Origin of the sequence: Acinetobacter gandensis, from assembly GCF_001678755.1 — a bacterium.
In the GTDB taxonomy this organism is placed as follows: Bacteria; Pseudomonadota; Gammaproteobacteria; order Pseudomonadales; family Moraxellaceae; genus Acinetobacter; species Acinetobacter gandensis.
Genome location: NZ_LZDS01000027.1, coordinates 173,015 through 226,899, shown reverse-complemented (window position 1 = coordinate 226,899; position 53,885 = coordinate 173,015). Strand labels below are relative to the sequence as shown.

General features: G+C 38.4%; 41 protein-coding genes, 1 other RNA gene, 1 pseudogene and 1 other annotated feature (1 of these 44 cut by a window edge). Of the genes and pseudogenes, 17 read left to right on the top strand and 26 right to left on the bottom strand.

Features of this window, described 5'->3' with window-relative positions:
• Positions 1-221, top strand: a pseudogene (locus A9J31_RS15480) (IS5/IS1182 family transposase); the annotation flags it as partial.
• A gap of 29 nt (positions 222-250) precedes the next feature.
• On the opposite strand, the gene A9J31_RS12310 reads toward A9J31_RS15480, so the two are convergent.
• From A9J31_RS12310 to A9J31_RS12300, 3 genes are all read right to left on the bottom strand, one after another.
• The gene (locus A9J31_RS12310; RefSeq protein WP_067766296.1) at positions 251-4,126 is read right to left on the bottom strand and encodes an AAA domain-containing protein; all 3,876 of its coding nucleotides are present in this window, start codon (positions 4,124-4,126) and stop codon (positions 251-253) included.
• 258 nt (positions 4,127-4,384) lie between these two features.
• The gene (locus A9J31_RS12305) at positions 4,385-5,434 is read right to left on the bottom strand and encodes an AAA family ATPase (protein ID WP_067766293.1); all 1,050 of its coding nucleotides are present in this window, start codon (positions 5,432-5,434) and stop codon (positions 4,385-4,387) included.
• Positions 5,431-6,117, bottom strand: a complete 687-nt coding sequence (locus A9J31_RS12300; protein WP_067766291.1) for a hypothetical protein — start codon at positions 6,115-6,117, stop codon at positions 5,431-5,433. The genes A9J31_RS12305 and A9J31_RS12300 overlap by 4 nt, the downstream gene beginning before the upstream one ends.
• A 279-nt stretch (positions 6,118-6,396) precedes the next feature.
• On the opposite strand from A9J31_RS12300, the gene A9J31_RS12290 reads away from it, so the two are divergent.
• Positions 6,397-7,616, top strand: a protein-coding gene (locus tag A9J31_RS12290; protein WP_150923082.1) for an IS3 family transposase whose coding sequence is annotated in 2 segments (ribosomal slippage) — positions 6,397-6,673 and positions 6,673-7,616 — 1,221 coding nt in all. Because the reading frame shifts where the segments join, the coding sequence is not laid out codon by codon here.
• Positions 6,672-6,788: a sequence feature (AL1L pseudoknot), on the top strand. (Overlaps the previous gene by 117 nt.)
• Positions 7,617-7,925: 309 nt before the next feature.
• Here A9J31_RS12290 and A9J31_RS12285 read toward each other — a convergent pair.
• From A9J31_RS12285 to A9J31_RS12265, 5 genes are all read right to left on the bottom strand, one after another.
• On the bottom strand, positions 7,926-9,791 hold the full coding sequence (locus tag A9J31_RS12285; RefSeq protein WP_067766287.1) for a DUF262 domain-containing protein: 1,866 nt from the start codon (positions 9,789-9,791) through the stop codon (positions 7,926-7,928).
• Positions 9,792-9,931: 140 nt separating this feature from the next.
• The gene (locus A9J31_RS12280) at positions 9,932-13,138 is read right to left on the bottom strand and encodes a type I restriction endonuclease subunit R (protein ID WP_067766284.1); all 3,207 of its coding nucleotides are present in this window, start codon (positions 13,136-13,138) and stop codon (positions 9,932-9,934) included.
• Positions 13,139-14,539, bottom strand: coding sequence for a restriction endonuclease subunit S (locus A9J31_RS12275; protein ID WP_081410324.1), 1,401 nt, complete (start codon positions 14,537-14,539; stop codon positions 13,139-13,141).
• Complete coding sequence (locus A9J31_RS12270; RefSeq protein ID WP_067766282.1) at positions 14,529-16,106, bottom strand: class I SAM-dependent DNA methyltransferase; 1,578 nt, start codon at positions 16,104-16,106, stop codon at positions 14,529-14,531. Before A9J31_RS12270 ends, A9J31_RS12275 begins: the two co-directional genes overlap by 11 nt.
• 226 nt (positions 16,107-16,332) lie before the next feature.
• Entirely contained in the window at positions 16,333-17,256 is a 924-nt protein-coding gene (locus A9J31_RS12265) for a MobA/MobL family protein (RefSeq protein WP_067766279.1), read from the bottom strand.
• Positions 17,257-17,884: 628 nt separating this feature from the next.
• Here A9J31_RS12265 and A9J31_RS12260 point away from each other — a divergent pair.
• The 5 genes from A9J31_RS12260 to A9J31_RS12235 all read left to right on the top strand — a co-directional run bounded on the left by A9J31_RS12260 (position 17,885) and on the right by A9J31_RS12235 (position 22,803).
• Positions 17,885-18,634: a hypothetical protein gene (locus tag A9J31_RS12260; protein WP_067766277.1), complete on the top strand. Its 750-nt coding sequence runs from the start codon at positions 17,885-17,887 to the stop codon at positions 18,632-18,634.
• Positions 18,635-19,290: 656 nt separating this feature from the next.
• Positions 19,291-19,638, top strand: a complete 348-nt coding sequence (locus tag A9J31_RS12250; protein ID WP_004730539.1) for a hypothetical protein — start codon at positions 19,291-19,293, stop codon at positions 19,636-19,638.
• Positions 19,639-19,656: 18 nt separating this feature from the next.
• A complete protein-coding gene (locus A9J31_RS12245; RefSeq protein ID WP_004730540.1) occupies positions 19,657-20,403 on the top strand; it encodes a hypothetical protein in 747 nt (248 codons plus the stop codon).
• A gap of 124 nt (positions 20,404-20,527) precedes the next feature.
• Entirely contained in the window at positions 20,528-21,136 is a 609-nt protein-coding gene (locus A9J31_RS12240; RefSeq protein ID WP_004730541.1) for an HAD family hydrolase, read from the top strand.
• 497 nt (positions 21,137-21,633) lie between these two features.
• Positions 21,634-22,803, top strand: coding sequence for a site-specific integrase (locus A9J31_RS12235; protein ID WP_067766272.1), 1,170 nt, complete (start codon positions 21,634-21,636; stop codon positions 22,801-22,803).
• A 98-nt stretch (positions 22,804-22,901) separates the two neighbouring features.
• Here A9J31_RS12235 and ssrA read toward each other — a convergent pair.
• Positions 22,902-23,261, bottom strand: a transfer-messenger RNA (tmRNA) gene (gene ssrA, locus A9J31_RS12230).
• A gap of 129 nt (positions 23,262-23,390) precedes the next feature.
• Between ssrA and glpK the strand changes: the two genes are divergently transcribed.
• Positions 23,391-24,875 (top strand): glycerol kinase GlpK, encoded by a 1,485-nt coding sequence (gene glpK / locus A9J31_RS12225; protein ID WP_067766270.1) that lies wholly within the window; start codon positions 23,391-23,393, stop codon positions 24,873-24,875.
• Between the two features lie 113 nt (positions 24,876-24,988).
• Here the strand turns inward: glpK and A9J31_RS12220 are convergent, their stop codons facing one another.
• From A9J31_RS12220 to A9J31_RS12210, 3 genes are all read right to left on the bottom strand, one after another.
• Positions 24,989-26,515: a DHA2 family efflux MFS transporter permease subunit gene (locus A9J31_RS12220; RefSeq protein ID WP_067766266.1), complete on the bottom strand. Its 1,527-nt coding sequence runs from the start codon at positions 26,513-26,515 to the stop codon at positions 24,989-24,991.
• Between the two features lie 6 nt (positions 26,516-26,521).
• The gene (locus tag A9J31_RS12215) at positions 26,522-27,673 is read right to left on the bottom strand and encodes an HlyD family secretion protein (RefSeq protein ID WP_067766263.1); all 1,152 of its coding nucleotides are present in this window, start codon (positions 27,671-27,673) and stop codon (positions 26,522-26,524) included.
• 297 nt (positions 27,674-27,970) lie between these two features.
• A complete protein-coding gene (locus tag A9J31_RS12210; protein ID WP_067766261.1) occupies positions 27,971-28,468 on the bottom strand; it encodes a thioesterase family protein in 498 nt (165 codons plus the stop codon).
• Between the two features lie 107 nt (positions 28,469-28,575).
• Here A9J31_RS12210 and hemB point away from each other — a divergent pair, with 107 nt between their 5' ends.
• Positions 28,576-29,589, top strand: a complete 1,014-nt coding sequence (gene hemB, locus A9J31_RS12205) for a porphobilinogen synthase (protein WP_067766259.1) — start codon at positions 28,576-28,578, stop codon at positions 29,587-29,589.
• 179 nt (positions 29,590-29,768) lie between these two features.
• Positions 29,769-30,893 carry a glycine oxidase ThiO gene (gene thiO / locus A9J31_RS12200; protein WP_067766257.1) on the top strand — a complete coding sequence of 375 codons (1,125 nt, stop codon included), beginning with the start codon at positions 29,769-29,771 and terminating at the stop codon, positions 30,891-30,893.
• Positions 30,894-30,968: 75 nt separating this feature from the next.
• On the opposite strand, the gene A9J31_RS12195 is transcribed toward thiO, so the two are convergent.
• From A9J31_RS12195 to A9J31_RS12185, 3 genes are all read right to left on the bottom strand, one after another.
• Positions 30,969-31,910 (bottom strand): TIGR01777 family oxidoreductase, encoded by a 942-nt coding sequence (locus A9J31_RS12195; protein WP_067766253.1) that lies wholly within the window; start codon positions 31,908-31,910, stop codon positions 30,969-30,971.
• 63 nt (positions 31,911-31,973) lie between these two features.
• Positions 31,974-32,423 (bottom strand): ABZJ_00895 family protein, encoded by a 450-nt coding sequence (locus A9J31_RS12190; RefSeq protein ID WP_067766250.1) that lies wholly within the window; start codon positions 32,421-32,423, stop codon positions 31,974-31,976.
• A gap of 381 nt (positions 32,424-32,804) precedes the next feature.
• Complete coding sequence (locus A9J31_RS12185; protein WP_067766247.1) at positions 32,805-33,749, bottom strand: sensor domain-containing diguanylate cyclase; 945 nt, start codon at positions 33,747-33,749, stop codon at positions 32,805-32,807.
• A gap of 185 nt (positions 33,750-33,934) precedes the next feature.
• Between A9J31_RS12185 and A9J31_RS12180 the strand changes: the two genes are divergently transcribed.
• The 3 genes from A9J31_RS12180 to A9J31_RS12170 all read left to right on the top strand — a co-directional run bounded on the left by A9J31_RS12180 (position 33,935) and on the right by A9J31_RS12170 (position 39,321).
• Entirely contained in the window at positions 33,935-34,312 is a 378-nt protein-coding gene (locus A9J31_RS12180) for a VOC family protein (RefSeq protein WP_067766244.1), read from the top strand.
• A 146-nt stretch (positions 34,313-34,458) separates the two neighbouring features.
• Positions 34,459-35,712 carry an exonuclease SbcCD subunit D gene (locus A9J31_RS12175; RefSeq protein ID WP_067766240.1) on the top strand — a complete coding sequence of 418 codons (1,254 nt, stop codon included), beginning with the start codon at positions 34,459-34,461 and terminating at the stop codon, positions 35,710-35,712.
• A 9-nt stretch (positions 35,713-35,721) separates the two neighbouring features.
• Entirely contained in the window at positions 35,722-39,321 is a 3,600-nt protein-coding gene (locus A9J31_RS12170) for an AAA family ATPase (protein ID WP_067766237.1), read from the top strand.
• 72 nt (positions 39,322-39,393) lie between these two features.
• Here A9J31_RS12170 and A9J31_RS12165 read toward each other — a convergent pair whose 3' ends face one another.
• On the bottom strand, positions 39,394-40,083 hold the full coding sequence (locus tag A9J31_RS12165; protein WP_067766235.1) for a YggS family pyridoxal phosphate-dependent enzyme: 690 nt from the start codon (positions 40,081-40,083) through the stop codon (positions 39,394-39,396).
• 125 nt (positions 40,084-40,208) lie between these two features.
• Here A9J31_RS12165 and A9J31_RS12160 point away from each other — a divergent pair, with 125 nt between their 5' ends.
• A complete protein-coding gene (locus A9J31_RS12160; protein WP_067766233.1) occupies positions 40,209-41,246 on the top strand; it encodes a type IV pilus twitching motility protein PilT in 1,038 nt (345 codons plus the stop codon).
• Positions 41,247-41,276: 30 nt separating this feature from the next.
• A complete protein-coding gene (locus A9J31_RS12155) occupies positions 41,277-42,398 on the top strand; it encodes a PilT/PilU family type 4a pilus ATPase (RefSeq protein ID WP_067766228.1) in 1,122 nt (373 codons plus the stop codon).
• 84 nt (positions 42,399-42,482) lie between these two features.
• Here the strand turns inward: A9J31_RS12155 and fur are convergent, their stop codons facing one another.
• The gene (gene fur, locus A9J31_RS12150) at positions 42,483-42,920 is read right to left on the bottom strand and encodes a ferric iron uptake transcriptional regulator (RefSeq protein WP_067766225.1); all 438 of its coding nucleotides are present in this window, start codon (positions 42,918-42,920) and stop codon (positions 42,483-42,485) included.
• Between the two features lie 112 nt (positions 42,921-43,032).
• On the opposite strand from fur, the gene A9J31_RS12145 reads away from it, so the two are divergent.
• A complete protein-coding gene (locus A9J31_RS12145; protein ID WP_067766222.1) occupies positions 43,033-43,431 on the top strand; it encodes an outer membrane protein assembly factor BamE in 399 nt (132 codons plus the stop codon).
• Positions 43,432-43,474: 43 nt separating this feature from the next.
• Here the strand turns inward: A9J31_RS12145 and A9J31_RS12140 are convergent, their stop codons facing one another.
• From A9J31_RS12140 to A9J31_RS12100, 9 genes are all read right to left on the bottom strand, one after another.
• On the bottom strand, positions 43,475-43,801 hold the full coding sequence (locus A9J31_RS12140) for an RnfH family protein (RefSeq protein WP_067766217.1): 327 nt from the start codon (positions 43,799-43,801) through the stop codon (positions 43,475-43,477).
• Positions 43,801-44,883: a hypothetical protein gene (locus A9J31_RS12135; RefSeq protein ID WP_067766212.1), complete on the bottom strand. Its 1,083-nt coding sequence runs from the start codon at positions 44,881-44,883 to the stop codon at positions 43,801-43,803. Before A9J31_RS12135 ends, A9J31_RS12140 begins: the two co-directional genes overlap by 1 nt.
• A 140-nt stretch (positions 44,884-45,023) precedes the next feature.
• Positions 45,024-45,479 carry a bacteriohemerythrin gene (locus A9J31_RS12130; RefSeq protein ID WP_067766208.1) on the bottom strand — a complete coding sequence of 152 codons (456 nt, stop codon included), beginning with the start codon at positions 45,477-45,479 and terminating at the stop codon, positions 45,024-45,026.
• Between the two features lie 274 nt (positions 45,480-45,753).
• A complete protein-coding gene (locus A9J31_RS12125) occupies positions 45,754-46,602 on the bottom strand; it encodes a class II glutamine amidotransferase (RefSeq protein WP_067766205.1) in 849 nt (282 codons plus the stop codon).
• Positions 46,603-46,817: 215 nt separating this feature from the next.
• Entirely contained in the window at positions 46,818-47,726 is a 909-nt protein-coding gene (gene argB / locus A9J31_RS12120; protein WP_067766202.1) for an acetylglutamate kinase, read from the bottom strand.
• Positions 47,727-47,736: 10 nt separating this feature from the next.
• The gene (locus A9J31_RS12115; RefSeq protein WP_067766201.1) at positions 47,737-49,158 is read right to left on the bottom strand and encodes a phosphomannomutase/phosphoglucomutase; all 1,422 of its coding nucleotides are present in this window, start codon (positions 49,156-49,158) and stop codon (positions 47,737-47,739) included.
• A gap of 594 nt (positions 49,159-49,752) precedes the next feature.
• The gene (gene dut / locus A9J31_RS12110) at positions 49,753-50,205 is read right to left on the bottom strand and encodes a dUTP diphosphatase (protein WP_067766198.1); all 453 of its coding nucleotides are present in this window, start codon (positions 50,203-50,205) and stop codon (positions 49,753-49,755) included.
• A gap of 63 nt (positions 50,206-50,268) precedes the next feature.
• Positions 50,269-52,308 carry a UvrD-helicase domain-containing protein gene (locus tag A9J31_RS12105; RefSeq protein WP_067766191.1) on the bottom strand — a complete coding sequence of 680 codons (2,040 nt, stop codon included), beginning with the start codon at positions 52,306-52,308 and terminating at the stop codon, positions 50,269-50,271.
• Positions 52,309-52,444: 136 nt separating this feature from the next.
• A complete protein-coding gene (locus tag A9J31_RS12100; protein WP_067766185.1) occupies positions 52,445-53,077 on the bottom strand; it encodes a YiaD family glycine zipper/OmpA-like lipoprotein in 633 nt (210 codons plus the stop codon).
• Positions 53,078-53,325: 248 nt separating this feature from the next.
• On the opposite strand from A9J31_RS12100, the gene A9J31_RS12095 reads away from it, so the two are divergent.
• Positions 53,326-53,885: the 5' portion of an acyltransferase gene (locus A9J31_RS12095; RefSeq protein ID WP_067766183.1), read on the top strand. It continues 364 nt past the right edge of the window; the window shows 560 of its 924 coding nt (coding positions 1-560); its start codon is at positions 53,326-53,328; the stop codon falls past the right edge of the window.

Sequence of the window (53,885 nt, the reverse complement as noted above, 5' to 3'; positions counted from 1 at the left end):
TACTTCGAACAGTTAAGCGTTTAGGCAGGACACTATGGAAAAAATGGTCAGGCTATCATCGGCGAAGTTTGGTTGAAACTAAGATGCATTGCATCAAATTATTAGGAGATAAACTCAGTGCAAGGAGTTTTGATAGCCAAGTGAATGAGATCCATGCACGTGTAGCAGTCCTTAACAGATTTATGGAATTAGGTCGACCACTTACCCAAGTTACGCCTTAAATTTGGCTCAATTAGGGGCGCTTTGCATTTCAAATCTTTGTGCAACAAAGCCAATTAGAGTTAACAGTTTCATCAGCAGTTAAATTAATTTGATATATTGATGCAAGAGTATTACGAATATTCAATTCTAGTGCTTGAATAGTTTGACTTATATTTTCAAAAAACTCTTGCTTCTTAACTTCCTTACTATCTTCAAGAAGTTTTTGATGTGTTTTTTCAAGCTGTTTTAGCTCATCTATTTGCTTAAATAGTACTAGCTCTGCTTGGACAACTGTCATCATATATTCAGCATCTAAACCTATTGCTGTGCTTAATGCTTGTATACGATATTTTAATTCTGCAATAAATAATTCACGTTTTTCATTGGTAATTGCATGTGAATACACATCTTTCAAGCCATTTGATACTGCACCCTCTCGGTTACTGAAACGAACAACTTCAAGTGTCGTATTTAAACGCTCACAATGTTTACGAATACGTTCAGCTGCATTATTTACGGCTTCATGTGATTGACTCACTAACAAGATATTTTTTACATTTAGTTTTTCAACCAAATAATGTACAAAAGCTGCAATAAATTCTGTTTTACCAGTGCCTGGAGGACCTTGTAATAAGGAAAGTGGGCCATTTCTTAAAATAGTATTGAATGCCTGCCTTTGTTGTCCATTTAAACTAATTTTATGCCCATTACCATCTGTACGATCATAACGTTTAAAATCTTCACTAGTAGCAACATCCCAATAACGTGTAGCTTCTCCTCTAAAATCTGGATCGAATAAATCCACCAATTGAGGAATAACACTTCTTCTTTCCAGCAATCGTTCTAATGCAAATTTTCTTTTACGTAATGAAGCATTGGATTGTTGAGAACGGAAAAAGATGATATCCCCTTCTTGAGGTAAACTACGTAAATTTCTAACCTTGCTTAAACGAATCTCATTCAGACCAGATTTTTTAAAATTTACTTCCCCTACTCGATATTCAACCAGACTATTGCCGTCAGCTTCACTTTTATCAGATTTCAGATCAGGCTTTAATGTAACTGCAAATACTTTTTCTATTCCATCAAAATTTTCTAATGGATCATTGTCAGAAACGTAAGGAAATACGATATCACCATCTAAGCTATAAGGTTCACTTGATATTTCAATATTTGGGGAAGATTCAATTTCTGTATCTAAAATTGCTCGCCATAAATCCTGTGTCGATATGAGATTTTTTGAATCATGTTTATTTTCAAAATCACCAAACCCAAAAGGTAAATCTTCCTCTTCTTCAATTACTACTTCTTCAATCTTCTCAATTACTAAATTATTCTCTAAAGACTTTGTTTCCTTACTTGTTTCTAAAATTAAATTAATTGCACGTTGAAAGGACTCATTCTCTCTTAAAATTTGATCTAATAAAGAAAAGTCTCTGCTCGTTGCTTTTATCAAATGAATTTCTTGACTGATTTCAAATTGGCTATCCGCTTTCTCTTTAGAAGATATCGAATTACGCAAGCGTGGCTTCATCCCTGAAGTGAAACGTTTATTTTCAGGATAATAAGTGAGGATATATGTTCCACCTATACCAGTGAATGTAACCCATAGGGATTTTTCATCATGTGGGTTGATTTCAGCTTTCACATATAGTTGGCCATTTTCAGGATAAATTATGACATCTTCATCAAAACGATCACTGAAAACTTTGATTAATTTTTTCCCTATAGAACTTTTTGTTTCATGTAATGCTTGTTTAAAACGTGCAATATCTTTGAATCCATAGGTACGATCTTCAAGTTCTGTTTTTATAGCCTCTGCAATTAATGGATACTGCTCTGATATTTCACCAAACTTAATTCCTAAAATTTCACATGATAGTTTTATCACAGCATAATTATCACGCTGTAAAGCACTTACACCCTCTATCTCGGGTGAATAACGTGTATTTTGTGGTTCCCCACCTGATAATGAGAAATCAGGAATATCAATCAGATAAAAACGGCTTACAGCTCCATCAAATATAATATTATCACCGTGCAAATCACCATGATAAATATGATATTCATGCAAACTCTCTATTGCATTAACTAATTGTTCTATATCATGAATTATTTTTTCTTTTTCTGTTTCATCTAATTTCTGCTCAACTACATTTAGTGGGTACTTTGTATTCCATGATGTCCCATTAGAAATGTGATCTGTTACCAAATAGAGACATGAAGATTTCTGAGCAATACCGAATTCACGTATTACTGGTAAATATGGTGAATTAACATTTCGGATTTTTTCAATTTTCTGTAAAAAATTATAAACCTTAAATGATTCACTTGGGGATGCAGTGATACCACCACAATTTAACCATGCTTTAACTACGGTGTTGTTACTGATATAGACTTCTTTCTCATCAGTTTCAATGAAGAACTTCCCAGTTACTGGATATTCTCTAGAATGATTTATTGGATGGCGGTAGGGTTCTAATACGCTTACATCAAAAGTTACACCCACATCCAATTTAGGTTCATTTCTTTTAATAGCATCAAATAGCTCTCTAGCACTTCCATATGTATTTGTAGTAATTGCATCTAACAATATAGGTGCGTACCATTTATCGCTCTTAATTAACTCCTCTTGTAAATTCAAACAGCTTCTATCAGATATGCGCTGTGCTGTTAAAAGATGCCAAATAATAATGGCTAAAGCTTGAACATCCTGCTCAAATGGAGTTAAAGCAAATTTCCCACTTACATTCTGATTTCCAGACTCAATAGCTCCTACTGAAAGTAAATGACGAAAATCACCTACTGTTCCAATTGGTTGATAATACGCTGAGATAAAGTTCGATAATGCAACAGTTTTGGTTGGTGAAATCCATAAACTATGATCGTGAATGTCACGGTGTGCTATTTTTAAATTATGAAGAGCTGCAAACTTTGCAATTAGTAATTTTGCAATTACCAAACGATCTAATTCTGGCAATCCATTTGCATACTTACCAATAAACTCGTTAAACCGTACATGGTTTGGGGGTAATTCAAATAGCTCAGGACATACTGTAGTGACTGTGTCTTTCTGAAAACTAGTTAGTGAACGTAGACAACTATTATATAAATCATGATCTAAATGATTTATATATTGCAAAACTTGACGTTCTCTAGAAATTATTTCTGCTCGACCATCTGTAGTTTTTCCTTTGACATCTTCTACTTTATCGAAATCCCATATTCTTAATAATGCAGTAGTGGTTATTTGTGATTCAGCTAATGCGATATATTCACTATAAATTTCTTTAGGATGCTTAAATATTAGCTCCTGAGCTTTGTATCCTGATGTACGGAAAGGTTTAGCTGTAGTCTGATCACCAAGAAATAATTCATCAAAAACAGCAAAATCTTGATTTAATGTCTTAGCATTTGGATGCGGATGAAAGCGGTTATAGAAAACTTTTGGATCAGCGAATTTTAGGAAATCATCTAAAGATATAGTATGGTGAAGATCTGTTTCTGGTAATTTACTAAAATCTGAATTTCCTGTCATTACAACAAAAAATTCTATAAATACAGGATAGTTTTTGTTAGTTAATCTATGGCGTAATGGCTTAAGCTTTTCGCTTAATGTATATTTTTTATTTTGCGTAATTGATACAGGTGAGCGATCCATATGTTGACCACCTTTATACCATTGATCGCCTCTTGCTGTAATTGGTTGGTGGTTCCAGTCTTTTAATTCAATAATCAATACATTGCAATGCGTTATGATTATTAAATCAAATTCACCTTCTCGACCTTTAGAACTAATAAATCTAAATCCAGCATAACCTTTCCACGGGAACATATGTCCTTTCTTAGAGAAAGCTGTTTCAATTTTTTTTATCGCCTCAATTTCGTGTTTATATAAACCTGAATACCAATATTTAACTTCCAAAACCTAAGACCCTATGAAATTGTACTTATATGTATAAATTATAGATGATTTTTAACGCTTAATATTGAGTTAAATAAGCAGAGTTGAGAAAGTTGAGAAAGTTGAGAAAGTTGAACTTACAAGATTAGATATTAAAAATAATATTTTTATAATAAAGGGGGAACTATGTATTTCAATAATTCCGGATGATGCCAATACATTTTTTTAATTTTAACTCATGTCACTCATGTCACTCATGTCACTCATGTCACTCAGATTTTATTCCTTTAGAGACCAATACCATATATCACCACATTTTTCCCTTTTTATCATATCTGTTCCAGCAGCCACTCTTTCAGCAGTACTTTTAGAAATACCTTGAGCAAGATACCAAGCTTCCATTTCTTTCGAAGAAATTGGACTCTGTAATGTCAGTTTTTCTAATATGATTTGTTCTGCTTTCTCCCGCTGTGTTAGTCGTGTTAGTCCACCTTTTTCAATTAAAAAGTCATCAATATGACCTTCAATAGGCTCTCCCCATTTTGTCGTAGATGTTTCAATATCATCACCAACTAGGACGGTATCTATTTGATAGGCCAAATTAATATTCTGTAGCTCATCAACATTTGATTTGAGTTTAGAAAAATAGCACTCCCCCGATGATTGAATCTTAGTGGTTGCTAAAACCACACGTGCTAATGCCGTAAAAGCTTGTGATCCAATGATTCTATCTAAAAGTGAGATATCACGTTTTGCTTTACTCAGATGGGTTATACAAAGAATCGTGCAATTAAATTTTTCTGCAAACATCAATAATGGCTCTAAGGTTTGTCGCACGTAGTTTGCCTGATTCATGTCTTTTTTTAACAAGCTTACAATCGGATCGAAGATTATTAATCGTAAGTCAGGATTAGCTTCAGCATATCGATATAATTTGTCAATTTCGTCTAAATTAAAAGGCTTGATTCTTCCATGTTGGTCATAACAACCTTGCATAACCATGATATTCGAGTCATCACCGTTATAAGACATGATTCTCGGCTTAATACTGTCATGTACTGAATCTTCGGATGAGTAAATTAAGACTTTCCCTGGTACTTCACATTTCGCCCCATCAGGAAAACTGCCTCCAGTGGATATTGTGGATGCAATCGACATCGCAATATTAGTTTTACCTGTTCCTCCTTCTCCAGCAAATAACACTAATTTGCCTAAAGGTAGCCAGTTTTTCCAAAGCCATTCTGTGGCTTTAGCTTCAACAGAAGATAAAGAAATAGCTGCCAAAGATACTAAAGTGGATTTTTGAGAATTAACTTGTTGTCGATTCATTTATTTTCATCCATTTTAGCGTTTAAAAGCGTTAATTGATCAAGAATATATTGATAAGTTTGCTCAGATGTATACTTGCAGCATATTTCGTTAATGGATACAAATAAATGTTTATTTTCCTTAGGTTCATTGAAGCCAATCATGACTTTATGAATGTTTTTATCAAGTTGCTTTGAAAGTAAATGAAACCCAAAATCATTGTTACTAACATAAATCACTGGATGTTGCTTACTTGCGAGAACCCTAAAAACAAATCCAGAATCTGTAGTAAAGGCAATAGTCTTATGTTCCATGAACATATTTGCTGTAAGTATATAGCCATCTCCCACTTTGAATTCAATATGCTTTCGGAGTTCATACCTTGGTTCAGTTAATTGATTCCATTTTTTCGCCAATCCTGAAATAATAAATCCTGTAATTCGACTGATATCGTTCTTTTGACATAACGGTAAAGCTGTACATCCTTCACAGTCATAATCCGGTAAATCAAAGTATATATTGCTTTTTTTTCGCACTACATATACTCCATCATCCTGATCTAAAAGATTTGCTTTGAACTCCTCAGCTGACTTACATACGATCCTTGAACCGTTCTCACTATTAAAAGAGAAAAAGATGGAATCATCTTCGTCTAGTACAGTTCTATACTGGTTATAACTGCTTCTTTCTAAAAAAAAATTCATATTTAAATCTCTAAATTGTGTCTTTAAAAGATAGATCAACTGACTGAAGCATCAATGAGTTAATCTATAAATCCATTATTTCAGAGATTTTTTTTTCATGATCTATTTGATGCGAATTCACAGAAAAAAGTCTATTGTTTTTATCATTAGTATTAATAATCAATTACTTAAAAATCTAAAAAATAGCATTCTTCTAATAATTTATTGATACTTAGCTATTTTTGCTGTTTGAACCGTACCGGGTTTGTCGGAGAGTCAATATTCTGAGAGACTATCCCGATGACAAAATTAAAATATACCCCTGAAATCAGAGAAAGAGCGGTTCAATTATTGATTGAATCTGAAAAAGATTATCCTTCTACTTGGGCTGCAATCACAGCAATTGCGCCTAAGATCGGTTGTACTCCTGAAACACTTCGTGCCTGGCATCAAAAGCATTTAGATCAGCAAAATCCTATTAAAGTACAACAGATATCTGATCAAGAAAAAATGAAGCAAATGGAACGTGAAATTAAAGAATTAAAGCGTGCCAATGAAATTCTACGTAAAGCAGCCGCTTTTTTCGCCCAGGCGGAGCTCGACCGCCCATACAAATAATGGTGGATTTTATCCATAACAATAAAGATCGATATGGTGTTGATGCGATTTGTAGGATTTTACCGATCGCAGCTTCAACCTATTACCGGACTTTAGATCTCGCTGACAATCCAGAACATCGAGCGAAACGAGATCTACATGATGAGCATCATGCTGAACAAATTAAACGAATTTGGAAGGAAAGTTCAGGTCGATATGGTGTACGTAAAGTCTGGCAAAAATTAAAACGTGAGGGTTATGTTATTGCACGTTGTACAGTTGCTCGATTGATGCAAAAGCTAGGTATACAAGGTGTTTGGCGTGGTAAGAATAAACAAACCACCCGTAACCGAGATGACCAAAAACGGGCAGATGATTTAGTGAAACGTAATTTTAATGCTGATCATCCAAACCAACTATGGGTGGGTGACTTTACCTATATTCAAACTCATTCAGGCTGGGTATATACCGCATTTGTTATTGATGTGTTCTCACGAGCAATTGTTGGATGGAAAGTATCTACACGGATGAATACAGATATGGTGCTCGATGCATTGGAGCAAGCATTGCACGATCGAGGTATGCCTAAGAATGTGATTCATCATTCAGATAGAGGTGTTCAATATCTTTCTATTCGCTATACCAATCGTTTAGAAGCAGCAAATTTACGAGCATCAGTCGGTACGAGAGGTGATTCATACGATAATGCTTTGGCTGAAACGGTGAATGGCTTATACAAAACAGAGGTGATTGAATATTTAAAAGCAGATTGGCAAGGTTTAGCGGATGTACAACTTGCGACATTAAATTGGGTAGATTGGTTCAACAAAAAGCGTGTACATAGTGCACTAGGTTATGTATCACCTTTTGATTTTGAAGCAATGTACTATGATAAGATTAACCCGTTAGGTCAGGTGGCCTAACTTAAATAAAAAAGTCTCCGACAAACCCGGTACGGTTCAGTTTATTAATTCATCAAATTAATAGCTATAATGACCTATAGAGGATTTTTTAGAACCAACGAATATATTGCATATTAATAAAAAGATTACTTAGATTCTTTTCACATTAAAAAAGCCTGTATAACCAAGCTATACAGGCTTTTTGTAACTCACAATATCGCAATTTAATTTAATATATTATTGATCTGTTCTTCCAAACTACGCCCAGATTCATCTATATTAGCTCAAACATGCTATGGCTCATTCTTTCTAATTATCCAACATCACTGTTCATACCGCTTCTCCAACTTCTACATTTGGTACTATATTTTGCATAATAGGTTTAATATCAAGAACGTTATAAAGTTGCTCTTTCAGTAAGGCTTTTCTCTTTTCATGGAATTTTAAAAATTCTGTAAATTCTAGGGAAACATCATTTGGGTATAAGCCTGTTGATCGAATTGCCTCTTGGTCAGCTTTAGATTGCTCTGCAAACCAATCTTCTAAAGGCTTATCATTTTTACCTGAGTTCCAGCGACCATTCAGTAACTGTAAATTTGGCAGACTATCCTTGAGATCAATCATTTTTTGATGTAGTTCTACTGGTATTCCTGCTTTAGACATTTCAGTTTTATTGAACTTAGATTTTGGATGAATATGATCTTGTGCAAAATTGACATCACGCAATCTAAAATCTGGATTCAGTAATACCAAGATATTGAACGTAATTGCACCATATTCTCTTGATAAAACATCGTCAATATTGTCATCAGTAACGAGTAAAGATTTACCACCCGACAGTTTTGTTGATTTTAAAACTTCAAAATCAAATTTAGATTGTTTTAAAACATAAATACCATGCTCATTTTTATCTCGTAGTGCTCTTCTCAATTCTTGTAAAACAGACTCCTGAGAGCTACCAAATATTTGCTTCACATTGGCGTGAACCAAGTATTTAATCATTTGTTTTTTACTGATGTCATCTACCTGACCACCTTTATATAAATGGTACACGATTGGCAATAGTGCATTTTGAGAAGGTAAATGTTCGCCTGAATATCCAAACTCATCCAAAATACGCACAGCTCGATCAATTGCTTTTTGAATGTTTTCCCAGCTATTTTTAATTTTTTCTACATTTTCAGCTTTGAAGGAATTTACTTTATATTTCACATCTAAATCTGTGAGATACAAGCACGCTCGCATAATGAATTCATTACCAAATTTGAAACGTTGACCAATTGCATTAATATCTTTATTGAGCTTTTCAATTTTATCTCGACCGTCTGACCAAGTTGCCACTACAGTTGAAAACAATAAATCGGTTTTACTCAGTATCGTTCCACCACTATTCACACGCACAAAAATTTTGAGAATATTTTCTAAATCATTTTCACGTACCTGAAAGTAGCTAATCAGATTTGCATCATGAAGTCGTGCATGTAATGTTTTTAAACCCAATAAAACTTGTGTCTGATGTTGTTCAAATGCTGCCAAAAACATTTTTTGGCCTTGGTGTGCGCTTTGTATTTGAGCTGCTAATGTCTGATAGTACGCTTCAATATCCTCATCGTTATCCCAATACAAGGACTCTCCAACCTTAAACCAGTAACATGGCTTAATTTGATCCTCAATTTTACGTTCTAACTTTTGACTTTCTTTCTCTGTCAAAAAGCTGAATGGATAGTTTTCCGCTTCATTGAGTTTTATTTCACCTGAGTCAATGACATAAGGTAAATTCAGTAAATCAAGGTATAGACGTTTTTCAGGGTAAGCATTTGGGTTGGACTTCCAAGCATAACTGTTTTTAGTTTTATGAAATCCATTAAAACCAATATACATTGAGCTTAGTCGCTGTTGTCCATCCAACACGCCAATGATTTGTTCATGGCTAAAAGCTCCTTCTTTACGACGGTTGTAGGGAGTTCGTTCATCATAGTCTTTTAAAAACTCATAGAACACATAGTCTTTTGCAACTTTGGCATCAAGTTCCCAAAATAGAAAAGCTCCGATAGGATAACCACGCATAATGGAGTCAAATAGGCGTTCAATTTGTTCTTTTTTCCATACAAACTTACGTTGTAAGGCTGGTAAAAAAACTTTGTTTTGCTCTATTTGTCGAGTCACTTCTCGAATTGATAACGTGCTATACCCCATAAATCACCTCTCAAATATTTTACTAACCGCACTTAGGTCAGCTCTGTTGCATAAACAACAAATAATTATTTCAATCAATCAACCTTGGGCTGATAATTAAATAAACCAATCAAAGTCAAATACTTACTCAATATCAATGATTAAAATAGTGCTACATTCCTATTTTTCTTAAAGTTTTCAGCTTGCTCAAATATCTCTTTATAAACTTCACGTCGATCAATCGGTGGATAGCCCCACTCATCTAGTAACACCATGAGGTCAAACTGTAATCCAGCTTTAATATCTTCTCGCTTGTTCCAGTCAATATATTTTGCCTTATCATCAATAATTGCTTTTACTTCTTTAGAAAGCTCTAATAATTTATCTTCTGGATAAGTGAAATCATATTTATGAGCTAGTGATATCAATATGTCATAAAAAGCTTTTTCTTCGAAATCTATTCCCAATTTCCCAAATGAAGACATTTCCTCACGTAGCTCGTTATACAGCTTAATAATCTCATCAGAGAAATCTTCAATTACCTTTGCCTGAAGTATATCTTGCTCATCACGCTCATTATATTTCTCAACAAGTGCATTCATTTTTTTTGTGAAATCAATACCCTTAATTTTATTGGTCTTTTTAATTTGACCAATCGCTTTAGCGAGCAACTGTTGGAGGAGTTGTAGTTTAGTATTAGGTTGTTTAATGACTTCTAACTTAGCAAGATAGTCTTCATCGAAGATATCTATCTCACCATCTGATTTATCACCTAACTTAAAGATTTCCTCAACCCCATCACTAATCAAAGCATTTTTAACTAATTCACGTACTTTCTGATTCATCTGCTCAACGTCAGGTGCACCACCTGTTGTGATTTTAAAAATGATGGTACGTATAGCTAGGTAGTAATGGATCTTGTCTTTATGAGCTTTTGTTAAATCTGCGCTCCCTACACAAATATCGTAAGCAGACTTAAGACGTTTGGTTAAATCCATAAAAGTTTTTTCAAACTTCTTCGTTCTTAAAGCAAAGTCAGCAGAGGCATTCAAACACTGTAGCTGTTCTAGTGGTGTACCAATATAGTAAAGCTTAGAATCAAATTGATAATATAAATTATCGAGTAAGGCTAAGTGGTCTTTCACAACAACAACGGACTGCTGAATATCATCTAGGTCCTGCTTTTGATTGCCAGTGTAATGCGAAAGCGCAAGATTCATCTGCTTCTTAATACCAATATAATCTACTACTAAGCCACTTTCTTTGCCTTCAAATTTTCGGTTGACCCTTGAAATTGTTTGAATCAAATTGTGCTTTTGTAAGGGCTTATCAATATAGATCGTATCAAGAAATGGCACATCAAAACCTGTTAACCACATATCTACCACGATTGCGATTTTAAAGTTTGATTTTTCATTTTTAAACTGACGATCTAATTCTTTACGGTATTCCTTAGTACCAAGTTTATCCCACAGGTCTTTTTCATCATCTTTATTTCGAGTCATAACCATTTTGACCCGTTCTATTGGCAAGATTTTTTTCTGTTCGCTGTCAGATAAGGTTGAGCCTTCTTCACAGGCTCTAACTTCATTCCATTCGGGACGTAGTTCAATGATATCTTTGTATAGCTGATAAGCCGCTTCACGACTGCTACACACAAACATTGCCTTCGCTTTTTGAGTCGTGCCCTCATTAACACGTTCTTCATAATGCTCAACAAAGTCTTCCGCTATGGCTCTTATACGGTCTGGATCACCTAATATGGTAGACATACTCGCCATGGTCTTTTTGCTTTTTGCAATCTGGTATTCATTAGCACCAGCTTCTGCACTTTCTTTGTAGTATTTTTCTACCTCTTGTAATTGGCGACCATCTAATAAAACTTTGGCTGCTCGACCCTCATAAACAATCCGCACCGTGATTTCATCAAACACCGATTCCACCATAGTGTAGCTATCGACTACAGCACCAAATACTTCCAGGGTGGCATCAATAGGTGTACCTGTGAAGCCAACATAGGTCGCATTAGGTAAGGAGTCATGCAAATATTTGGCAAAACCATAGGTCTTTTTAACACCATCCTCTGTGACAGTAATCTTTTGCTCTAGATTCACTTGGCTACGATGTGCTTCATCTGAGATACAAATAACATTCGCACGCTCAGTCAACAATTCCAAATCTTCAGTAAACTTGTGAATGGTTGTCAGGAATACACCACCACTTTTACGACCTTTGAGCTGTTCACGTAAATCTGCACGACTTTCTACGCTAATAATGTTTTCATCACCCACATAAGTTTTAGCATTTGTAAAAATGCCCGCAAGCTGATCATCTAGGTCTGTTCGGTCAGTGATTAAGACAATCGTTGGACTACCTAATTCGACATCCTTCATCAATAAGCGTGCAAGAAAAAGCATGGTAAAGCTCTTACCACAGCCTGTAGCACCAAAGTATGTACCACCCTTACCATCTCGCAATTTATCTACATCAACCAATCTTCCCTGATCATCAATCAATTTCATATGCTGCTTGATATTGGCATATAGCTTGGTTGCAGCATAATACTGCGGGTAACGACAAACGACCTTCTCTTCTTTACTCGATGTATCTGGGATATAGATGAAATTACGAATAACATCGACCAAGCGTGCTTTATTAAATAAGCCACTGATCATAGTTAATAGTGAATTGATACCATCCTTTTCTAGCTTCTCTTCCCCTGTCACTTTGCGCCAAGAATAATAGAACTCGTACGGTGCAAAGAAAGACCCCATCTTAGAGTTAACCCCATCACTAATAACGCATAGGGCGTTATATTTAAATAGCTCTGGAATATCACGCTTATAGCGGGTTGTTAGTTGTTTATAGGCATCAAATAAGGTGGCATCTTCTCGAATAGTGCTCTTAAACTCAAACACCACCAATGGCAGCCCATTGATATAGAGAATGCTATCAGGAATACGTAGCTCATAGCCCTGTATCTCCATTTGACTGACGATACGATAGAGGTTGCTGTCTCGGGAGTCATTACCAATCACATCATAGTCAATCAACTGAATGTATAAATCTTTCTGTGTGTGATCTTCACGCTTTAATAAAAAGCCATCAGAAATAAATTTCATGATGGCTTTATTAGTGTCATAAAGATCAGATGCTGAAAGGTATTCAAGCTTATGAATAATCGAATCAATCTCATAATTCGTGATTGATTCGGCTTGATAACGTGTCGCCAGAAACTCACGAAGATCAGACTTAATCAGCACATCTTCAGGTTTGCGATCAATGTTCTCACCACAACTATGTGGGTAGTCCTCAGAACCTAATAACTCAATGATGGCCTGTTCAAGTCTATCTTCTGTAAATTTCAATTATACGTCCTCTACTAATGGTTCTGCCTCTGGGATTCTTATCTCACCAGATATTAATTTGGGCAACAAAGTGTCACGAAGTTTCGCTAACTCTTTAGAAGAAAATAAATTTTGATACCATTTTTCAAAAATTGAATCTGAATAAAGTCCAAAAGCTTCTAGAACTTCAACAGGAGGTTTGATCGTATAAATTCGCTTCATGTCTTTTACAGTTACATGACCAAGACCAGTAGTTTGTTTATCTCTAGCTATTTCTGTAAAGATTGGCTTTAAGTATTTCAATAAATAATATACAAAGGTTTTATCACTATCTTTGTGAAGTACAACATTGAAAATATGTTGGTTTAACCACCCTTTTCCGCCGGTCCAAATGAATGTATCAATGGAAGTGTCTGGATTACCTGACCATGAGAATAAAATATCACCATCATTAATTGCATATTTTTCTGCCATTTTTTGAGTAGTGAATTTGGTTTGTTCGGAAATACCATTTTTTATTTCTGCAATTTTAACTATCGGTAAGGCCTCTTTTTCATCTGAGAAATATTGGCTTTTAAAAGATGATCCATTAATAAAGTCTGCAACCTCATATACTGGGGTAATACTCCATCCTTTTGGTATCCATCCCATTTCCTTATTAAATTCCAACTCATCAGGGAATAAAGAACGAATAGCACGATTATTCTCATTTTTTTTGATTGTTTTACGCTGTTCTGCACGGTCAAAAAGCTCATCAGGAATTGAATTTCCAGCCTCTAAAGCATTATCAATAACAGGATCAAAATCGACAAACCAGCTCTTAAACAATGCCTGTGCCATTGCTTCTAGTGTTTTGTTCATGTCTTGGTTTAATTCGATCTTATCATCTAAAGTTTTTAAATAAGCTACTATTCTATTTTGCTCTTCAAGTCTTGGACATGGCACCATAATAGCTTTAACTGAACTAGAAGCTTTTGAAATAGCAGGCACACCAACTTGTGAAGCATTAGCCAGTAACCTGTGTTGGCCTAGATGTGTTCTAAAAAAATAATTTACAAAGTACGGATTTACCTTCTTTGTATCAAGACTCACTTTAAGCTGACTTTGCGAAACTATATATTTTTCATAAAGAGAATCATGAGGAATTATACTCACTTGTCCGATAGTTCCTCGGTGAGTAATAACCAAATCTCCCCGATAAGCCTGAGAGCCTTTTAGCTCTTCTGCTTTTTCTGGAGTAAGGAAATCAAAATCCGAGTCCAAAACATACGCACCATGTAATTGACTACCTTTGATAATCGGAATACCTGCTGTTACAAAATTTTCTGCTTTAATTCTAGAACCGAAAGGCCCCATAGCTATAGAACCCTTCACCGGAGCTTTTAAGTCATCTATTTTGTACTCTACCCAATCATTTACCATAACCTAAAACCTCCAAGTTTTGACGAATGATCGCATCAAGCTTTTCTGACTCTTGCATTTGTATATATAGGGTTTGGCTGAGTTCTAACATTTTTGTTTCAAACAATATGCCATCATCTTCTATTTCAACTGCGCCAACATAACGCCCTGGTGTGAGTACATAGTCATTGGCTTTGATTTCATCAAAAGTTGCAGATTTGCAATAACCTGCCTTGTCGGCATAAGCTTCATAGCCACCAGCATCTTGCTCACCACGCCATGCATGATAAGTATTTGCTATCACTTCAATATCATCTTTAGAAAGTTCTTTGGTGGTACGACTAATCATGCTGCCCATGTTTCGAGCATCAATAAATAACGTTTCACCTTGACGATTTCGAAGCCCACGTGCTTGGCTATTGGCTGATTTGGCTTGTTTATCTTTACTTATGAACCATAAACAGACAGGAATTTGGGTGGTATAGAACAACTGCCCAGGTAATGCAATCATGCAATCAACCAAATCATTTTCGATAATTTGCTGACGTATTTCACCTTCACCGCTTGTAGTTGTAGACATTGAGCCGTTGGCTAATACAAAACCTGCTGTACCGTGCTCAGAAAGCTTAGATATCATATGTAATATCCAAGCATAGTTAGCGTTGCCTGTAGGTGGTGTTGGATAACCTGCCCAACGTGGATCATCTACTAATTCATCAGACGCACGCCAGTCTTTTTGGTTAAAAGGTGGGTTCGCCATAATAAAATCAGCTTTTAATGTTTCATGCTGATCTTTAAAGAAAGTATCTGCTGCAACTTCACCTAGATTGCTAGAAATGCCACGAATAGCAAGATTCATCTTAGCCAGTTTATAGGTTGTACTTGTGTATTCCTGTCCATAGATAGATACATCTTTGGTATTGCCATGATGGCTTTCAATGAACTTAACGGATTGCACGAACATACCACCCGAACCGCAACACGGGTCATAAATTTTACCTTGATATGGCTCAAGCATTTCCGCAATAAGATTAACTACTGATTTAGGTGTATAGAATTCACCACCACCTTTACCTTCTGTAGCAGCAAATTTACCCAAGAAATACTCATACACACGACCCACTGTGTCTTCCTCTGGGTTTTCTAGTGTGTCAATGTTATTGATGACATCAATCAATGCCGAAAGTTTACTTGTGGTTAAACCAAGACGAGAAAAGTAGTTATCAGGTAATGCACCCTTCAGAGATTGGTTTGTCTTTTCAATAGTGCTTAAAGCCGTGTCAATTTTGAGCGCAATATCCTCTTGCTTTGCATTTTGTTTAATGAAGCTCCAACGACTTTCAACTGGCAAGTAGAACACATTATCTTTTGTATAGGCTTGAACTACATCAATATGCTTTTCATAACCCTTATCAATGAGTTTCTGTTTTTGCTTTTCAAAAGTATCGCTGATGAATTTTAAGAAAATTAGGCTTAGAACAATATGTTTATATTCAGATGATTCAACACTACCACGCAATTTATTCGCAGCATCCCAAAGTGCCTCTTCAAATGATTTATCATTCTTTTTTTCAGGTGCTTTTGCCATAACTCTCAATTCTCAACAATTCATTTGTATACGCTGACACAAATTAGATTATTTGCTATGGCATGTAAAGAATGGATGGTTGGGAAAAGCAATATCAAGGATAATTTTCTTAACCTATCATTTGTATTTTAGGACAAAAGACAAACAGTTTAATTAAATACGCTCAAGGCTCTAGTCTTACAACATGATCGTATTTGACAGTTAGCCCAAATAATTAAGTGTAAAGTCACATAGACATACCACAATCTGCATCATGATTTTTTACTTTTGCTTTGTTGATTTCAGCTTTCATGTTATGAATACGTTTCAACTCCAATTCGTATTCATTTTTATAAAGCTCATATAAATTTTCTTCTCTGATTTTCTTCACTTTTTCGATTAATGGCTTTACATCCATTTGAATAATAGGATCAGCACTATAAAGTTTCCAACGTTCAATCTGAGGCACATCTTTGAGTTTTGTTCCGAACTTCTGATTGTAATTAGCATTAGATAGGCATGAAACTTGACTAGGCACTTGAACTTCAATGTCGTATATACGAACGGTCTTCATTGGAGCATATTTTTCTAAAGTTCCATTAATTAATTTTTCAGTCAACTCTCTATACTTTTTGATCTGATCTTTTCCCAAACCTAGTACATCAGCTGTAATTTTTTGCGCTCCTCCACGTTCAGGATTTTTAGGTCTATATTGCCTAAAAAACAACTCTGGTGGTCGCTCAAAGTCATCAAGGGTTGTACGCTCAGAATATTGTAAATGTAAATGTGGTTGATCACTTTCACCATCTAAAATGCCTTTATGATTGTGAATGGCACAGCTATATGGAAATTTAAATTCATCACAAAAAGCATTTATTAAATTCTTTGATAATTCTATTCGTTGTTCTGAGTTTAATTCCTTAGGTAAAGCAATAGTAATATGACTGGATGTACGACTATTCTTTTTTTCATATTTATCAGCAGCAATCCAAAATTTATCCGGCTTATATTCTGCCCACCCAGGCATATTACCTGAGCAAACAAATTCAACTTCTTCATTTAAATCAATCTTGTTTAACTTAAAATGCTTAATTCGAGTAATATAACAATAGCCATTAAATGAACTTTTAGAACTCTGTTTACGATTATGTCTTAAATCAAAATAAAACATTTTCAATAACTCCCTGATAAAAGAGTTAATATATTTTTAAATAATTAAAATAAATCTATTTAAGAAGAAAAGTTCAGAAAAGTGGTTATATTTCTAAATAGGTTTTTCAAGATTTATACGGTAGCGACATGATCTTGAGCAGGACTTAAAGAACAAAAAGTGCCCCCAATAATCAGAAGTCAAACCTCTAGATGATTTTTATGGTGTAACGCCTATTTCTATCGTGTAACGCACATTTTTTATCGTGTAACGCACCATAAATTATAGTGTAACGATTTATCCTTAATAGTGTAACGCACATAAAAAAGACTCTGAATAAAATATTTTGTATATATATCAATAACTTAAAAATTATATTAATTGGGCTTTTGGTCCCACAGGGCGAGTAGTAGTGTCTTTTTAGTACAACATTTGCAACGCAAATGATGGAATAAAAAGACACGGAGACGAGATAAGAATTTTTTGTGCGCAGCCCAAAAAATTCTTAAAAGCGCCAGCTTTATTAATCGGGTAACTAAGTGGAGAGCAGGATAGCTATTTTTTTGAGATTTTGCATGAAACTCATCATGCATTTTGGGTTCCTGTTAAAGATAGAGCTTTCCTCTAACGTAACGCAAGGAGCCTTCAAATGACAGCCGGTAGACCCAAAAAAATTATCAAAAAAAGTGATTTATATAATTTTCTTTATACACAAAAAGAAGAATTATTTATCACGCCTAAATATCCATGTGAAATAAATTTAATTAATATTCTCGAGAATACAGATTTAACAAAAATAGATTTTAAAAAATTTACAGAAACCCATAAAAATCTAATCAATGCATGCCAATATAAGGAAAATCAAAGAATCAAAAACCATCAAACATTAAAATATATAAAAACCATCCCATTTGATAATTTAACAGACATTGAAAAAAACATTCTGAAAAAAGAAAAAGAGTATTTAGATTATAACCCTAATGAATACTTTAACCTGCAAGAACTACTGAGTAATTATCGTAGTCATAATAATGGAAAAATAAAAAAATGTGTTTCTGAAAATACTCTTTCTGAATATGAAAAACATCTTCTAGCTGAAAAATTAAAACAAAGGAAAAAGAGAAATAGTGTAATATTTTTTTTAGGTGCATCTTTCAATAAGATATATGAAGCATTTTTTGCTGAATATGGTCGTCCCGTAATAGATACCCTAATAGATATGATGTACATTTATTTCATATATAAATCTAAGATTGAGCACCATCCAACTCTACGCGACATCTTTGATTCTGAAAAAAACAAGCATCTTCCTAACTTTTCAAAACTTGATGAAACACTGAAAGCGATTTCATCAGATCCTAGAAATCCATCACTTAAAAAAGATCGTGATCAGAGTTAAACCAATTAATAGCTCTCAACATTTTGGCATTACCTTCTGATAACACACTTCAATTTAATCTTATCCGGCTCATCCAATGAGCCGGATATCCTTTCTTTTCACTCACACTCAAATATTGGATTGTTCAAAAATCAAGAATAGGACTAAGTACATCTGCTTCTTATAAAAATATATCCATACCTGAATGGCTCATAAAGTGCCTTAAGTTGCAGTTAAGACCATACTGAAACTTACGATCATTTCAAACAGGTCTGATCCATTGGGTCAAAGTGATCTGTTCTTCTTTATAAATAAAATAAACAATAAAAATAATTAAATATATTTAGCACATGTTAGCTATCACTCTACTTTTCATCTTTTTTAAAAAATTTTATTTAAAGGCCTTGACCTATTTAGCATAGCGGGATAACCTAAATTCAACACAGCAAAATCTGTGTTCAGGCGTGGAAACCTGCTATTATCCAAGAGTGCAAAAAAAGTCGCTCATGCGGCATTTTTTTTGCCTACTGTTAAACAGTCTTTATGGCGGTTTGACAGGGCAGCCTTATGCTGGCCGTACTCTTGGAACGGTATTTCCACCCCTGTTAAACTGCCACCAAATACTCTAGTGGAAATGGAGTGGTGGTATGTTCTAAATCGACCAAGAGCATACGACTATGAATGACAAATTCAATAGTGCAAGCCTTTGCACGCCAAAAAAACTTGCCAAACAACTTCTTATTGAAAGCGCAAAACATCTATCTCACAAACAGCGTCAAGCTTTGTTGGATATTGTCCAGACTTTAGACCAAGTAGAAATAAACACTCCTAAAGACATTCCACTCCATGTTGAAACTGAGCAACCGTTTCAAACTGCTACTCCCAGCTATGAATTCCAAAATGAGTACAATCAGGAGTATTGGTCTGGTCAGCATTGCGATTCTTATAGTCAGGAGTATCCTGAAGATTGGCTACGCCGAACTCAGCAACGTCCACGCCCAAAATCCTCTAATACCACTTACTAGCCTTAAGTGAGTATTCTCATGACTAAAAAAACAAAGCTGTTAGTCCAAGGCGACTATCCTCTTATTGCATCTCCTACGCTTGCCCAAGCGTATGGAGTGCCATCAGCGATCTTCCTTCAAAAGCTTCATTACTGCCTGCAAAGTGGTGAAGCTCAAGTAATACAGCAACGAAAGTACTTTTATCACAGCTATGAGCAATGGGCTAAAACCTTAGGTACATACAGTCCCTCCACGATCAAACGTATAGTTTCCAAGCTAAAGAAAGTGGGCATTTTGGTGGTCAAAAAGCTATCTCAAAATAAATGGATTCAAACCAACTTTTATAGCATTAATTACCGAAAAATCAGCGAGCTATTGAAAGAATCTACTGAACCTGCAAATGCTGAAACTGAAGATCACAATCAGGCTGAATCTCCAACTCTGCCATTATCTAAGTTAATGAAAAAAGGGCTAACCGTTAGCGGAGTGTCTGCTTCTTCTCAACAAGCAAAGACCAAGTCTTGTCAGGCTGAAGGTGGGTTGCCACATCCATTAGAGCCCATGGCTCCACCATCAATTCTAGAAGCCATGTCATCTGAAAAGCGTGGCTTATATAACCAGCTTTTACAACTGAAGATAGACATCCATTATGACGATGCACGCCTAGATGAATGGCTGAAACAAAAAAAATATATCATCCGTAAAGCCGCTCATCTCAGAGACCAACTAGGACACTTAAAAATACTTTGGCATTCACCTGAACAGATAGGTTTGAATTTAAGTTAATCAAATAAAGCAGAAAGTTCAGTTCGCCCTCCTCTTTAAATGATTCTGACTTAAATTTTGATGAATAAAAGAGTTGATATAAAACGCTAGACCATTTGCTTAAACTTTTAATGAGATAAGAATAGTGAGTAAACGACCTTATAAAGCAGTAGCCTTTGATGTTTTTGGAACGCTAATTGAAATTAAAAATAGCCAATCACCTTATAAAAAAATGATGAAATGGCTTAAACAACAAGGGCGAAAACCACAACCAAATGATGCTGCGATGATCATGTCGCTAGATGGCAATTTTGAGACAATCGCTTCTTATTTCGGTTATCAACTACCCGCTCCCTTGTTAGCTGAAATGAACAACGATCTTCAAAATGATTTAAAGCATATGCATGCTTTTGAAGATTCAATTCCAACGCTCATTGAACTTAAAAATCTAGGATACAAATTGGCGATCTGCTCCAATGCAGCGACGCCTTATGGTGAAAGAGCACAAAGCATACTTCCACCTTTAGATACTTATGCATGGAGCTTTCAGGTCGGTGCAAATAAGCCAGATCCTTTAATCTACCAACATTTTTTAACTCAAATGAACTGTCAACCAAATGAAGTTTTTTTCATTGGTGATACTCAAATTGCTGATGTAGATGAGCCGCAAAAATTAGGCATGTCTGCAAAAATAATTGATCGTAAAAATGGTGAGAGTCTTTTAGATGTGCTCCAACCCTTGTTAAAAAAATAAATTATAAATCATTTTTCGAGCTGATTTTTAAGATACCAAATCTGGTACTTAACTCATGATATTGAGGATTTAAGTACCAAATTTTGTACCTAACAAATGGGATTAAATCATTAATTCAGTAAGCATAAATATGATTTTTTTATTTCATAATTTTTTTGAATAACCATTTTTTTGAAGTTTTAAACGAAACGAGTTTTTAAAAAATGTCATGTGCTAAGTTTTCCACATGACGATTTATGACTAGGGAAATTTATGCCTAGCCGTGAATAATTTTTAGATCAGCTCAATTGGCTAAGTAATTTTATGCAAAACGAAATTTTAGATGTTCTTTTAGAACTAGGGCTTACAGCTATCGATTGGGTAGATGCTTCAGTGTTCTCAAAGCTTACAGGCATTGAAGAACAAAAACTGACACATCGGCGAAAAAATTGGCCACAAGATCTAGTTTGGACAAAACAAGATGGAAATATTTACTACTCACTTAGAGGTTATAACCAATGGTTGACAGAACAAACTCAAAAACGTTACCAACCGGCGTTAGAATTAGGGAGAATGCACTCGAAATCAACTTCACCTCTAAAAAGCAGCGCTACTACATTACACTCCCACACCCGCCGACTGCGGAAGGTATCCGTACAGCCGCTAAAATTAGAAGTGACCTCATAAATAAAGCCAAATGGGGACTATTGACTGAAAAAGATATTGCTCAAGCAAAAGGCCTTGATGTTACAGAAACTGAATCAATGGATGGTCAGCAAGTCTTATTTCAAGAAGTTGCACAAAAATTTTTAAAGTTTTCGATTGCCAATAAAGATTCAAAAAATGGCTATCGCAAAATTTTAGAATGTCATTGGATGCCTTATTTTGCATTAACACCAATAGCCAATATCACGACTGAAGATATTGAGGAAGTCATTATCGATCGTGATTTTCAAACAGCGAAAACATTTAATAATTGCGCCACGCCTTTACGTGGAGTTTTCGAGTTGGCTGTTAAGCATAATCAGATTTCTGTAAACCCTATGAATAAAATTCAGAATCGTAAGGTTCAGGTGGAAACACCTGACCCCTTCACACGTAAGGAGATGGAAGCCTTACTAGCTTGGCTCGACAAAAGCTTACATGATGAGGACAAATTTTATCGGTGGTATTTTGAGTTTGCCTTCTGGACAGGCTGTAGACCTTCCGAAATGATTGCTCTTAGAGAAAGTGATATCGATTGGTTCAATGGCACATTCAAAGTTAACAAAAGCCGTGTACGTGGTTTAGAAAAAAAGGTGACAAAAACACATACGTCTCGAGAAGTATATCTGAATGAACGATCAACTCTGGCTTTGAAAGCTTTGCTTCAATTTAAAAAGGATCAAGGCTACCAAACAGACTATGTGATGCTATGTCCTAAGACTAAGGAACCCTTCTTTAATGAAAAACCACCTAGAGAGCGTCTTGTAGAAGCGATGAAAGCGTGTTCTATACGTCACCGCCCTGCATACAATGCAAGGCATACTTATGCGACGATGTTGCTGATGGATGGCGTCAATCCAATGTTTGTAGCCGATCAACTTGGACATAGTCTACAAATGCTGATCAAACGCTATACAAAATGGTTGCATGGGGATAAAAATAAGCAAGAAATTGCGAAACTTAGCGTAACTCGTACAGCCTAAATACGTCGAAATCAAAAGCTCTTGCAATGAAAAATGTGGCAAATGTGTGGCAATAAAAAAGCCACTTAATATAAGTGGCTGATTTATAACAAGAATTTTGGTGGAGATGGCGGGAGTTGAACCCGCGTCCGCCAGCACTACGCTCGAGAATACTACATGCTTAGATATCGTCTATTGATTTAGCTCTTTGTGACCCGACGAACAGGGTACAAATCGCGATCCTTTAAGATTTAGTATAAGACCCCAAGGCTTGATCTTATACGGACTTGTGTGCGTTCGCTTCAGTCGGGACCCCTAACCACAAGTATTCAGGGATGCGGACAAGCTGCCCTTAGGCAGCTAGAGCGTAAGTTTCGTCGTTTGCGACTAAAATATGCAAATTTGATTTACGAGAGAAAATGCGCTCTCGACATGCATCTATGAGTTTCATCACCAGCGTCGAAGCCAGAAACATCCCCAAAGTAAGAACAATCATAGCATAACTGATAAAAAATACGATGTATTTTCTACACATTTACACTTTTGAATGCGCTTAATTACATAATTGCGCTAATATTTTCATTTTCAAGGCTTAACAAAGAAAAATTATGAGCTTTTTATTAGCGCTCGATCAAGGAACGACATCTAGCCGCGCCATTATTTTTAATGAACACGGTCAAATTCAAGCGACGGCTCAACGTGAAACCCACATTCGAACACCACATTCAGGTTGGGTCGAGCAAGATGCACAAGAAATTTGGAGTACGCAAATTGCTGTTGTGCAACAAGCATTGGCATCTGCACGTATACTTGCCAAAGACATTAAAGCCATAGGTTTAACCAACCAACGTGAAACCACCGTCGTGTGGGACAAACGAAGTGGACAACCCCTTGCCCCTGCAATTGTCTGGCAAGACCGTCGTGCCACTGAATGGTGTAATCAACTGACGCAACAAAACCTAAATGACATCATTCATAGAAAAACTGGTTTACGTATAGACCCATACTTCAGTGCGGGAAAATTGGTCTGGTTACTCGAACACGTTCAGGGTTTACGAGAACTGGCACAGCAAGGTCATGTAGCTTTTGGAACAATTGATAGTTGGTTGGTGTGGAATCTCACCCAAGGTGCGCAACATGTGATTGAAGCCAGTAATGCTTCTCGCACCATGCTAATGAACTTACAGCAGCAAACGTGGGATGAAGAACTTTTAGCATTATTCGATATCCCCTTATCGGTACTCCCAAAAATCATCAGTTCAGATGAATACATTGCAGATACCGCCACCGGTCTACTTGGCGCAAATATTCCAATTACTGGCATTTTAGGTGATCAACAATCTGCGCTATTTGGTCAATCTTGTTTTGAAGCCGGTACAGCCAAAAATACCTACGGTACAGGCTGTTTCATGTTGTTTAATACCGGCACTGAAGTTCAATATAGTCAAAATAAACTACTCTCGACATTGGCGTGGAAAGCACAAAACCAAACCCATTATGCACTCGAAGGCAGTGTCTTTATGGCGGGTGCAATTGTGCAATGGCTACGTGATGGCTTGGGAATTATTCAAAAAAGTAATGATGTAGAACGCTTAGCTTGTCAGGTTGAACATACCGATGGCGTGGTATTGGTTCCGGCATTTACAGGTCTAGGTGCGCCGCATTGGGACAGCGATGCACGTGCTCTACTCTGCGGCATGTCGCGTGGGACCAATAAATCCCACATTGCCCGTGCAGCCCTTGAGTCCATCGCCTTTCAAGTTTCGGATGTTCTGACCGCGATGCAATCTGACTTGTCTAGCCCGTTGAAAGAATTACGAGTCGATGGTGGCGCCAGCTGTAATGATATGTTGATGCAGTTTCAGGCTGACCTGCTGAATGTACCTGTGTTGCGTCCAAAAATGCTGGAATCCACCGCTTGGGGTGCAGCAGCGATGGCTGGTTTAAAATCTGGCGTATTTTCCAGCCTTGATGAAATCTCTCAGTCCTGGCAGCTAGATCGTGCCTTTGAACCAAAAATGCAAAGCGATCAACGTGAATACCATTTACAGCAATGGCAATCAGCCTTGAAACGGGCACGTTCAGATCTTTAACAACACAAAAATTATTCGTTAAATAAGCATTCGTTAAGACAACTGATGCAATAAAAAACCGCTTTAACAAGCGGTTTTTTTTGGGGCTTTCTTATTGCTTCGCAGACACATTTTTAATGTGCATGCCCGCCACCTACGCCCGCTTTAGGTCGTGGGCACAGCCAAATAATCATCGCAGCAAAAATAAATATCCCTGCCAAGACTAAAAACACATGATTGGCTGAAAGTGTTAAGGCTTCTTTATCCACCAAACTAGAAATATAACCTAATGCTGCTTCGGAACTCATCCCTGTATTCACCAAAGTGTTCTGGACTTCAGTGACATGTAAACTGCTCATCATTTCACTACGCGCTACTTTGGTGTGATCATCCCAAATGGTAACAGCAATCGATGCGCCAATAGCCCCTGCCATGGTCCGTAAGAAGTTCATTAAACCCGCTGCTGATGCCATGTCTTGTGGCAGTACAGATGCTAAGGCCATATTGGACAAAGGAATAAAGAAAAATGGCACGGCAAAACCTTGTAATATCTGCGGTAAAGCCAAGGCCATAAAGTCTGCATCCGTGGTCCAAAAGGCACGCATGAGCGTCACACCACCTAGGATGCTTAAACCAAAGCTGGCTAAGGCACGTTGATCATATTTGGTTGCCAATTTTGCCACAATTGGTGACATGGTCAGACTTCCCACGCCCATAGTCGCGGTTAAATAACCAGCCCACGTTGCGGTATAACCCAAGTTAATCTGCAACCACTGCGGAATCAGGACAATACTGCCGAAGAATGCACCAAAACCAAAGGCTAATGCCAATACCGAAATGGTAAAACTTCGATATTTAAACAACAAAATATTCACCACAGGATGCCGCTCTGTCAGCTCCCAAATGGTAAAAACAATCAAACCGACAAAGGCTGTGAGTGCTAAGACCACAATAAATGGACTGTTAAACCAATCGCGTTCATGCCCCAAGTCAAGCATCAGCTGTAAAGCACCAATCCACAGCACCAATAACAACAATCCGCCACGATCAATTTTCAATTTCTGTGTTGGGGTTTCAGCTGTTTTGAGCAAGCGCATAGCCGCAATGGCACAACCAATTCCAACGGGAATATTGATAAAGAAAATCCAATGCCACGACATATTGTCACTAATCGTACCACCTAAAATCGGCCCTAGAATTGGCCCGACTACAGTAGTCATAGCCCACATGCCCATAGCTTGCGATTGCTTTTCAGGTGGGAAAATACGCATTAATAAGGTTTGACTAAGCGGCATAATCGGGCCGCCAAATAAACCTTGCCCAATTCGGCAAAATACCAACATTTCCAAGCTTGTGGATAAACCACACAAGATAGAAAATAGCGTAAAGCCAAACAGACTGATGACGAAGACACGTACAGAGCCAAAACGCCCTGCCAACCAACCAGTTAAAGGTACACAAATGGCTTCTGCAACAGCGTAAGAGGTAATGACCCATGTACCTTGCGAAGCAGACACGGCAAGGCTACCGGTAATATGCGGAACAGAGACATTGGCAATGGTCATGTCCAGCACGACCATAAAGTTGGCCAATGCCAAGACCAAAGCAGCAAGAATCAGGCGACCACCTTTCAGGTCAGTCATTTGCATAGGCTGATTCATAAGTAACTACTTCGATTTTAAATCAATCGTCGCTTCCATTGACAGTCCCACACGTAGCGGATGTTCTGCCAACTCTTTGGGATCCAAACGAATCCGTACAGGTAAGCGCTGAACCACTTTAATCCAGTTACCTGTTGCATTCTGCGCAGGAATCAAAGCAAAAGCTGAACCTGTACCACCCGAAAAACCCGTCACTGTGCCCTTAAATTTGACTTTGTCACCATACAGATCTGACGTAAGCTCAACTTTTTGACCCGGTTTGACACCCGCCAATTGGCTTTCTTTAAAGTTAGCATCCACATAAAGCTGAGTCACAGGCACTACCATTAACAGCGTGGTTCCCGGTGCAATGCGTTGACCAACTTGAATATTGCGACGCGTCACCACCCCATCAAATGGCGCTTTAATTTGGGTACGTTCTAAGTCCAATTGCGCTTGTTGTACGCGTGCTTGTGCAACTAGAACATCTGGCGTTGAATTTTCATTGCTGTCTTGAATCAGTGCATCATTGGCTGCTTTATTGCTTTGCGCAGCCTTTTGACTAGATTTCGCTTGTGCAAGACCTGCCTGCGCGACATCCAAACCAGCTTTTGCGGTATTAACTGCACTTTGCGCGGTACTGAGTTCTTCTTTAGAAATTGCACCAGAAGCCGCCAATTGTTGACGACGTTGCAATTCATCTTGAGCCTTGCCCAAATCTGCCTGTGCTTTAGCCACCTGTGCTTCTGCACTATGTATAGCATCATCACTGACAAAAATTTGCGAGTTTAAAGAGCTGCTGTTGGCTGCAGTTTGCTTATATTGACGTTTGGCTTTGAGCAATTCAGCTTGTGCTTGTGCTAAAGCAATTTCTGCATCACGTGCATCAATGCGAACCAGCACATCACCTTTTTTGACTTGCTGTGTATCACTAACCAACACGTCAGCCACTTGCCCTGTCACCATTGAAGTTACAGATGCAGTTTCAGCACCAACATAGGCATTGTCCGTACTGACTGAATGATTAAAAAATACAGACCAGATCAGATAAATCACCAAAGCAATCACAATCAATATAGCCACGATACCGAGGCCTTTTTTTCTGCGTGCTTTAAGTTCCTGATCGGAAGGTTGATCTGACTGCGTTGTTTCTGGCAGCGTACTTAAGGTATCTGTCATAGATTTATCCTAAATCCAGCGGACTTGGTCATGGCATCATCGCACTCTGACTAATCACAGCGATCAATCAAAGCACCGTTAGACATTACTGTCAGATCATGGTGTCGATGAGAAAGTCTTTCTTCTTTAAATTTCCGGCATTTTAAGGCTAAAAAATCATATTTTGAGAATGGAAAATGTAACTGGTCAGTCTTTTTTTATTGGGCCACAACTTATTTTCATCAATTGCAGCCCAATCTAAACGATCATTTTTATAATTATTATAGATTTAGCTTAATACCTGCTTAAGCCAATCACTTAGTAAGCATATGAGGCTATCGCAGTTGCAATCGCCTTACCTTCGTCATTCAGCATGGTCATGCGCATAGTGCACCCCTTACGCCCTAAACGTAAAGTTTCGGCACGAGCTACAAAATACTGCCCACGACCAGGTGCTAGATAGTCCACACGCATGTCGACGGTCGCTAAACGGGATACTTTTTTACTGGTTTCTGCTAAATCTTCAGCTGTGGCCTTTTTATACAATTCAGCCATCGCTGAAATACCACCAATGCTATCAAGTAAGGTCGCAGCAACCCCCCCATGTAAAATTTGGAATGCCACATTGCCGATTAAATTACTCGCCATATCGACACGTGCTTCGATTTGACCATCAATTACACTCATCTTCATTGCATTATGGACAAAGAAAGGTGAACTGTTAAAGGCTTGAGCAATGCCTTCTAATAAGGTGTTGATTTCAATATTCGAGTTTAAATCAATATTGCCGGTCCAATTTTTAGTTACATCTGTCATAGCCTACTCGAATTACTGTCATTGAATAAAAAAATGAATCTTGGTGCGCCAAACCGAAATTATGCGTCTACAATAGTTTAAGTTTAATACTGATCAATGAGATTGTTATGACCTATACGTTCAATCGTCCAGCTTTTCCTGCCACTCGCATGCGCCGCATCCGTAAAAATGACCAGCTTCGTGCCATGGTACGTGAGACCCAACTGACGACTGATCACCTCATTTATCCAGTATTTGTTTTGCCAGGCCAAAACCAGACACAAGACATTCCAAGCATGCCAAACGTTCAACGTTTATCTGGCGATCTTTTATTAAAAAAAGCAGAACGTTTACTGGAGTTGGGTGTATCTAAACTCGCACTGTTCCCTGTGACACCTCAAGAGGACAAAAGCTTAACTGCTGAAGCTGCGTGGCGTGAAGATGGCTTAGTCCAAAGTACAATACGCTTACTGAAAAAAGAATTGCCTGAAATGGTGTTAATTAGTGATGGTGCATTAGATCCATATACCACTCATGGTCAAGACGGCATTATTGATGACACAGGTTATGTGTTAAATGATGAAACTGTTGAATGTTTAATTAAACAAGCGTTAAGCCATGCAGACGCAGGTGTCGATGTTATTGCACCGAGCGACATGATGGATGGTCGTATTGGCGCAATTCGCTCCGCACTTGAAGCCAATGGTCACATCTACACCAACATCATGGCCTATTCTGCAAAATATGCATCAAGTTTCTACGGTCCATTTCGTGATGCTGTCGGTTCATCAAGTAACTTAAAAGGCTGTAATAAATACAATTACCAAATGGATATTGGTAACCGTGCTGAAGCTCTGCATGAAATTGCTTTAGATATCCAAGAAGGCGCAGATATGGTGATTGTCAAACCGGGTATGCCATATTTAGACATCGTACGAGAAGTAAAAGATAACTTCGGTGTACCTACTTTTGTTTATCAAGTCAGTGGTGAATATGCTATGTTGGCTGGTGCAATCCAAAATGGTTGGTTATCAGATAGCGTGATTATTGAATCATTGATGAGCTGCCGCCGCGCAGGTGCTGATGGTATCTGGACTTACTTCGCTGAAGAAGCCGCACTCAAACTCAAGGACATGAAATAAAGTCAGAACCAGCCTTCCTGTTTCAAAACAGGGAGGCTTTTTTATTGTTGAGCCTTTTACAGCTGTGAACCATTTTAGTTTTATAAAATTCTTCATTATTGACTCAGCATCATGGATGATGGCTAAGCTATCTTTTTAGCCTTTTTTAAATTCTCTCAAATCAAATCGGTATATCAGCAATGCATATTGCCATTATTGGGGCGGGTGTCAGCGGTTTACTCACCGCATTGGAGTTGGTGGAACGGGGTTGCACCGTAACACTTTTCGATCAACAGCAAACAGGTTCAGCAGCATCATGGGCTGGAGGTGGCATTTTATCGCCAATGTATCCGTGGCGTTATCCGCAGGAAGTGAATGCCCTTGCACGATATGGCAAACAAGGCTACCTCAAATGGAATGAAAAATTAAAACCTGTCACAGGCATTGATTTTGAAATTCATGAAACGGGCATGTTGATCTTTGATGAAGATGATTTTGAAATTGGTTTGGATTATGCACATCAGCATTTAGACCCAATGCAACAGGCTGAATATTTACAGCATGAACAAATTGAGCAAGTTAACTCCTTAGTTTCACCTCAACTTCAACACGCGATCTATTTTCCGCAGCTTGCCAATGTTCGTAATCCACGGCTATTACAATCGTTGAAGTCATATTTACAGCAACATCCTAATGTAATCATTCATGAGCATTGCCCTGTTACTGACTTAAATACACAGCAACAACGATTAGTCGCGATTCGCACTGCAGATGGTCAACAACATTTCGCAGATCAATATGTACTGGCAACTGGTGCTTGGTCAGCAAAATGGAGCGAGCAATTAGAAATCGAGATTCCAGTACAACCTGTTCAAGGACAAATGCTGCTGTTTAAAACTCCAAAAGATTGGCTGTCTACGATGTGTATGAACAAGGTGATGTACCTCATTCCACGGCAGGATGGACACATTGTTTGTGGCTCAAGTATGCGCCAATGTGGTTTTGACACCCAAACCACAAACGTGACCTTAGAGCATATTCAACAAGCGTGCTTTGAAATGGTGCCTGAACTGGCGAAATTCCCGATTATAAAATCATGGGCAGGTTTACGCCCTTCCTCCCCAGAAGGCATTCCTTATATTGGTCAAATGCCACAGTTTGACAATCTATGGGCAAACTTTGGTCATTTTAGAAATGGTTTATGCATGGGACCTGCTTCTGCTCAATTATTGGCGGAACTCATAATGGGTCAAACACCAAGCTTCAATGCAGAAGATTACAGTCCACAGCGACTGTATGAGGATGCGATCGCATTGTATAAATAAAGTTCCTTTCTAAACATTCGAAAACTTAAGCAACGAGAAATAGAGTAAGTACAATGAGTTATTCCAACAATAAAACTATGTCCCCAGTATGTCCTGAAGCGCTTGTTTTAAAGTTGGAAATTTAAATTCAAAACCTTGCGCTAATAAGGCACTTGGCTTCACAAACTGACCATTAAGTATTAATTGAGCTTGCTCACCAAGCAATATTTTAAAAATAACACTCGGCATATTAAACATTGGTTTTTTATTTAACTGACGTGCAGCAACGATTGCAAAATCTGCTTGTGTGGTACGTTCAGGTGCGACTACGTTATAAACTGCTTGTCGCACATTTACTGTGTTCTCAGTTTGTAAAACAGAAAGATCTGCTTGTTTCATTAAATAGAAAATAGCGCGAATGGCATCCTGTATATGAACCCAAACCAGTGGCTGACGTCCATGACCTATTTTACTGACCAAATTCATCTGAATCGGTCTAAGCATTTGTGGCAAAATACCCCCACCTGCGGCTAACACTACACCCAAGCGAATAATTTGGGTATTTTGTTCAGGATATAATGCCGTCACATGCTCCCAACGTTGGCATAATTCGGACATAAATATTGCTTGCGCTGGACTTTGTTCATCACAGGCAGATGACCACATTTCGGTTTCATCAATACCGTAATAGCCCACGGCAGAACCAGAAATAATACATTTCGGAAAAATTTTACGTTGATGTAAATATTCATACAGCAATTCCGTAGTATTCACTCTACTCTCTATCAACTGCTGCTTACGCGTTGCTGTCCAACGCCCTTGCCCGATGCTTTCTCCAGCCAAATTAATTACATAATCAATGCGATCATGCTTCATTTCATCAAAACTTTGTATCCAAGTTAAATGAGGCGATTTTGATACCCGTCCAGCCTTACGACTCAGACTAATCACTTTAAAATCTTGTGCTAAAAGTTCTTTAATTAAATGAGTACCAATAAAACCACTACCACCCGTCAGTAGTACAGTTGCTTGATGCATAATCTATTCTTATTCACTTGTATAAACTTTATCTATAGAGGATGACAAGCGAATGTTCAAGCATTAAGCACCAAACTTTTGCGATGCCATACGCTTGGCAAGTGGACCATAAAACCAATAGGTTAATAAATACAATGGGATAGCCATCAATAAAAACATAATCACAATTATGCTAATAAATTGGGCATTTTGTAGGTAGAGCATTAAATTTTGCCAAATTTCAGGATCATTTCGTGAGAAAATCGCCACGCCTAAAACTAAAAAGGCAAAATTATAAAACCAAAAAATTAAGGTAAATCCTAGCGTAAACTTTTTACGTTCAGTTTGATTCGGTGCACGTTTATTTTTTTTAAGAAAGCGAAACAGAATTAAAACCATCGCCACCAAATAAGGGACAACAGTTAATACACCACCAACACCTTGTGGCAATAATGCAGCCAATACACCACAAATACAGGTCATCACAAAACAAATGATAAAAAATATGAAAAAATAGCGAGTTAAAGACACCATTGCGATGACCTAAGAATAAATTTACCCCTATTATAAAAAAAAATCATTTTTTTTTCATTTCTGTGTCAACCAATCCGTAAACGGCTGCGTTATATAGGGTACAAGGTCTGTAGCAACCGATGATTTGGACGGCATCCACAATGTTTCGGTGACCTTTTACTTAAAGCAATAAGCTTCATTTTGAACTTTACTGATGAACAGCAGACATCAATTCAGTTCAAAATAAATTTTTTGACCGGCGATTTCACCATCACTCGAATCGTCGGTCTTTTATTTTCTACTGTCTTTATTTTAACACTTAATTTTATAAGAAAAAAAAACAGCCGATGAATATATCGACTGCGTTTTACGCTTTCATTTTTGGAAATTTATTTTTAACAATTAAGCCGCAATATAACGGTTTCGTCCTTGCTTCTTGGCTTGATAAAGATTTTTATCAACCTCATCAAGGAACTGCATTCGATTATCTCGCTCCGTAGGTATAATGGTTTTCACTCCAATACTTAAAGTTACTAAGTCCGACACTGCTGAAGCTTTATGGGGTAAACGTGCCATTTTAACTGTATCCATAATTTTCTGTGCCATGAGTGCCGCAGATGCTTCATTGGTTTCAGGTAAAATCCAAATAAATTCTTCGCCACCATAACGCGCCACTAAATCACGTGGACGTGAACCACAAGACTCTAGGCTTCTGGCGATTTGACGTAGACAGGCATCACCAATCACATGCCCATTACAATCATTGTATTGTTTGAAATAATCTAAATCCATCAAGATTAAACTTAACGGTTTCTGTACACGAATTGCATTAAGCCATTCGCGTTGATAAATATCATCAAATAAACGACGGTTTGCAATTCCCGTTAGACCATCTTTATACGAATATTCTTCGAGCTGACGTTGCATTTTCTGTAATTGTTCTTCTTGTTTCTTTCGTTCCGAAATATCGAACATGAAGCCAACTAAACAATCGACATCACCATTTGCCTTACGTACCACATGGACTACATCACGAATCCAAGTGTAGCTTCCATCTTCTTTAAGCGCACGATAATCGGCCTCATGATCAATGCCAGCCATCGATTGCGATACACAAAAATTCACGACATATTCGCGATCATCTTCGTGCATCCGCGTCGCCCAATCTTCCACCGTTTTCCAACTGTTTTGCTTCCACCCCAAAAGCTTTTCAATTTGTGGACCAATATAGCTGAACGTTTTAGTATCCCAATCAATACACCATGGAATGGCTAAAGTAGATTCAAGCAGCATTTTATACACCATACTACTGGCAAGTTTTTCTTCATCAAACGGATTATTTGGCATACATATGCTCCACGTTTCCCCAAGCAGGTCGAATCAACCTAACTCTCCATACAAGCACTGATATACAGGATACCCACAAAAAATAATATTCCTAGTTCTTGGTATTTTTTAAGCTATTTAAAGATTCAACTATTCTAAAGTGAATACTGATTCGCTTATTTTTATAAAAACAAGTATTTATACCAATGAATCAACTCTGTTATTTTGAAATCCAATCCTCAAATCCTGCTCGGGAAATCAGTTTTTATCAATATGTTTTTGCTTGGACCTTTACTGAAGTCAAAGGGTTACCAATCCAATATTATCAAATTGAAACGCAAGGAATTCACGGTGGCTTATTAGAACCTCCTGCAGCGACACCACCAACGCATTGTGGCACCAATGCCTTTACCTGTAGTTTTGAAGTTGAAGATTTCGACCAAATCGCTGAGAGAATTTTGGCGCAAGGTGGTCAAATTGCCATGGAAAAATTTGCGATAGCTGGACAATGCTGGCAAGGCTATTTTTTAGACCCAGACCACAATACCTTTGGCCTCGTGCAAGTCGATCCCAATGCACAGTAACACAGTTACCGCTTGGTTTAGATTTGGGGCGTTGTAACAGTCGAGAATGACTTAGTTTGACGTATGAATGATTAATCGCCCTCGAAAAAGTGATCATCTGTGATACTTTAGAGCCCAATCAATTTTTTTGATTTTTGGGGGCTTGCATGACTGTTCGTTTTTTTCATACTTCAGATTGGCATTTGGGACAATTTTTCTATAACCATTCGCGTGACTACGAACATGAACAGTTTCTCAATTGGCTGCTTGAACAAATAGCACAAAAACAACCACATGCCCTGCTGATAGCAGGCGATGTTTTTGATATCATCAATCCCGCTTCCAGAGCACAAAAACAACTCTATCAATTTTTAGCAGATGCACATGATCGCGCGCCACACATGCAAACCCTAATGATCGCGGGTAACCATGACTCGGGTTATCGTATTGAACAGGTTGAGCCATTATTAGAAAAATATCAGGCCAAAGCTGTAGGCGTAGTACATAAGAACGCCCAAGGACAGCTCGACTTAGACCGATTGCTGGTGCCTATTTATGATGAACAAAAAAATATTGTGGCATGGTGCCTAACTTTACCTTTTTTACGTGCTGCAGAGATCACCGGATTTAATGAGCAAACCACAAATAGTCAAAATGCCATTGCCTATGTTCATCAGCAATTAATTGCAGAAGCCAATGCACGCAAAACACCAGATCAGGCTTTAATTTTAATGTCGCATGCTCACATGCAAGGCGGAGAAACCTCAGACTCTGAACGCCCCATTATTATTGGCAATGAAGAAGCACTTTCAACTGCAATGTTTGATGATGTGATTGACTATGTAGCACTTGGACATTTGCATAAACCGCAAAAAGTCGGACAAGCCCATATCCGTTATAGTGGCTCACCGATTCCCCTGTCGTTTAGTGAAATTAGTTATAAACACCAAGTGCTTGAGATCAGTATTGACCCGACTCAAAAGGATGAATCGCGCTTTCAAATGCAATCTTTAGCAATTCCGCGCAGTGTGCAATTGCATCGTATCAAAGGCACCATTGCTGAGGTTTTGGCACAATTATCTGCATTAACCAGCGGTGAAATTGAAGAGATTGACCAACGTGAATATGTCGAGATTGAATATCATACCGACACGCCCCCTGCACCCAATTTACGTCAGCAATTTGAAGATGCTTTAGCGCCAAACCGTTATCGTCTCGTACGGATTAGTCGTCGTTATTTAAATACAGATGTAAATGATTCGAAGCAAGCTGCAATTAACCTTGATCCGCCTACACCAGAACAACTATTTCAAAATCTTTGGGAAAAACAAGGGTACGGTGCTGATGATACCGTAATGAAAGATTTTTTAAGTTTGGTGGATGAAGCACAAAAATCACTTGAAGATGATGCGAACGCTTAAGGAATTGCCATGAAAATTTTATCGATCCGTATAAAAAACTTAGCATCTTTAGCGGGTGAGCATTTTATTGATTTTGAATCTGAGCCATTAGCCAGTGCAGGTTTAGTCGCAATTATTGGCAAAACAGGCGCAGGTAAATCGACCATTTTAGATGCCATGTGTTTGGCATTATTTAATAAAGTCCCACGTTTAAAAGACAGTGATGGCAAACTCATCGATGTAGATGGTTCAGAGCTGCCGACCAACTCACCGCAAACAGTATTACGCCGTGGTACAGGTCAAGGCTTTGCTGAGCTCAGCTTTATTGCTCAAGACCAAAAAGTCTATTCTGCACGTTGGGAAATTAAACGTGCCCGTGAAAACCCAAATGGCAAATTACAAAGCGTACAGCGTTCACTGAAATGCTTAACAGATGGCAGTGTCGTTGCGGATAAAACTAAAGCGGTTGAGAGCCAAATTTTACGTATTACCCAGCTCAGTTTTGAGCAATTCACCCGTGCCGTTTTACTGGCTCAGTCAGAAGTGACCGCTTTTTTAAAAGCACGAGATAATGAACGTGGCGAGCTATTGGAATATCTGACCAATTCCAGTATTTTCGGGAAAATTGGTCAATTGGCCTTTGAAAAAACCAAAGAGATTGCTATCCAGCGTAAAGGGTTAGAACAAGCCTGTGGAATAGTTCAAAAAGATATGCTTTCGATTGAAGATTACGCTCAATTGAATACTCAATTTGAAACTGTAAATATTGAATTCCAAACTCTTGACCTAGAACAACAAAAGCTTCAAAAACAACAACAATGGTTTGAGCAAAAGCAAAAGTATGAAACCGAAGCTCAAACACATCAGCAACAGCTGAATATTCAACAGCAACAACTCGATGCGCTTGCACCAGAAAAAGCTCAACTCAGCCAGCTTGAACGCTTTGCTGCGATCCGTACCAGTGTGCAACAACACAAAAGCATTCAGAGCGAAATTGAACAATTAAAAACGCCACTGCAAAAAGCCCAACACGATTTTAATCATGTTGAACAACAATATAACGCTGAAAAATTGGTTTTTGAAAAGATTGAAGCTGAGCAAAAACAGCATACTCAATTTGAAATTCAGCATCAGGATGCTATTAAATTAATCCGTGAACGCATTGCTGAACGTCTAGTTTTAGTGGATCAATTACGCAAAGCCCAAAGTGATTTTAAAGAGATTGAAAATCAACTTAGTCCACATTTAAATCATGAAAATCAACTTAAGCTTCAACTTGAACAACTCAAAAACAATATTGCACAGCATACGGCGCAATTAGAGCATTCAAAGCATTTTACATCTATTGACGATGGCCTCTCCGCGCATCTTGCTCAACTGCAACGCTTTATTCAAAGTTATGCAGAATTTGAAAAGACGTATGGCGATGTGCAACAAGCCAATACCCAATGCAAAGCTCAACAAAAACAGCTTGATGAATTAACACTACAGTTTGGCCAAGATGAAGTACTAAATCAAAAAATCACCTCACTTCGAAATGAGCGTGAGCAGTTACTCCAGCAATTAAGTCAGCTCAAAATCATTCAGCCACAATGGCAAAATTTCAAACATATTGATGCAGATCAACGCCAATTAACTGCGTCGTATAACACTTTAACTCAACAAATTTTAGAGCATCAAGCTACCTTCGATCTTGCAGAAAAGCATTATCAGCAACAAAAAACTGCACGTGAACAACTGCAAAAAATCTTGCAACAGCAGCGCTTACTCAATACCGAAAATATTGAAAAACTCAGATCAGAGCTAGTGGATGGTGAGGCATGTTTAGTCTGTGGAAGTACGCATCATCCTTATGCAGAACAATCCAATTTTTCTGATGACTTACTCAAGTTACAAGAACAGCAAGAGCAACAAGCACTGGCGTCTGAAAAACTTGCATTTGATACCTGTCAGAAACAACAAATAGTTTTGACAGAAGTCCGAGCTGCTTTAAATGCCAATGAGCAACGCCGTACAAACCTCAGCCTTCAACAGCAAGCCTTACAAGCTGAATTAGAATCACAGCTTACATCGCTAAATATCAACTTTGATTTTTCACAAACACATGATGCGCTTACACAGCTGCTTGAAACGCAAAATCTTACGATGCTACAAGTCCAAGAACGGCTTGAAGATGCCTTAGCCTCTCATGAAAAAGTGCAGACGCTCCGTCAAACGCTGGCAACTTCGATTCAGCACACCACACAGCATTTATCTAATGTGCAACAGGCTGAAAATAACATTCAGCATATCCTCAGCCTGCTTAATGATTCAGAAAAGCAAGACTGGCAACAAGCGACATTAAATACAGCAGAACAGATCTATCACGGCTTACAACAACGCCAACAAACGCTAAAAAAATTGAATAATTTGACGGCGCAATACAATCAAGCCCATCAACAATTCGAGCAATGTATACAGCAAGTTAAATTCAGTCAGGAGAAAATCCAATCGGCTAACAAGGCCATTGAAGCACTGAAAATTTCAGGTAAAAAGAATACGGATATTGCGATTCAAGCCATTTTGGATATGACACAAATCACAGTTGAAAAACCACATGAGTGGTTAGCCGAATTTGAGCAAAAAAGTTTGCAACTTAAAAATAAAATTGAGCTTGCTCGCCAGCAATTCAATCAAGTGCGCCAATCTTTTGATAACGCACAAAGCGTATTGAACAAATGCCTCACAGAAAATACGCAGCTACACAAGCAGGCTGAGCACAGCAATGTTCAGATTCAACAGTGGCTTGAGCAAAATACAGAGTTTAATCATGCTCTCTTAGAACAACTTAGCATGATTTCACATGAGCAAGAACAGCAGCTCAAACAGCGTATTTCGAAGGTTGAGCGCACGCATGCAGATTTACAGGCAGGCATTAAAACAGTTCAAAATCAGCTCAAAGCGCATTTAACCCATCAACCGAATATTGCATTTGAAGCAATAATATCTACCCTTACAGCACTTGCAGACAACTTGCGAACTTTGGCTGAACAGCGTGATGAAGTAAAACTCAAACTTGAAGTACATCAGCGTAACGTCGCAAAACAGCAGCAATTTGCCGAGCAAATTCAACAGATCCAATCTGAAGAGCACCGTTGGAATAAAATTTCGAGCTTAATGGGCGATGCAACGGGCAAGAAGTTCCGTGATTTAGCGCAGCAATATAACCTCGATATTTTAATCGAGTATGCCAATCAGCAATTGGCGATGCTTTCTCAGCGTTATACCTTAAAGCGCCTTGAAAACTCATTAAGCCTAGCCATTGTCGATCATGATATGGACGGTGAAACCCGCTCTGTCTCTTCGCTTTCAGGTGGTGAGTCGTTCTTAACGGCCCTCGCTCTCTCATTAGCCATTGCTAATATGGCATCAGGTACGACAAAAATCGAAAGCCTGTTTATTGATGAAGGCTTTGGCACGCTGGATGCCTCAAGTCTGCACATGGTGATGAATGCTCTGGATCAGTTACAAAACCAAGGGCGTAAAGTGGTATTGATCTCGCATATTCAAGAAATGCACGAACGAATCCCTGTGCAAATTCAGGTGAATCCTATCGGGGCAGGTGCAAGTCGAATTGAAATCGTAGGTTAAGCTTAAAATAACAGTCCCCCTACCTTTTCTAAGATGAGGGGGCATTACGCAGCATGAGGAAAAATTTTAAAATTACTTTTGCGAATAATCACGCGCGCCAAACAATGCTGTACCTACACGTACCATGGTTGAACCCGCGTTAATCGCATCTTGCATATCGCCTGACATCCCCATACTTAATGTATCCCATTGGCCAGGATACTTGTGTTGTGCTTTAACCTGCTCAAACAACACTTGTGCTTGTTTAAAGGCGTCGATATTTCCTGGTGCAGGGATCACCATCAGTCCACGCAATTGAATATTCGGGAGTTGGCTGATCTGCTTTACCAATTCAGCAACTTCAGCAGGTACACAACCATCCTTACTATCTTGTGCATCTATATTGACTTGCAAACATAGATTTAATGGTTCAGATTGATCTGCTCGTTGACTCGATAAACGCTCAGCAATGATCAGACGATCAACCCCATGCACCCATGCAAATTTCTCAGCCAAATGCTTGGTTTTATTGCGCTGAACATGACCAATAAAATGCCATTCGATGGCTAAATCTGACAATTGTTCAATCTTATCGAGTGCTTCTTGCAGATAATTTTCCCCAAAAGCACGCTGCCCCGTTTCATACATTTCCCGTAACATTTCAGCAGGATGCGTCTTCGACACAGCAAGCAGAGCCACACTATCACTAGCTCTACCTGCTTGCTTACAAGCCTGAGCCATCTGTTCTAATACCTGATTTCGTGCATCGCGAAGTGTAATCATTGACGAGGTTCTCATTTCATTCATCTTTTTTTGCATTGCCCTGCAACTAACTGTTGGTTAAGCTGTGGGAAAGCCTTATTATTCTATCAAAATAATTAAGATTTAATTTTTATCTCGGGGATTTTATGGACATTACAGAACTATTGGCATTTGCTGCCAAAAATGGCGCGTCGGATTTACATTTATCTTCAGGTATGCCACCGATGATTCGTGTGGATGGTGAAGTACGCCGAATTAACTTGCCTTCACTTGAGCATAAAGAAGTTCATAAGTTAGTTTATGACATTATGAACGACAAGCAACGTCGTGACTATGAAGAAAAACTCGAAACTGACTTTTCATTTGAAGTCCCAGGGGTTGCACGTTTCCGTGTGAACGCATTTAACCAAAACCGCGGTGCTGGTGCTGTATTCCGTACCATTCCTTCAAAAGTTTTAACCATTGAAGATTTAGGCATGGGCCAAATCTTTAAAGATATCTGTGAATATCCTCGTGGTATTGTGCTAGTAACAGGTCCTACTGGTTCGGGTAAATCAACCACGCTTGCAGCGATGGTCGACTACATTAACGACAACCGTTATGACCATATTTTAACGGTTGAAGATCCAATCGAATTTGTGCATGAATCTAAAAAATGCTTGGTGAACCAACGTGAAGTACATCGAGATACTCACGGCTTTAACGAAGCACTGCGTTCTGCACTGCGTGAAGACCCTGACATTATCTTAGTCGGTGAGATGCGTGACCTTGAGACGATTCGCTTAGCTTTAACCGCTGCCGAAACAGGTCACTTAGTATTCGGTACACTGCATACAACCTCTGCAGCAAAAACCATTGACCGTGTAATTGACGTATTCCCTGCCGAAGAAAAAGATATGGTTCGTGCCATGTTGTCTGAATCATTACAAGCGGTTATTTCTCAGACACTGTTAAAGAAAAATGGTGGTGGTCGTGTGGCTGCACATGAAATCATGATCGGTATTCCTGCTATCCGTAACTTGATTCGTGAAAACAAAGTCGCACAAATGTATTCTGCAATCCAGACCGGTGCAAACTATGGTATGACTACGCTAGATCAAAGCCTGAAGAACCTTGTTGCCAAAGGTATTATTAGTACACAGACTGCACGGACTGCAGCGAAGCAACCAGAATCTTTCTTATAAAATTTTATTTTTTAATTTGGGGCTCACGTTATGGATTTTAACGGCTTACTTGACTATATGGTCGAGAAGAAAGCATCGGATTTATTCATTACAGCCGATGTAGAACCGTCCATTAAAATTAATGGTCAAATTCTGCCTATTGGATCAACCAAACTTCCGGGGCCAATGGTTGGTCAAATTTTAAATTCCATTATGTCGGAAAAACAGCGTAAGGAATTTGCAGATACTCGCGAATGTAACTTTGCGATTAGTAATAACAGCAAATCCGCGCGTTTTCGTGTCAGTGCATTTCAACAACGCGACCAGCCCGGTATGGTGCTTCGTCGTATTGAGACCGTTATTCCAACCATGGACGAGCTGAAATTACCGCCGATTCTCAAAGAATTAGCGATGACTAAGCGTGGCATTATTATCTTTGTAGGCGCAACGGGTACTGGTAAATCAACGTCATTGGCGTCATTAATTGGTTATCGTAATGAAAATACCAAAGGTCATATCATTACCATTGAGGATCCGATTGAATTTGTACACCAACATCGTGGTTGTATCATTACCCAACGTGAAGTGGGTATTGATACCGACTCATTTGAAGTTGCACTAAAAAATACCCTGCGTCAGGCACCAGACGTGATCTTGATTGGTGAGATTCGTTCACGCGAAACCATGGACTATGCCATTGCTTTCGCAGAAACTGGTCACTTGGTTTTTGCGACCCTGCATGCCAACAACGCCAACCAAGCCATTGACCGTATTATCCACTTCTTTGAAGCAGATCGTCACAGTCAGTTGTTTATGGACTTGTCTTTAAACTTAAAGGCGATGGTTGCGCAACAGCTTATTCCAACGATTGATGGTAACTCACGTCGTGCAGCCATTGAAATTTTGATTAACTCGCCATTAATTTCAGACCTTATCCGTAAAGGTGAAGTACATGAAATTAAAGACCTGATGAAACGCTCGCGTGAATTGGGCATGCAAACCTTTGACCAAGCTTTGTATGATTTATATAAAGCTAAACAGATCAGTTATAAAGATGCGCTGAAACATGCCGACTCACCTAACGATCTACGTTTACAAATCAAATTATCGGAAGAAGGTGGCGAACATTTACTTCGTGCCAATTCGAATATTACATTTGATGGTCAACATTAAGTTTGAGCTATATTCAGAATATAAAAAAACAGACTTCAAAATGAAGTCTGTTTTTTTATTCATTCTAAACTAACAAATGTTAGTTTATTTTTTACGATATGCTTCCTGACAAGCAGGCGCATCGCAATAACCATATAGGTTTAAAGAGTGACCTGTAAGTTCAAAGCCGAACTTTTTAGCCACTTCATGTTGTTCATGTTCAATCACGTCATTGGTGAATTCAACCACTTTATTACAGTTTTGGCACACAATATGATCGTGATGATCTTCTTGCATAATTTCAAAAACTGAATGGTTATTCTCAAAATGATGGCGCTGGATGATACCTGCAGCTTCGAACTGTGTTAACACGCGATACACAGTTGCTAAACCCACATCTTCACCCTGTTCGAGTAAAGTTTTATAAATATCTTCCGCACTTAAGTGATGTTGTCTTGAATTTTCAAGCAATTCCAAAATTTTAATTCGTGGAAGTGTTACTTTAAGTCCAGCTTTACGTAAATCTTGGTTTGAAATAGGCATGAAAAAAGGTCTCTCAACAAAATTAAAGTTGGAATATGCAACAAAGTTTAGATGCAGTATGATCTATCCTTGGATCAAATGCATCATAATTAATTTGGGATAGTTTAGCAAAATGCAAAAAATCATGCTGACGTTATTCGTCACTTCATTGCTCGTAGGCTGTTCGACCTTGGGCGTTTATAAAGTTGATATTCCACAAGGTACACCATTAACACAAGCACAAGCATCTAAAATTCAGGTGGGAATGAGCCACCAACAAGTCCGCTTTTTGCTAGGTAGTCCAACCATTGCCGATCCAATGAATCCGCTACGTTGGGACTACATTTATAAGTATACCCCAGGAACATATGCTAAAAAAGCCAAGATTCCTGCCGCACACGGTCAACACCTAAAAATCTTCTTCGATCAAAATGGTATTGTGCAACAAGTTGAAGGTCTGGAAACCATTCCTGAATCTCAACCTGGCTTACCGGGTTCTAAAGAAGCAATTTTAAATGCGCCACCACTATAGCCGCTTTAAGATAAAAATAAACCCCTTAAATAAGGGGTTTTTTTTATGAATACAATTGTTTAAAGCGATTGCCTCGACAATAACGCCCCACCGGATTTTTCTTCGCTCGATTACGACGAATATCCTTTGGATTAATGGTTAATGCACGATAGATTTCAACACGATCACCGGCTTCTAATACCTGATTTAAGTCCTTTAAACGCGTGCCAAAAATACCAACAGATAACTCATCGGGCAATTCAACTTGCTGGCGAATACCACTTTGTTCAATTGCCTGTCGTGCTGTTATACCTGGGGTAAATGCCAGCGGGATCAAATACTGCTGAGCCTCACCCGCATAAACAATCCAAACTTGTTCGATGCTAGTCATTAGATTAACTGTCCAAGTACAGAAACCAACGCAAGTACAATCGACAATGGCAATACGATACGTACCGCTATCCGCCAAATATTATAAAAAACTTCGCTGCTAAAATTCATAGATTTACGCAAATGGCTGATTTTCATAATCCAGCCTGCAAAGATCGCGTAGATCAAGCAAATGATCAAGCCCCAAACCAATAGCGCTATATTTAATACTGGCACAACTGCATTTAATGTCCATACCAATACAGCAATCGCTAAAACAGCCCATTGCACAATCACTGCTAATTGACGCTGTTGTAATTGTTCACGTGCCATTTGCACCAGTAATGCAGCAGCCGCTACTAGCCCGACAACCAAAGCCAATGCAGGAACTTGCGCTTTTGCAGCAAAATATGCAAATGCAATCACAGCCAACAGTTGCGCAATCCAAATTGGAAATACGGTTTTAGTTGCAATATCTTGTTGTTTTACTGCGGGCAAACTTGACTGCCAATACAATCCTAAACCTAAACCACTAGCAACCAATGCCAATACTGTTGCATTGCCCCATTCGCTAAATTCAAGTGCAGTCATCTTCCATTCTGGCAACGCTGTTCCCATAACATTCGCTACAATTAAAGATGCGATTACTGCAAGCGCGGTAACAATCACCAAGAACTGGCGTGGAATAAAAGAAAAAGCAAATGCAATTACAGCCAATACCGCCAAAATCAAACTATGCGATCCATTATTTAGCGCATGTACACCGACATATTGTGCAGCAGTAGACAACATTCCACCTGCTAAAAATGGAATGAATACGACAGCTAACCAGCCGACTAAACGCCATTTCGGTGAAGCATCAGCATCACGTGTTAGACTTGAAAGCGCTTGAACAGCAGTGGTCTTTGAACGTTTCGCAAGTGCAATTTCTAAATAGCATACAGGCAAAGCCAAAATAAGCATTGTACCGAGCCATAACAGCCAAAAATCTAGCTGACGTTCAATCTGAATACCTGTTACTGGTGCAAGCGTTGCAATAATAATAAAAGATAAACAGAATGCCATTAGAGGCGATAACCACTTTGACATCGCATTGTCCTGCATGACAGATTCCTTTAAAAATTCTTGTGCTATTTTGCCTTGCCGAGCTATGAAAATCAAAAACAAAAAGCAAACCACCGTTAAGATGATTTGCTGCGCAAATTTTTTATTAGATTTTAATTTTTTTTATCTCGATTTCATCCTTAAGAAAAGAAACGAGTGAACCAATTTTTACCTTTTTTCTTCTCTTTTTCTTTGATGATACCCATCATATTTTCTTTCACTGCACCTACGTAGTCTGCATCATCGTGTTGAATATGATTAATCAACCATTTAGAAAGCACTTCATGTAGTTCGCCTTCAATCGCTTGACCCATTTCAAAACGATCACGGTAAGATTCAATCTTTTTAATAAATAAATCATGTACACGTTTATGTGGTACACGGTATTTATAACCCGCTTCTTCCTGTAAAGACTCTTCAAAAGTAAAGTGCGACTGTGTGTAATCAATAATGTTTTCCAAAATTTGTTTTACACGGTCACGATCAGTATTAGCGTCAATACCATCGATTTCATTGATGTAATCAAGAATACGTTTGTGCTGATCGTCAATCACATCGATGCCAGTATTATATTCTGGAACCCATTTCATTTTCATTACGACCACCTGCAAATATAAAGGACTTATCACGTAAAATTCATCATATAGATAAAGCACTTAAATAAAAATGAAGTGAAAAGGTTGGTTTTACCGCTTTAACTGTCAATTCAAATGTAATTGTTTGTTTTTATTATGTAAATTTAATTTATCCCGACCATAAAGCTCAGATATTTTTTAATCAATTCAATATGTTATAAATATATATTCAATTTTTCTTAATTAAACAGTATTCAACTCTGCATGAATACTGTTCATGTCAAATTAACTGCATTTAATATTGATCTGCGCGTGTGACACGTTTCAACGATGGATCAAGGCGTTCACGTTCTAAACGTTCGACATATGTGAGCGCAGAGCGGATTGGTCGGCCATGCTGAAATAAAATCATTTCGCCAGGTTGATAGGGCTGCCAAACTTCATTTTGAGTTAATGGCTCAGTCGTAATCACAGCTACACGGTCATCCGCTGTCGTAACTTCACTAAAATCCACTTCTACATCTAAATCAATAAGCTGTGCGGGCTGAAATGGATATTCACGCACGAGCCAATGTAATTTGGTGATGGCATAACTAAATAAGGCTTGCCCGTTAGATAGACAAAAATTAAAAGTACCATGCTCAGCAATTTGCGGAGAGATCTCTAATAGTAAATCGAAGATTTGATCCAATGTAGGTTCGGTATAGCCGAAACGTTTCACCAGTTGTTCAAGCAAATAACAAAACGCCAGCTCGCTGTCCGTATTACCGACAGGGGTAAAACGACCAGTCAGCTCAGGCTGAAAGCCATGCAAGTCACCATTATGCGCGAATATCCACTGTCTACCCCATAGTTCACGACTAAAAGGGTGTGAGTTTTCGAGGTTGATTTTACCTTGCGTGGCTTTACGAATGTGGGCAATCACATTACGTGATTTGATTGGGTAATTACGAATAAGTTCCGCAATCGGTGATTCTACAGCAGATTGATTGTCGACAAATAAACGACAAGCTTTATCTTCAAAAAAAGCAATACCAAAGCCGTCACAATGATCTGATGTGACCCCTGCTCGCTGCGAAAAGCCCCGAAATGAAAAAGTAATATCGGTGGGTGTCGCACAATTCATTCCGAGCAGCTGGCACATGTTCTATCATCAAGCTAGTAAATCTATGATTTCACTATTGTGCATGACCTTTTTAGCACTTGTAAATCGTTAAAATCATTGCTGATGCTATTTTTGTGCCTTTGTCGTCAGATTACATACTTCATCATTGCATTTGAGTCCAACAGCTATTTGATAAATAATAAAAAAGCCTCAAATGAGGCTTTTTTATTATTTATCAAAACATGCTAAGCATCTTAAGCTTTTTTCACATTCGCACGGTTGGTAATCAGCGTCCCTACACCATGATCAGTAAAGATTTCAAGCAATGTCGCATGTGGAACTCGACCATCGACAATATGCGCACTGATCACGCCACCTTTTACTGCATCTAGCGCACATCCGACTTTAGGAATCATGCCGCCATAAATCACGCCAGTTTCAATCAGACGGTCAACTTCTTGCGTGGTTAAACCAGTTAATAAGTTTTTATTTTCGTCCAATACGCCTGTGATATTGGTCAATAAAATCAACTTTTCCGCGCCAAGCGCTTCAGCCACTTTACCAGCAACAAGGTCAGCATTGATGTTGTATGTATTGCCTTCTTCATCTACACCAAGTGGCGCAATCACAGGAATGAAATCACTTTGTGTGAACATTTCAAGCACATCAGTTTTCACACCAACCACTTCGCCTACTAAGCCAAGGTCGATTTGTTGCACAGAACCATCTTCGGTAGTTTTTTCCATCAATAATTTTTGTGCACGAATCAGGTTGCCGTCTTTACCGGTTAAGCCAATCGCACGACCACCGTGTTTGTTAATCAAATTCACGATCGATTTATTCACGCTGCCGCCCAACACCATCTCTACAACTTCCATCGTTGCAGGATCTGTTACACGCATACCATCAATACGGTCAGACTCACGACCCAGCTGTTTCAGGAATGAATCAACCTGTGGGCCACCGCCATGCACGACAATTGGGTTTAGACCGACTGTTTTTAACAACACGATATCACGTGCAAATGAGCTCTCAAGCTCAGGATCAGTCATGGCATTACCACCGTACTTCACCACCAGCGTTTTACCCGAAAAACGTTGAATATACGGCAAAGCTTCCGTCAGGATTTGTGCCTTGTCGATGCCGGTATGTTGATGTGGCATTTGCCTCTCCTTATTGAGCATCTAATATGTCTTGAGCAATCACTGGATATTGCTCTTTTAACATGGAAACAAACAGTTCTCGTATTTCCTGTAAACGCTCTGGATGATCGGCATCAAAGCGCACTGTGAAATACTCCCCTGTATTCGATGCTCGAATGATGCCAAATCCATCATCAAAATCAAGACGTATCCCATCGATTTTACTCATTTGTGCAGAAATCGCCTGAGATTTTTCCTCAACATGTTTGAGTAGCTGTAAGGGATCATGGTGATGAGTGCTGATATAAAGATCTTCTGTACCAGCGCGTTCAGGGTAAAGTGCTAAGGCTTGGGAAAGTGTTAATCCTTTATCCTGTATAAACTCAATCACTCGTAATGCCGCATAAAGACCATCATCGTAGCCTGCGCCACGTCCATCGTTAAATACATAGTGGCCAGCATATTCGCCACCAAAAACAGCTTTGGCTTGCGATTGGGAAATGTACTTTCGTAAAAAGCTACTTCCTGTTCGAATCATAGTGGGTTGTCCACCCATGCTTAAAACTGTGTCACGAATCATGGTCGAGCATTTCACATCATAAACCACTTCAGATGTAGGCTTAGTCTCCAAACAAATCTGCGCAAATAAACATAACAAACGATCTGCCGAAATGATTTGGCCTAATTCATCCACCAATACTAAGCGGTCACCATCACCATCAAGTGCGATACCAATGTCAGCCTGTTGACTAAGCACCATCTCACGCATTTTTTCTAAATGTTTAACTTGGGATGGATCTGGGGCATGATCTGGAAAATGGCCATCAGCATGACAACGCAAAGCGGTCACCTGCCCGCCCAGTTTATTCAAAAGTAATGCAGCACAATGCCCAGCAGAACCGTGCATGCCATCGATTACCACATTAAAGGGTTGTCGGATATGAATATCATTTAAAATATATTGTTGATATTGCAAACAAAACTCTGGGCGAATCTCATGTTGAGGCAACGCCTGCATTAACGGATTTTTTTGTGGTATGAAAATGTGTTTTGCTTCTTCAGCAACCTGCTGAATCATTGCAGGACAAGGCGGTTCCCCTTGAATAATCCATTTAATACCATTATCTGACTTTGGATTATGGCTTGCAGTCACCATAATGCCATTGCCTCCAAATTGACGTGCAATGTAATACAGCATTGGACTTGAGCAGCAGCCAATGATTTCGGCATCAATATGATGATGTAAGCAAACATCTTGAATAATTTGAGCATAATAAGGACTGGTCAATCGTGCGTCATAACCAATTGCAATACGGTATTGATTGGCTTTTTTATATTGCTTCACTAATCCATGTGCAATTGAATGGACAATATCTGCATTCAGCAGCGATACTTTTCCCCGAATATCGTATGCACGGAAAATATGTGTAGGAAAATTGAACAGTGAACCCATAGTACGTTCTTCTAATCATGCTTAATTTATTGCTACGTTCAATTCTGTGTTGAATTTGAACCTTCAATTAAATTATGAAAACCTGAAAAAGGTGTAGCGTTTTTATAACAAATTAATTTAAGAATCAATTAATAAAAATTAAACAAATGATAAAAAACAATTTATATTATTGCAAAATGTTTCTTAAGATTAAAATACTTTTATTAAAAATATCCGAAGCTTAGAAGCTGAATATTCTATACAACTTACAAAACTCAGAGATTCTCTAAACAGTTTATTTTAGTGATAGATGACAGTATTTTATATTTCAATCTGTACAAAAATAGTTAAGCTTGTTTCAGAACGACATCAATTGCATTCAAATAATTGATTTTTGCCGTAATAATCGTTAACCAATACGCATAATCAACCAAATAAAAAACAGATCAAGAGCAAATTGAGATCAACAAAGCTCTACAATTCATTTTCTCTGATAAATTCGATGTATCAATTAACTAAAAAAGGGCAATTTTAATTGCCCTTTTTTAGATCAATTTATGCATATGAAAAATGATGACAATAATTGATTTTTCTTAGACTGTTAAATGCAACTACTTAGTTTTTACCCGTGTGTCCAAAACCACCTGCACCACGCTCAGTCGCTTCAAACTCATCCACAATGTCAAACTGTGCTTGAACTACAGGAACCAAGACATATTGAGCAAGACGCTCACCTGGCTCTAAACTGAATGCAGTTTGGCTACGGTTCCAAACCGATACCATAAGCTCGCCTTGGTAGTCCGAATCAATTAGACCAACAAGATTACCCAATACGATACCGTGTTTATGACCAAGACCCGAACGCGGCAAAATTAAACCTGCAAAATTACTATCTTCGATGTAAATCGATAAACCTGTTTTAACTAGAACAGTTTGGCCTGGTTCAATGACTGTTGTTGCTTCTACACATGCACGTAGATCTAGGCCAGCTGAACCTGTTGTTGCATAAGTCGGCATAGGCCATTCTGTACCTAAACGTGTGTCGAGAACTTTAACTTGAACTTTCATGGTTCATTCCTGTTTCAATAAAACGAATTTCAAAAATAAATAATATTTTCTACGCTTTAAGCTTTAACGCTTAATCAGCGCACGTAAATTTTCTAAATAATGCTGTGCTTGCTGTTTAGGATCGATATCACCGGCCAGTTTTTTCTTGCGACCTAACCATTCCAATTCATCTTGTGGAAGCTCGTCCAAGAAGCGGCTTGGTGTCATCTGACGCATTTGACCACCCGCTTTACGCTGCTCAGCCAATGTCATGGTTAAGCCTTGACGTGCACGGGTAATACCTACATACATCAAACGACGTTCTTCCTCGACAGTATCCGCAGCGATTGAGTTTTTATGCGGTAGAATTTCTTCTTCCAGGCCAATCAAGTAGACAAAAGGAAATTCCAAACCTTTCGATGCATGCAAGGTCAACAAATTGACTTTATCGGTGTCTTCTTCTTCTTGTTGCTGTTCTAACATATCGAGCAGCACCATTTTACGAATCACACTTTCTATGTTCTTTTCATCGACATCTTCAGCTCGGTTAATCAAACTTTGAATGCTGCTATAAAGTACTTCAATATTATCCAGTTTGGTTTTTTCCTGCGCTGGCGTTGCTGCCGACTCTTTCACATAGTCGATATAACCCGCTTCAATCATCATGCGACGAATAATCGGTACTGGCTCATCATCTTCTAACAATTCACGGGTAAAGGTTGAAATAAAGTCCGCAAATTCAGCCAATTGTGTTGTGGCTTTTTTCGGAATCGCCATACTCAAGCGCTGATCACCTGCCGCACTGAGTAAAGATAAATTACTCTCTTGTGCAAACAGTCCGAGCTTTTCTAAAGTCACAGGGCCAATGGCACGTTTTGGCGTATTGATAATTCGTAAGAATGCACTGTCATCTTCAGGATTGATGATCAAACGCAAGTAGCTCATCAAATCCTTAATTTCGGCACGAGCAAAGAATGACTGACCGCCCGATAATTTATACGGGATCTGCATTTGGCGAAGCTGCGTTTCAAGCGCACGTGCTTGGAAGTTTCCGCGATACAAAATGGCGTAATCTTTCCAGTTTTTACCATTCATCAATTTATGTGTGATCAAGTCTTTAACAACACGTTCTGATTCATCGTCATCATTACGACAAGTAATCACACGAATTACTTCACCATGACCTTTATCCGACCATAATTTTTTATCAAAAATATGTGGATTATTGCCAATCACGGTATTTGCTGCTTTCAAAATACGACTGGTCGAACGATAGTTCTGCTCTAACTTAATCACTTTTAAGTTACGAAAATCTTCGTTCAATAACGCCATATTTTCGGGCTTCGCACCACGCCATGCATAAATAGATTGGTCGTCATCACCTACTGCAGTGAATTGCCCCATCACGCCCACGAGTAATTTCACCAAAATATATTGCGCGGTGTTGGTATCTTGATATTCGTCCACCAATAAATAGCGGATACGATTTTGCCAACGATCACGTACTTCTGCATTTTCCTGCAACAATCGCGTCGGCATCACAATCAAATCATCAAAATCGACAGCATTGTATGCACGTAAATTTCGCTCATATAGTTGATACAGATGCGCAAATTGAACATCTTCAGCCGTTTCACAGGTGGTATGTGCTTGCTCAGGTGGAATCAGATCATTTTTCCAATCTGAAATCATTTTCATGGCCTTGGCAATGAGCTCTTTACTTTCCGCACCCGACAAATTATCGCGGTGCATTAAATCCATCAAAATACGTTTGCAATCATCTGCATCTAAAATAGAAAAATTATTTTTCAGTGGCGTATTTTTTAATTCCAAGCGCAGCATGTTCAGCCCGAAATTATGGAATGTAGAAACCGACAGCCCTTTCGCCTCTTCACGGCTCATTAGCTTGGTCACACGTTCCTTCATTTCACGTGCGGCCTTGTTGGTAAAGGTCATCGCGGTAATACGGTGCGCAGGAATCCCACAATGCTTCACCAAATAAGCAATTTTACGGGTAATCACCGATGTTTTGCCTGAACCTGCCCCTGCAAGTACTAACAAGGGTCCTTGAGTGTATTTCATTGCTTCAAGTTGCTTGTCGTTCAACTGACTTGCCAGTGACATAGTCTTTCCTCTTTTTAATCCGAGGATGATTATAGTCATCTGAACTCATCTTGCCTAATGCAAAATGCGTTTTATCGGTCATTAAAATTGGCATAAAAAAAGCCACCCGAAGGTGGCCTTTATCTACGCAACTAAATTATTTAGTTTCGTAAACTGAAATTTCTACGCGACGGTTTTGTTCACGACCTGCAGCAGTTGAGTTATCCGCTACTGGAGAAGTTGAACCGTAACCACGTGCAGTAATACGAGTTGAAGAAATACCTTGAGACGCTAGGTAGTTTTTCACTGAGTTAGCACGGTTTTGAGACAATGGGTTGTTGATCGCATCAGTACCAGTGTTATCTGTGTGACCGTGTACAACGATTGCAAGTTTGTTCGCAGTACCATCTTCACGTAATACTTTAGCAACGTCATTCAATGCAGATTGGAACTGAGATTGAATTGTTGAAGAGTTAGTCGCGAATGTTACTGATGGCATAACTAGGTTGATTGAGCCATCTGGATTACGGCCTACATCTACGCCAGTACCAGCAAGTTCTTGTTTAAGACGTTTTTCTTTCTTATCAAGAAGAAGACCAGCACCACCACCGACAACAGCACCGATTGCAGCTGCTTGACCCATTTTGTCTTTGTCAGCATTCGAGTAAGCAATACCCGCGCCTAAAAGAGCACCAAGACCAGTACCGATCGCTGCTTTGTCATATTCCATGTTTTGGCAACCAGTAAGTGCCAACGCCCCAACTACTGCCGAAATTACTAGTGCACGCATTGCATGCCTCCTTCTTTGTGTTTTGTTGTATGGTTGAAATGATGAAGTAAAAAAAATGGTCCGACCATTGATTTTTTGTTAATAATAAAGCGTTTATTTACAATTTGTAATATGAACTCGAGAAATAATTGTTAAATCCATCACAATTTCTTCACAGTTGAGCAGATGCTCTTTTTTATTTAATCAACTCGAACTATATTTGTCTGAATCAATCATAATTAGGACGATTTCCGTCAGGACTTTTTTATATGTCATCTCAAAGCAATAAGCAACCGACACTAAAAAAAATTAGCAAAGGATTGACTGTCGGATCTGTCATGACAGGAAGCACATTTTTTCATGGGCCTCCTGTCCTTGCCCTAGGTTTAACCAAACTTTTTAAAAAATCTCGTAAAGTCGATGAAACCAATATCAAAATTACCAACAGCTGGTTAACAGTTAATAACTGGTTGATTGACAATGTTTTACCCAACACCCAATGGGATATCACGATTGATGAAGATTTAGATCTTAATATGCAAGGTCGCTATTTAATGACCTGTAATCATCAAAGCTGGGTGGATACGACGGTCAACCAATATTTTGGTTTAACCCGTATGCCATTGACCCGTTTCTTTACCAAATGGGAACTTATTTTTATTCCCTTTGTTGGACAAGCCTTCAAAATTTTAGGCTTCCCGATGATGAAACGTCACAGCAAAGAACAGATTGCAAAAAATCCAGAGCTTAAATACCGTGATATGGAGGAAGCACGAAAATCTTGTGAACAACTGCTCAGTCAGCCATTTACCCTTTTAAACTATTTAGA

Bases quoted from the DNA above. Each gene is read 5' to 3' on its own strand.
- hemB (WP_067766259.1), top strand. From the start codon at position 28,576: ATGACCTATACGTTCAATCGTCCAGCTTTTCCTGCCACTCGCATGCGC.
- A9J31_RS12215 (WP_067766263.1), bottom strand. From the start codon at position 27,673: ATGACAGATACCTTAAGTACGCTGCCAGAAACAACGCAGTCAGATCAA.
- thiO (WP_067766257.1), top strand. From the start codon at position 29,769: ATGCATATTGCCATTATTGGGGCGGGTGTCAGCGGTTTACTCACCGCA.
- A9J31_RS12220 (WP_067766266.1), bottom strand. From the start codon at position 26,515: ATGAATCAGCCTATGCAAATGACTGACCTGAAAGGTGGTCGCCTGATT.
- A9J31_RS12160 (WP_067766233.1), top strand. From the start codon at position 40,209: ATGGACATTACAGAACTATTGGCATTTGCTGCCAAAAATGGCGCGTCG.
- A9J31_RS12190 (WP_067766250.1), bottom strand. From the start codon at position 32,423: ATGGTGTCTTTAACTCGCTATTTTTTCATATTTTTTATCATTTGTTTT.
- A9J31_RS12175 (WP_067766240.1), top strand. From the start codon at position 34,459: ATGACTGTTCGTTTTTTTCATACTTCAGATTGGCATTTGGGACAATTT.
- A9J31_RS12195 (WP_067766253.1), bottom strand. From the start codon at position 31,910: ATGCATCAAGCAACTGTACTACTGACGGGTGGTAGTGGTTTTATTGGT.
- A9J31_RS12155 (WP_067766228.1), top strand. From the start codon at position 41,277: ATGGATTTTAACGGCTTACTTGACTATATGGTCGAGAAGAAAGCATCG.
- A9J31_RS12265 (WP_067766279.1), bottom strand. From the start codon at position 17,256: ATGTTTTATTTTGATTTAAGACATAATCGTAAACAGAGTTCTAAAAGT.
- A9J31_RS12245 (WP_004730540.1), top strand. From the start codon at position 19,657: ATGACTAAAAAAACAAAGCTGTTAGTCCAAGGCGACTATCCTCTTATT.
- A9J31_RS12125 (WP_067766205.1), bottom strand. From the start codon at position 46,602: ATGTGCCAGCTGCTCGGAATGAATTGTGCGACACCCACCGATATTACT.
- A9J31_RS12130 (WP_067766208.1), bottom strand. From the start codon at position 45,479: ATGAAAATGAAATGGGTTCCAGAATATAATACTGGCATCGATGTGATT.
- A9J31_RS12260 (WP_067766277.1), top strand. From the start codon at position 17,885: ATGACAGCCGGTAGACCCAAAAAAATTATCAAAAAAAGTGATTTATAT.
- A9J31_RS12105 (WP_067766191.1), bottom strand. From the start codon at position 52,308: ATGTCACTGGCAAGTCAGTTGAACGACAAGCAACTTGAAGCAATGAAA.
- A9J31_RS12100 (WP_067766185.1), bottom strand. From the start codon at position 53,077: ATGCGTGCACTAGTAATTTCGGCAGTAGTTGGGGCGTTGGCACTTACT.
- A9J31_RS12275 (WP_081410324.1), bottom strand. From the start codon at position 14,539: ATGGTAAATGATTGGGTAGAGTACAAAATAGATGACTTAAAAGCTCCG.
- A9J31_RS12170 (WP_067766237.1), top strand. From the start codon at position 35,722: ATGAAAATTTTATCGATCCGTATAAAAAACTTAGCATCTTTAGCGGGT.
- A9J31_RS12250 (WP_004730539.1), top strand. From the start codon at position 19,291: ATGAATGACAAATTCAATAGTGCAAGCCTTTGCACGCCAAAAAAACTT.
- A9J31_RS12305 (WP_067766293.1), bottom strand. From the start codon at position 5,434: ATGAATCGACAACAAGTTAATTCTCAAAAATCCACTTTAGTATCTTTG.
- dut (WP_067766198.1), bottom strand. From the start codon at position 50,205: ATGAAAGTTCAAGTTAAAGTTCTCGACACACGTTTAGGTACAGAATGG.
- A9J31_RS12235 (WP_067766272.1), top strand. From the start codon at position 21,634: ATGGTTGACAGAACAAACTCAAAAACGTTACCAACCGGCGTTAGAATT.
- A9J31_RS12285 (WP_067766287.1), bottom strand. From the start codon at position 9,791: ATGGGGTATAGCACGTTATCAATTCGAGAAGTGACTCGACAAATAGAG.
- glpK (WP_067766270.1), top strand. From the start codon at position 23,391: ATGAGCTTTTTATTAGCGCTCGATCAAGGAACGACATCTAGCCGCGCC.
- A9J31_RS12300 (WP_067766291.1), bottom strand. From the start codon at position 6,117: ATGAATTTTTTTTTAGAAAGAAGCAGTTATAACCAGTATAGAACTGTA.
- A9J31_RS12115 (WP_067766201.1), bottom strand. From the start codon at position 49,158: ATGGGTTCACTGTTCAATTTTCCTACACATATTTTCCGTGCATACGAT.
- A9J31_RS12180 (WP_067766244.1), top strand. From the start codon at position 33,935: ATGAATCAACTCTGTTATTTTGAAATCCAATCCTCAAATCCTGCTCGG.
- argB (WP_067766202.1), bottom strand. From the start codon at position 47,726: ATGCCACATCAACATACCGGCATCGACAAGGCACAAATCCTGACGGAA.
- A9J31_RS12135 (WP_067766212.1), bottom strand. From the start codon at position 44,883: ATGCAGGACAATGCGATGTCAAAGTGGTTATCGCCTCTAATGGCATTC.
- A9J31_RS12210 (WP_067766261.1), bottom strand. From the start codon at position 28,468: ATGACAGATGTAACTAAAAATTGGACCGGCAATATTGATTTAAACTCG.
- fur (WP_067766225.1), bottom strand. From the start codon at position 42,920: ATGCCTATTTCAAACCAAGATTTACGTAAAGCTGGACTTAAAGTAACA.
- A9J31_RS12140 (WP_067766217.1), bottom strand. From the start codon at position 43,801: ATGACTAGCATCGAACAAGTTTGGATTGTTTATGCGGGTGAGGCTCAG.
- A9J31_RS12165 (WP_067766235.1), bottom strand. From the start codon at position 40,083: ATGATTACACTTCGCGATGCACGAAATCAGGTATTAGAACAGATGGCT.
- A9J31_RS12185 (WP_067766247.1), bottom strand. From the start codon at position 33,749: ATGCCAAATAATCCGTTTGATGAAGAAAAACTTGCCAGTAGTATGGTG.
- A9J31_RS12270 (WP_067766282.1), bottom strand. From the start codon at position 16,106: ATGGCAAAAGCACCTGAAAAAAAGAATGATAAATCATTTGAAGAGGCA.
- A9J31_RS12145 (WP_067766222.1), top strand. From the start codon at position 43,033: ATGCAAAAAATCATGCTGACGTTATTCGTCACTTCATTGCTCGTAGGC.